Here is a 57671-nt window from a genome sequence, read left to right as displayed (position 1 = left end):
GCCACGCCTGCGGCGCTGTTGGTTTAAGGCGTTAAAAGTTTCTACGTCCATCTGCGGGCGCTGCGGCAAGAAGTCCTCATCGATCTTAGTGACTTCGCCTTGCTCGGACTTTGCTTGGTGCTGGTAATCCGTGACACCCATTTCGGCGGCTTCGTTCTCTGCCTCGATGCGCTCATTTTCATAACCTAGGGCGGCCTTATACGCATAGACCACAAAGACAGCGAAGAGCGGCCATTGGAAGGCATAGCCTAAATTTTGGAAGGTGCCGGAGCCGGAGCGGAAGCGCGTCCACTGCCAGTAGGCGAGCAATAAAAAGAGCACCACGAAAAACGCGATGAGGACGATATGCCACCATCGCACTTTCAGCTTTTGCCGCTTTGGCGCTTTGTTATTACTCACCCGTAACAGCCTACTCAACACAAACAAAAAACTGGATTCGGGTGCGCCAGTTTTAGCGTGGGCGTAGAAAACATGTAAACTACTTTCGTTGCAAGCGCCCGTGGCGGAATTGGCAGACGCGCTAGATTTAGGTTCTAGTGTCTTATGACGTGAGAGTTCAAGTCTCTCCGGGCGCACGCTTAGCCTCCGTGTCACACGGAGGCTTTTTGCCGTTCAGGGCTTATTTCTTAGCACCATGAACATTTCACGTGAAGGTAATACTTTCGCAACCTAAGTTTCTTAGGCTCTTGAGGTCCCCTCGGAATCTCATACGGAGAAAATTCATGGTCCTCTCGCATCGTAAAATCGGCATTCTTGTTATCTCTTCGCTGTGCGCAAGCAGCCTCGTTGCCCCACATGCGCTGGCGCAGTCTGCTTCGGAAGGCTCACGCTTTACACTCGGCGTGCTTCCCGATACGCAGTTCTACTCTCGCTATTCCACCCCTGAGACTGGCAACCTCGCGCAGGAGCGCTACGGAAGTGAGCCTTATCGGGCGCAAACCGAATGGCTTGCGGAAAACAAAGACGCCCTAAATATGCAGTTTGCTACTCACTTGGGCGATGTCGTGGACCAGTCTGATGTGGAAGGGGAGTGGAAGGTCGCCGACGAGGCGATGCGTACGCTCGACCAGTCGGATCTTAACTACTCCATCCTTCCTGGCAATCACGACCTGACCGGCGATGCTTCCTACCAGCCTTTCAACCAGTGGTTTGGGGCTGACCGCGCCAAGGAGGCCAACTCGACGTTCCAGGAACGCTTCACTGGGGTCGATTCTGATTCCGAGTACCACATTTTTGAAGCCGAAGGCCAAGAGTATTTGGTCTTGGCCCTTGCATGGCGCGCCAACAACGAGGTGCTGGATTGGGCGCAGCAGGCTATCGATGAACACCCTGACCTTCCGGTAATCCTGACTACCCATGAGGTCTTGAACATTGATGGCTCCGGTGAGGTTTTCTATTCAGACGATTATGGCAAGCACTTGTGGGACGATTTCATCAGTAAAAACGACCAGATTTTCCTCACCATGGGTGGTCATCACCATGGCGCAGGCTACCGAGTGGACAAGAACGACTACGGACACGATGTTGTAGCTATCTTGCAGGATTATCAGATGGCCTATCAGGGCGGAAACGGCCTTTTGGGCGTCCTTGAGTTTGATCTCACCGGCAACGAACTCGAGATGGCAGCGCTTTCGCCATGGGTCGCGCAGAAGCCCCAGGAAGAACTCACGCAATTCGATGAGCTGATTTTGGAGGGCAAGGGCGATAGTTACAAGATTCCGTTCAATTTCGCGGAACGCTTCGCTGATTTTGACCCGCAGTTCCAGGTCGGTGATGAAAACAATGGCGATTTGGCGCAGGAGGCGCGCGATATCGTGTCTGCCGGTTATCGGCCATACGAAATTAAGGCCGATGAGCTTCCGCAGGGTCCGGATGACTTTGTGAAAAATGACAACACTGTCTTCCATTGGCGTCCAGGTGAGGCAAAGGACAAGGAAGGTGCAGCGCTTAACGACGGCGCACCTGCCGGCGCTGGCACCATCATTCCGGATATTGCGGGTGAGGGTGACTTGCATCGTGAAGGTGGCGTCGTTGGCGCAGACCGGGTGACGTATAGCTCGGACCATCACCCATTGTCGTCGGATAGCGGCTCGCTTTATTGGGCTGACCCGGCCGGCAAACCTACGACTGCGGAGTTTAAGTCGGCCAAGGATGCAGCTATTAATCGCTTTGATTCCGATTCGGGCTATACCTTTGAGTCTTTTGTGAAGCTGCCGGAGGACTTTGATGGCGAAAAGCATGGCTGGGGCAGTGCGATTTCGCGGGATTCGCAGATTTCCAAGTTGGTACCGGGCTCGACGGATACTGATCCCACCGTGATGTTCGGTGTGTCGAACCTGCGGGAGTTGCGCTGGTGGGCAGAGCCGGAAGAAGGAAGCGGCTCGACTGTGTGGTCGCACGAGGTGCCGAAGGACGAGTGGATGCACATTGCTGTGGTCAACGACCCAGAAAAGGACACCGTGGAGATGTTCATCAACGGTGCGCCGATTTTGCGTAATGCCAAGGGAACGGAGGGGCTGTTGCCGCGTGACCTGCAGTGGGTAATGGGCGCAGGCCGCGGAGAAGGCCACCCACAAGACCCGTGGTACGGCTGGATCGGCGAGACCCGTCTGAGCAGCGGCGTGCTGGATAAGGAACAGTGGCTAACTGCTCGGGATCATGATGCTGGTGCATCTACTACCGGGTCGGCTTCGGGATCGGCTTCGGGATCGGCAGCCGGGTCTTCCACTGGCTCTACGGCGGGCCTGTCGAGCGGGGCGTCGAGTAGCGGCGGCGTCCTAGCCGCGGTGTTGGTGGGCCTTTTGGCGGTAGTCGGTGGAGGCTTTGCGCTGGCGAATTTCTTGAGCCGAACACTGGGAATTCCGCTGCCACGCTTGCCTTTCTAAAGCTTGCGAAAATCGCGATCGGAAGTGGAAACAATCGGGCGCAGAATGTGATTTTGTGCCCGATTTATCCTGTTACTGAAGTAAATAAACGCTATGTGCATTAAGAATCTGAGCTGGTGTTTAGCTATAGAAATTCGCAACAATGGTTTTCTTCCGATCGGCAGGTAATTCGGAAATTGCTGATAAAAAAGCTATCAATGCGTTGTGGGGAAGCTTACGATCGGGGGCAATTTACCCCCGATCTAAACGGTATGTCCGTCTTTTATGAAATTGATGACCTGCGCGGGCATCGAATAAACACGGATGTGCTCTGTTACACAATTGCTCAAGTAGGAGGGTGCAGTCACGGCTCCTAAAATTGGAGACAAGAGGCGCTCGTCGCTTAAGGGTGAGACCAAAGTTTCCGCTAGGAAACGTACGGAACACAGTGACAGGAAACAGCGGCAAGGCGCCCCGAATCACTTGAATGAAATGTGTCAAACAAGAAGGGAGTCACAATCGTGACCACCGCAACGCAACCGCTGCAGTTTGAAGCCTGGAAAGGATTCGAGCCTGGTCCATGGACTGAAGGCATCAACGTCCGGGACTTCATCCAGCGCAACTACACTCCGTACGATGGAGACGCTTCCTTCCTCGCGGGCCCAACCGAAAAGACCCAGCGCACGTGGGACACCCTCGAAAAGGACTACCTGTCAGTAGAGCGCCAAAAGCGCATTTTCGATGTCGACACCCACACCCCAACCGACATCGATGCTTTCCCGGCCGGCTACATCTCTGAGGATGACGACGTCATCGTCGGCCTGCAGACCGACACTCCGCTCAAGCGTGCCATGATGCCAAACGGCGGCTGGCGCATGGTTGAGCAGGCCATCCGTGAGGCAGGCAAGGAGCCGGAGGAAGACATCAAGAAGATCTTCACCCGCTACCGCAAGACCCACAACGACGCCGTCTTCGATATCTACACCCCACGTATTCGTGCGGCTCGATCATCACACATCATCACCGGTCTGCCTGACGCATACGGTCGCGGCCGCATCATCGGTGACTACCGCCGCGTGGCTCTCTACGGTGTCGACTACCTGATTGCCGAGAAGGACGCTAAGAAGCATGAGGTCGGCGAGCTCGGATTCAGCGAACACTGGGCACGCTACCGCGAGGAGCATGCAGAGCAGATCAAGGCTCTGAAGAAGCTCAAGGCCATGGCTCAGTCCTACGGCTTCGACATCTCCGGTCCTGCAAAGACTGCTCACGAAGCTGTTCAGTGGACCTACTTCGGCTACTTGGCTTCCATCAAGTCCCAGGACGGCGCCGCAATGTCCATCGGCCGCCTGTCTGCATTCTTCGACTGCTACTTCGAGCGCGACCTCGCAGCCGGTATCATCACCGAAGAGGACGCACAGGAAATCATCGACCATCTCGTTCTGAAGCTGCGCATCGTTCGCTTCCTGCGCACCGAGGACTACGACCAGATCTTCTCCGGCGACCCATACTGGGCAACTTGGTCTGACGCTGGTTTCGGCAATGACGGCCGCCACATGGTCACCAAGACCTCCTTCCGTCTGCTGCAGACCCTGGTCAACCTTGGCCCGTCACCAGAGCCAAACATCACCATTTTCTGGGACCCAGCACTGCCAGAGGGCTACAAGAAGTTCTGTGCTCACATCTCGATCACCACTTCTTCCATTCAGTACGAGTCTGATAGGCAGATTCGTGAGCAGTGGGGCGACGACGCAGCGATTGCTTGCTGTGTTTCCCCGATGGAAGTTGGCAAGCAGATGCAGTTCTTCGGCGCTCGCGTCAACGCTGCAAAGGCCCTGCTCTACGCCATCAACGGCGGCCGCGACGAGGTCACCGGCAAGCAGGTTGTTGAGGGCTACGACGCTATCCAGGGCGACGGCCCGCTCGACTTCGACGAGGTTTGGAAGAAGTACGAGGAGATGCTCGACTGGGTAGTCGGCACCTACGTCGAGGCTCTGAACATCATCCACTACTGCCACGATAGGTACGCTTACGAGGCAGTCGAGATGGCGCTGCACGATTCCAACATCGTTCGCTCCATGGGCTGCGGCATCGCTGGCCTGTCCATCGTGGCTGACTCCCTGTCCGCCATCAAGTACGCCAAGGTGTACCCGGTCCGTGACGAGTCCGGCCTCATCGTTGACTACAAGACCGAGGGCGACTTCCCGTTCTACGGCAACGATGATGACCGCGCCGACGACATCGCCGCAACCATCGTCCACACCGTGATGGATAAGATTAAGGCCATCCCGATGTACCGCAACGCAATTCCAACCCAGTCCGTTCTGACCATTACCTCCAACGTGGTCTACGGCAAGGCAACCGGTGCTTTCCCATCCGGCCACAAGGCAGGCACCCCGTTCGCGCCGGGCGCAAACCCAGAGAACGGCGCTGACAGCCACGGCATGGTCGCTTCCATGCTGTCGGTGGGCAAGCTGGACTACAAGGATGCGTTGGACGGCATCTCGCTGACCAACACCATCACCCCGTCTGGTCTCGGCCGCACTCCGGAGGAGCGCATCGACAACCTGGTGGGCGTGCTGGACGCAGGCTTCATCATGGAGTCCGAGTAAGCCACCCCGGCAATCAAGTTTCCCCCATTCAACCTCAACTCACTTCAAGGAGTATCACCATGGCAACCCCAACTTTCGACGAGCGCTTGGCAGACATGAAGGCTAACCGCGACGAGCACCAGATGAACGCGGGCCTGTACCACGCAAACATCAACGTTCTGGACAAGGCAACCCTCGAGGACGCTGTCGAGCACCCAGAGAAGTACCCGAACCTGACCGTCCGTGTTTCTGGCTACGCAGTTAACTTCGTCAAGCTGACCAAGGAGCAGCAGCTCGACGTTATCTCCCGTACCTTCCACCAGGGTTCATAAAAAATGGCTGATGGCATTACTGGAGTCGTGCACCTCGACCCCCAAGCGGGCGAGAAGGTGCGCGGTGCGGCCGCCGGCCTAGGTACCGATAACTCCCTCGACGAGATCAAGCGCCCGGAGCTCATGGAGGCACGCCGTACTGGCGATATCGCCTTGGTGCACTCCTGGGAGCTGGTGACCTCCGTCGATGGTCCAGGTACCCGCATGACGATGTTCATGTCCGGTTGCCCACTGCGCTGTCAGTATTGCCACAACCCAGACACCATGGAGATGAAGGTGGGCACCCTCGAGCGCATCGAGGACGTCGTCAAGCGCATCAAGCGCTACAAGCCCATCTTCAAGACTTCCGGTGGCGGTCTGACCATCTCAGGTGGCGAGCCGTTGTTCCAGATTGCGTTCACGCGCCGCGTGCTCAAGGAAGTCCACGATGCGGGTATCCATACCACCATCGATACCTCGGGCTTTTTGGGTACGCGCCTGCGGGACGAAGACCTGGAAAACATCGATCTTGTGCTTCTCGACGTCAAGTCTGGCGACGAAGAAACCTACAAAAAGGTCACTCGCCGCGAGCTGCAGCCAACCATCGATTTCGGTGACCGGCTGTCGGCGATGGGTAAGCCGGTGTGGATCCGCTTCGTGGTGGTTCCAGGCCTGACGGATTCCCCGGAAAATGTGCGAAACGTCGCCAAGATCGTGGGGCGTTGGAGCAACAACGTTGAGCGTATCGAGGTGCTTCCGTTCCACAACATGGGTGCTGATAAGTGGCATGAACTGGGCTATCCGTACACCCTTGAGGATACGAAGCCGCCAAAGCCGGAGGATATCGAAGCAATTCGTGACGTCTTCCGCGACAAGGGCTTCACCGTTTACTAAACGAGTGTTCCCTGAATAAGAAAAGTTTTTAGCGCTGTGCCGTTTGGTACAGCGCTAAACTTTTATCCATGACTCGCCGTTTCGGATATCCAGTAAAAGAGCACACACTTTCCGTCCCTTGGGACTACAACGACCCGCAACAGGGCACGTTTGAGCTCTATGCCCGCGAAATCGGTGACCCGGATAAGCCCGCCATTCTCTATAACCAGGGCGGGCCAGGCTTCCCAGCCCCGCGTCCACTGGGGCCGACGGGCGTTATTGGGAAGGGCTTGGAGCGGTTTCGCTGGATCTTGATGGACCAGCGTGGCACGGGGCGCAGCTATCGCATTGATGAGCTTTCCGACGCCGCCGACTTAAGCGTCGATCGCCTTAAACTACTGCGCCAGGACAACATCGTGCGCGATGCGGAGCGGCTGCGTGAGTACCTTGGCATCGACAAGTGGTCTTTGTTCGGCCAGTCCTTTGGCGGATTCTGCATCACGAGCTATGTCTCCTTGTTCCCCGAGTCAGTGGACAAGGCCTTCCTGACCGGCGGCCTACCGACCTTGGACAAGGGCGCAGACGATCTTTACCGTTCCACGTTCACCAAGCTCAAAGTGCGCCAACAGCGCTTCTTCGACTACGTACCTTTCGCGCAGCAGCGCATCGCGGAAATCATCGATCACCTGGACAACTCGCAGGAGGTTTTGCCTACTGGGGAGCGCTTGAGCTCGCTTCGCTTCCGCACCATCGGCATCGAGCTGGGCCGCGGCTCCGGATTCGATTCCCTGGGCTACCTGCTTGAGGAGCCTTTCCGCACCGTGGGTGGGGAGAAGCACTTGCGCTCCGATTTCCTCCACGAGGTTGGTGCTCGCGTGAGCTTCCAGGGTGGGCCATTGTATGCGGCCATCCACGAATCCATTTATGGCAGTGTGGGCGGCCAGCACGTCACGGGCTGGGCGGCGCACCGCGTGCGCGAGGAGTTCCCGGAGTTTGCCGAGTCAGGCACGTGGCTGAAAGGCGAGCACATCTTCCCGTGGCAGTTCGATGAGGATCCGGCGCTGCATGCGTTCAAGGATTCGGCAGAAGCGTTGGCGCAGTTTGAGTGGGATGCTGCGCCTTACGACGCCGCGGTATTGGGCAACGCTGAGGTGCAGGCCGCCGCAGCTGTCTATCTGGATGACATCTTCGTGCCCTTCGAAGAGGCGATGCAGACCGCTAGCGCCTACCGTGACCTGCGCCCAATGGTGACTAACAAGTTCCAACACAACGGAATCAGCCACGACGGCGAGGGCATTCTGGGCGACCTTTTCCACTTGGTTGATGACCACTAGAACGTCCGTTTGCGTCGGCCGGCCCCGGTCGGTCGTCGATCAGTTCCTGCGCTTGGCGGTGTCGGCACGACGCTGCATAGAGTGGAAGACGGAAAGCAGACGGCGGACTTGGCGCTCGCTGCATAGCCCCTTGTCTTATTCGGTAGCAGTTTCATTAAGTTTCTTCTTTTCTACTCGCGCACTTATTCAAGGTGTGGAAAGGTGAGGAGTAAATCAAGAATTGAATGAGGAATTGAACGAGAGGAAGAACCAATGATCGGAATGATTGTTGTTGGCGTTGTTCTGCTGGCGATTGTTTTGACCATTTTTGATGGTTATTTCATTGTCCGCACGCGAGAGGCGGCCATCGTGGAGCGCCTAGGCAAGTTCGTCACCGTGGCGCACGCTGGCCTGCACTTCAAGCTGCCGTGGGTTGATCGCGTGCGCGACAAGATCAGCCTGCAGGTGCGCCAGCTCGATGTCATGGTGGAGACCAAGACCAAGGACAACGTCTTCGTTCAGATTCCGGTCGCCGTTCAATACGAGGTTGTTCAAGGCCGCGAGCGCGAGGCCTACTACATGCTCTCCAACCACGAACAGCAGATCGTGGCCTACGTGCAGGATAACGTTCGTTCCTCGGTTGCCAATATGGACTTGGATGATTCCTTCTCATCCAAGGACACCATCGCGCAGAACGTCGCAATTTCTTTGCGCGATAACATGGCTGCATATGGCTGGCACTTCGTAAACACCCTGGTTACCGATATTCGTCCGGATACCCGCGTGCGCGAGTCGATGAATTCCATTAACGCTGCGCAGCGTGAGCGCGAGGCGGCTATCGCACAGGCTGAGGCGGAGAAGATTCGCGTGGTTAAAGAAGCCGAGGGCGCCGCTGAGGCAAAGAAGCTGCAGGGTCGCGGTGTGGCTGAGCAGCGTAAGGAAATTGTCGAGGGTATCGCGCAGCAGTACGAGATGCTGCGTGCGGCTGGCGTTCAGGAAAACCCAGAGACCCTGATGCTGGTTTCCCAGTACCTGGACGCGATGGTCGACGTCGCCGACCGTTCTCACACTAACGTCCTTTACATGCCGTCCAACCCAGGCGGCATGCAGGATCTCTTCGGCGGCATGCGCGACGTACTGCTGTCGACTCAGGCTATTAACAACGAAGCCTCTGGTGGGCTCGACCGCGAGCAGCGCGAGCGCTTGGAGCAGCTGCGTGCGCAGAAGGCGCAGCGCGCGCAGCAGGCGGCGCGCGAGGCGCAGCAGCAAGCCCAACAGAGCGCGCAAGCTATTGAGCAGCCGCCGTACTCCGGCGGTGCACCACAGAGCAATACACCGCAGACGGCACGCCAGTATTTCGACGAGCTGCGTGACCAGCTCAAGGGCGATAACTAGGGCGATTACTAAAACAAAAAGCTGGCTCCACTCAATGACTCATTGTCAACGAGTGGAGCCAGCTTTGTTTGCGGCTGAGGCTTTACTCGGTGTAGCCGATGTCTTCGACCTCGAGTACAGCGAAGGAAGCAGCACCGAAGTTAGCTAGCTTCGGGCTGGTAGCGACCATGGCCGGGCCGTTGTAGATAGGCATGATGCCATAGGTGGACAGAGCCTCACGCTCCAGCTCGTTGCCCTTCTTGATCTGCTCGTCAGGATCTGCGATCTTGGCCAGCTCTTCGATCTTCTTATCCATCTCCGGGGTACCGGTGCCGGACTTGTTCAGCTCGGAGTCGGAGCGGTAGACCTGACCAAAGTACGCGATGCCGAATGGATCGCCGGCGGTGAACCCCATCGGGAAGATATCGAAATCCTTCTTGGTGGCGATCTCCGAGAAGTCGGAGGAAGGACGCTCTTCGACCTTCAGATCGATTCCGATGTCCTTGAGCATCTTCTGCGTTGCGGTGGCCATTGCTTTGCTAATGACGCTGTCACCTAGCAGGGTATAGCGCAGCGAGAGCTTCTTGCCGCTCTTCTCGCGGATTCCGTCGGCTCCTTCCTTCCAGCCGGCTTCTTCCAGCAGCGACTTGGCCTTTTCGGCGTCGAACTTCACGACGGCACCAACGTTGTCCTCGTAGCCCTTCTGGGTCTGATAGAGGTTGAGGGAGCCCGGCAGCTCTTCCTTGTAACCGTTGAGACCGTTGAAGCGAATGGCTGCCAACTGGGAGCGATCGATGCCGGTCAACACTGCCTCGCGGACCTTGATGTCCTTCAGCATCTCGTTGCCAGAGTTCAAAACAATCAGGGAGTTAGAAGGCATCATTGCGGTGCGGATCTCAATGTCATTCATGTCCTTAACCGCAGCTAGGCGATCCTTATTGCCCACGCCGGTGGCGTCGATTTCGCCTGCCTTGAAGGCATTGATGGAAGCTTGGTCTTCCATCTGGCGGTAGGTGACTTTGTCCAGGAATGGCTTGTCACCCCACCACTTTTCGTTTGGCACGAAGGAAACCGTGCCACCGACGAAGTCGACGTTGTCGACCTTGAACGGGCCAGCACCCCACTCTGGGCGCAGCTTGCCCAGGTATGCCTTGTTGAACTTCTCTGCGGAGTCGACCTGCGGAGGAAGCAAGAAGTTGAACAGGCCCTGCCACCATGGGTATGCATGCTTGTAGGTGACCACAGCTTGCTTGTCGGTCTTGCCCTTGGTCACAGATTCGATGAGCTCGTAACCTTCGGTGCTGGAGACATTGAGGGACTCGTCCTCGCCGTTGTTGTACTTCCAGGTGTGCTCGAAGGACTTCCAGTCAATCGGCGTGCCGTCGTTGTACTGGGCCTTGTCATGGATGGTGTAGGTGATGACGGTCTTGCCGTCCTTCTCCTCTTCTTTGATGTCGGTGATGTAGTCGTTGTTGGGGTGGAACTCACCGGAGCCGTCGAAAAGCCCGATTTGCGGGTTGTAGTACTTCCACACATCGCTGGTATACCGGGTGCCGTCAGCCTGGAATGGGTTTTCCTGCTGGGAAATCTCATCCAGTGCCAGGCGAAGTTCGCCGCCTTCCTTCAGCTCGGAGCGGTCCTTTGGGTTGTAGGAACCGTTGAGCTTGACGTCGATGGCTTCGCCCGAGGAGCCTGAATCGCTGCTAGAGCAGCCGGAGATGACGAGAGCGGAGGCAGTGATGACCGCCAAAGTAGCATTACGGAGCTTAAGGTTCATGGTTCGAATCTTCCTTGTGAGAGGGGGAGGAATTACAAAGAGATGAAATATTAAGTTTTAGGTCGAGCGTGGGGTTTCTAGGAGGCATGTTCCTCGTAGATCACCCGCTTGCGGTTGCGTTCCACGGCAGGATCCGGGATAGGGATAGCGGACAGCAGCGCCTTGGTATATGCGTGCTGCGGGTTATCGAAGACCTCGTCGGTGGCGCCGTATTCCACGAAGTCGCCCTTGTACATGACGGCGACTTTGTCGGAAAGATTGCGCACCACGGATAGGTCGTGAGCTACGAAGACCAGGGAGATGCCCAGGCGGTTCTTCAGGTCATGCAGCAGATTGATGATGCCGGCCTGGATGGACACGTCCAGAGCAGAAACAGGCTCGTCGAGGACGATGATTGACGGGCTTGTAGCCAGTGCGCGGGCCAGGCCGATGCGCTGACGCTGACCGCCAGAGAAGTGCCCCGGGAAGCGGTCTACTTGATGAGATTCCAAGCCGACGAGCTTCATTAGCTCGCTCACACGCTTGCCGACGTCGCCTTCGTAACCCAACGATTCCAGTGGTTCCGCGATGATCTCGCGGATTGTCATGCGCGGGTTCAGCGAGCTCATTGGGTCCTGGAAGACGATCTGGATGTCTTTACGCAGGCTGCGGCGAGCTGAGCTGCTAAGACCGGAGGTGTCGGTGCCGTTAACAACGATGGTGGAACCCTTAGGTGGGTTAAGATCCATGATTTCCAGCAGGGTGGTGGTCTTGCCGGAACCGGATTCGCCCACGATGGCGAAGCACTCGCCCTGGTGCACTGTGAAGCTGATGTTGTTGACCGCATGCACGGTGCCCACGCGACGCTTGAGGATGGCGCCCTTGATGAGCGGGAATTCCTTGACGAGGTTTTCTACCTCTAGGGTCACGGGGCGCTCGTCATACGGGGTATCGCCTAGGGCATCGGGGGAAATCTGTGGCAGCGGGTACATTCGCTCGCCACCGATGCTGCCCTGATTGATCTCATCGGAACGCAGGCAAGCAGCGGCGTGCTGCGGGGCGTCGTCAAGCGCGCGCAATTCAGGCTCCTGCTTCCAGCAGCCTTCCTGTGCCACGGGGCAGCGGGCAGCAAACGAGCATTCCGGCACAATCTCGATTAGGCGCGGCGGGGTGCCGTTGATGGGCACCAGCGGCTCGTCGCTTGACTTGTCCACGCGCGGGGTAGAACCGAGTAGTCCCACTGTGTAAGGCATCTTGGGGTTGGTAAAGATGGTGTCTACGTCGCCATATTCGACGGCGCGGCCAGCGTACATTACGAGGACATCGTCAGCAGTGCCCGCCACAACGCCCATGTCGTGGGTAATCATGATGACCGCTGCTCCGGTTTCGCGTTGGGCGACCTTGAGCACCTCAAGAATCTGCGCTTGGATGGTGACGTCGAGAGCGGTGGTTGGCTCGTCGGCGATGATGACTTTGGGGTTGTTGGCCATCGCGATAGCGATGACCACGCGCTGGCGCATACCGCCGGAGAATTCATGCGGGAAGGACTTGATGCGCTTTTCAGGCTCAGGGATACCCACCAAATCCAGAAGGCGGATGGCCTCTTGCTCGGCTTCCTTATCCGATAGTGAGCGGTGAATCTGGATGGCTTCCTTGAGCTGGTCACCGATGGAAAAGACGGGAGTCAGCGAAGAGAGTGGATCCTGGAAAATCATGGCGATGTCTTGGCCACGGATTTCGGACATCTTTTTGTCGGACATTCCGATGAGCTCAGTACCCTTGAATTTTACGGAGCCTTCCACCTTGGCGTATTCAGGCAGCAAGCCCATCACCGCCATGGAGGTCACAGATTTGCCGGAGCCGGACTCACCGACAATGGCGAGGGTGCGGCCAGGCAGAAGATCGAAGTTGACGCCACGCACGGCGTGGACCGAACCTGCCTCAGAAGGGAAGGTGACGGCGAGGTCGCGGACTTGCAGCAATGGGGTAGTAGGCGTTGTCATGCTCGGCCTCCGGAGTTCGAGTTGGGGTCAATGGCATCGCGCAGGCCATCCGCGATGAATGCCATGGACACAGTGAGTAGGGTCAGCACGCCCGCTGGGAAGTAGAACTGCCAAGGCGAAGATTCGACGGCGTTGGCGCCGACGGAAAGCAGCGTGCCCAAAGAGACGTCGGGAAGCTTCACGCCCAAACCCAAGAAGGACAGTGCTGTTTCTGACATGACGGTGCTCACGACGCCCAGTGCGAACTGGATGATGAGCAGCGATCCGATGTTGGGCACGATGTGGCGAACGATGGTGCGAAAGCGCGATACGCCCATGTAGTCGGCCGCTCGCACGTAGTCGTTTTCGCGCACGGACAGCGCCATCGCCCAAATAACACGGGCGGGGTACATCCAGCCAAAGGCGATGAGGACCACGATGAGCAGCTTCCAGTCGCCGCCGGAGTCTGCCACCACGAGGGCGATGAGCAGGAAGGTCGGGATGGCGAGCAAGAAGTGGATAATAGCCAGAATCGCCTTTTCGATGTGTCCGCCGTACATGGCTGCGGCCGCGCCGATGAGTGCCGAAAGGACGGTCGTGGCAATGGAGACGACCAACGCGATGATGAGCGATCGGCCCAGACCGTGCACGGTTTGGGCGAAGAGGTCGTTGCCGGAATCGGTGGTGCCAAACCAGTGCTCCGGCGAAGGCCCTGTGGCGAGGTTCAAGAAGTCAGGCTCGTCGAAAGGCCACTTGGCAACAAGGCCGCCGAAAAGAGACAGCAAGGTTAGAAGCAGGAAGATGATTGCGCCGATTAAAGCGAACTTGTTGCGGAAGAAGCGCCGCGTGTACAGCTTCAGCTTCGACGTGCCGCGGAATACCTCTTCCTTTTCGTCTCCGTCGTTGCCTGTGAATTGGCGGCGTTGGGCGTCATCGACGTCAACACCGGAAGCCAGTGCAGATTGGGCGCTTGGCTCCGAGGCCATGCTGAAGTCGGCCGTGGCGGTGTGTGGGCGAACACCGAGGTTATCCGCCGCGGAGTCGATAGCGAGGTCGTTGCGGCGATGGCGTTCTGGGTGGCGTGCCGAAGCGCGAGGAGTCGTGGACTTTTTCTCTGGGGACATTTAGCTCACCCTCACTCGTGGGTCGAGTGCTACAACGACGAGGTCAGCAAGAATTGCAGAGAATGCAATCATCACTGCGCCGAAGGCGGCGACCGCGGTGGTGCCGTTGACGTCGTTGCGGCTGATGGTTTCGATGAAGTACTGGCCCATGCCTTTCCACGCGAAGATCTGCTCGGTCATGATCGCGCCAGTGAAGATTCCAGGCACAGAGAAAGCAACTGACGTTGCCACCGGGATGATCGAGGTTCTTAGTGCGTGCTTGCGGATGGCTTGAGCACGGGTTAGCCCTTTCGCGCGGGCAGTGCGAACGTAGTCGGCATTGAGGTTGTCCAGCAGGAGAGTGCGCTGCATCATGTGGTAGCCGGCGTAGCTGATGACGACCAGGGCGATGGTGGGCAGGATGAGGTGCTGGGCGTAGTCGATCAGCTTGGGGATAAAACCAGTGGTGTCCGGAATAGCAGAGCCAGTGACGTAGACGATGCGGTGCCCAGTCACACGGTTTAGCCACAGGCCACCTGCGACCACCAAGATAGAAGCGACAACGACGTGGGTGTTCATCGTGATGATGGATATGCCCTGCCATACGCGGTCGGCAGCCTTGTACTGGCGCGCAGCGGTGTAGACGCCCAAAGCAACACCGATGACAACAGAAAGCACGGTTGCTAGGAGGAGAAGCTGGGCAGACACGAGCGCACGGTGGCCGATTTGGGCGCTGACTGGGTCTCCCAAAGGGGAGCTGCCCCAGTCCCAGTGGAACAAAATCCCACTAAACCAGTTCCACCAGCGCTCGAGGAGGGGTGTTTCTGGGTCGAGGCCCAATGGCTGGAGGATATTGGAGATTTCTTCTGGCCGAAGAGGCGGGTTACGGCCAATGTAATTGGAACGCGGATCAAGGAATGTGGCCGCGAGAAGGTAAGCGATGTTGGTCGCGAGGAAGATAACTAGCAACCAGCTAGCGGTCTTCTTCAGGATGTATTTGAACATCGGGTTTTCCGTTCGCAGAGTCGACAGTTGAGAGTTGCGTCTTTGAGTCCCTCGACACACATGGGAGAAAATGTGACTTGGCTATCAATTTCGCTGACGTTGATACTAGGAAATTGGAAAAGGGTTGGCCGCCTATTTGCCCAATTTTTTAAAGTTTGGGGGTAAAACTTATTAGCCCCGGATTGTATTTATTCCAGGGCATGGTATCGGCCGTTGCTTTGCTTGGGTGCTCACGTTTCCCGCGGCATACAGGCTTATTGTCTAAAAGGTGTGCCCTATTTTAGGGTCAAACTATGCACAAAATATGCAGATTCATGGCAGGTAGAATGTGGGGGTAGCTCAAGGGCAGGTAGCTAGCTGGCTAGCTAGGGCGTCATGTTCGGCCTGTGTTACCCACAGTCCGTAGATAGCTTTAACTTCAATGATTTTCTGCGCGTAGGTGCAGCGGTATTCCTTGCTTGGCGGCAGCCAGGTTGCTGCGTCGCCTGCGGATTTCTGCTGATTAAGTGGGCCGTCGACCGCGAGGAGGTTGCGCGGGTCGTTGGCAAAGTCGCGGCGCTTTTCTGGTGACCATTCTTGGGCGCCTTTTTGCCAGGCGTCGGCAAGCGGCACGATGTGATCAATCTGTACCAACTCGGAGGTGCCTTGCCCGCGCTGGAAGCTGATCTCAGTGTCGGAATAGGGATCGTGCAGCGTACCTGTCAGGACCACGCAGTCATGAGTGTTTTCTTTGAGCGTGATATCTACGAGGTCACGGCGCAGAATGTCGTTTCGCGTATCGCAGCCGTTGTGGCCAAATTCCACTGTGACATCGTCAGACCACGCCTGCCCGAACTGCTCACGTTCGTAGTCAGTCTTTGGCGCGCGGCCCTTAACCGGCAGAGCGTTGAGCTGTTCTGATGCTGGATTTGGTGCAGGTGTCGCAGGGGGTTCGGGTGCTGCCGAAGCTGCGTCTGAAGCTGTTGCTGGAGCCGGTGCCGTGGGGTTGTTGGGTATATTGTCCAGACTATCGTTTGCAGTGGTTGTGGGCGCAGTCGCTGAGGTGGACGAAGTCGGGGCGTCGAGAGTTGCGCCAAAGATGACGAGAGCTACGACGATGAGGTTGAGGATGCCGACTATGTAGTACGGGCGAAAAGGGGAGCGGGCTGCCATGATGGGGATGATTTTAGCGGCTAGACTGGCGCCGGTAATGAGTATCGATAGGTTCTTTGATGAATACACGCAACAGCGCGGGATTGTCCGCAGTGCGCTTGTGGTTCCGGCGAGTGCATGCGAGATTTATGCAGAGGTAGAGCCCGAAGGTCCTGCCGGGGAAGGCGTGCGCCGGGGCCAATCGCGCGTGGAACTAAAGCGTGCTGAAGAGCTAGTTTCCCAGTTCTTGGGTGATTTCTAGCCGCATTTCACAGGCGAACGCTTGGTCAACCACCTAGACGGCGAACCCTTCGCGCTGTCATTTTCAGGCCAGGGCTATGCCTGGCTTCCCAATCTGCAGGCGGAAGAGGTCCTCGAGCCACTCGCAGACGATCTCGCCGCCGCCCAGGTTGGTGTGCTTAGCCCTGGGAAAGGATAAAAACCTTTAGGACCGCGGTTTAGGGAGGGCACCCCAGCTTGTGGGGTAGCCCTCTTCTTGTGTGTCGTTCGCGCAAAACGGGGGTGAAATTCGCCGCGAAAGTGCCAGCGTGTTCCGTCTGAAACGATAAAGATGCAGGTCATGGGGTTTGAGTAGCTGCTTGCGGTGGGGCACTATGCAAGAGTGAAGTTCAACGTTAAAGCAAACAAGATTGTGGGAACTGTGGCTTTGGTAGTCGCACTTGGGGGATGTTCGGCTACTGGTGGTGCCCCGCGTGCTGACGAAGAAGGCGGCCTCGCCGGGGGAGTGGACACCGAGCGCATCGTGGTGTCGATGATCTCCCACGGCGCCCCCGGTGATACCTACTGGGACTTGGTCCGCAAGGGCGCCGAGGACGCTGCCAAGAAAGACAACATCGAGCTGCGCTACTCCTCCGACCCGCAGGCACCGAACCAGGCTAACCTCGTCCAATCCGCCATCGATTCCGGCGTCGACGGCATCGCCGTAACCATGCCGAACGCGGGCGCCATCGGCCCAGTGGCCAAGAAAGCTTCCGAGGCTGGAATTCCCACCGTCGGCCTGAACGCCGGCATGGATGAGTATCAAAAGTACGGCATGAGCGCCTTCTTTGGTCAAGAAGAAAAGGTTGCTGGCAACAAGGCGGGCGAGCGCCTGAAATCCCAGGGCGCGAAGCACACGCTGTGCGTTATCCACGAGCAAGGCAACAAGTCCCAGGAGGACCGCTGCGCGGGTCTCAAGAAGGGGCAGGGCAGCAAGGTGGAACTGCTCTACGTCAACGGTCAGGATCTCACCGCCGCGCAGTCCACGCTGAACGCGAAGCTCGCTCAGGATAAGTCCATCGATTGGGTCATGGCGCTCCAGGCGCCCGTCGCGCTTCGCGCGGTCGACGCTATTGCCGACGCCGGTGCATCCGCCAAGGTCGCCACCTTCGATACCAACGCTGAGCTTGTCGACGCCATCGCCCAAGGCGACGTCGCCTGGGCCGTGGATCAGCAGCCTTATATGCAGGGCTACCTCGCAGTTGATGCGCTGTGGCTTGCGCACCGCAATGGTTCGACCGTCGGCGGTGGACGCCCGGTCTATACCGGCCCATCCTTCGTTGACGAGAACAACGTCGACGTGATTTCTGAATCTGCGAAGGAAGGCCTGCGATGACAGTTCGGACCACGCAAGTAGCAAACACCGCGGCTAAAGATGCGGCAAAGGGTGAGGAAAATACGGCGTCGCCAAGCGCGGATGGAAGGCTGCACAAGCGCAGCCTGGGTACGAGAATCATGCGCCGCCCCGAGCTGGCCAGCGTGCTCGGCGCGCTCGTCATCTTCGCGCTGTTTATGGCAGTCGCGCCCTCGTTCCGCTCGATGGAGGCCTTCTCCACGGTGCTCTATGCCAGCTCCACGCTCGGCATCGTCGCGCTCGCCGTGGGTCTTTTGATGATTGGTAACGAGTTTGACTTATCGTCCGGCGTTGCCGTAACCACTGCGGCGCTGGTGGCCACCATGCTCAACTACAACCTGCACCTAAACTCCTGGGTAGGCGCGGGGCTCTCGCTGCTGGTCGCGCTTTCCATCGGTGCCTTAAATGGCCTGCTTGTGGTGCACACGAAGATTGATTCCTTCCTTATCACTCTCGCTGCTTTCCTAATGTTGCAAGGCTTAAACCTCGCAGTGACGAAGCTGATTACCGGCCAGGTTGCCACCCCGTCCATTGCGGATATGGAGGGCTTTCCCACAGCGCAGACCATATTCGCCGGGACCATCCACATCGGTACACTCAGCATTCGTGCCACCGTCTTGTGGTGGATTTTCTTCGTGGCGCTGGCCTCCTTCGTGCTGTACAAGACCCGCTTTGGTAACTGGGTCTTTGCCGTCGGCGGCGATGCAGAAGCAGCGCGCGCGGTAGGCGTTCCGGTGCGCCGCGTGAAGGTGATTTTGTTTATGCTCGTCGGCTTCGCCGCATGGTTCGTCGGCATGCATACCCTCTTTGCCTTTGACTCCATCCAGGCGGGCCAAGGCATTGGTAACGAGTTCCTCTACATCATCGCGGCCGTCATCGGCGGCTGCTCCATGACTGGCGGGCGCGGTACGGCCGTGGGCACCGCTATTGGTGCAGTCATTTTCGGCATGACCAACCAAGGCATCGTGTATGCCGGCTGGAACCCGGACTGGTTCAAGTTCTTCCTCGGCGCCATGTTGCTGTTTGCGGTGCTGACCAATAGTTCCGTGGCTAATTTCAACAAGCGAAAGTAGGGCAGACCATCATGACTACTACAGCTATTGAGCTGCGTGAGATTGAGCAAACATTCGGCAACTTTCAGGCGCTGCGCGGGATTTCCATGAAACTGGTCCCTGGCACGGTCACGTGCGTGCTGGGCGATAACGGCGCCGGCAAGTCCACGCTGATAAAAATTTTGTCCGGCCTGAACACTCCAACAGGCGGGCAGCTGCTTGTCGACGACGCGCCCACCACCTTCTCTAACCCCCGCGACGCGTTGGACGCGGGCATTGCCACCGTTTATCAAGACTTGGCACTCGTGCCGCAGCTTTCGGTTTGGCGTAACTTCTTCTTAGGCCAAGAGCTCACGGGCCGTTTCGGCGGCCTGCAGGAGAATAAGATGCGCGCCATCGCCCGCGAGCAGCTGGCGCAGATGGGCGTGGAGCTGCCCGACATCGACGTCGAGTTGGAGGCGCTTTCCGGCGGGCAGCGCCAGGTGGTCGCGATTGCCCGCGCCATCTACTTCGGCGCGCGCTACATCGTGCTGGACGAGCCGACTGCGGCACTAGGCGTCAAGCAATCCGGCATGGTGCTGCGCTTTATCGCGGCGGCCAAGCAGCGCGGCATGGGCGTGGTCTTTATTACCCACAACCCGCAGCACGCTTACCTGGTGGGAGATCGCTTCGTGGTCTTGAACCTTGGCGAGGTGGCACTGAACGCTGACAAGGCCGACGCGAGCGTCGAAGAGCTGACGAAGTGGATGGCCGGTGGCGCAGAGATGGAAACCCTCAAGGCGGAGTTGGCCAGCTAGAATAAGCGGCCATGAGCCAAGCAACCTTCGCCGTGGGCACGGACCTCGTTTGTATCTCCGAGTTTGCCCAGCAGCTGGAGCTGCCAGGCACTCGCTTCGAGGGCGTCTTTAGCCCCACGGAGTTGCGCGTGGCAGCGACGAAGCCGAGTCCACAGCGCCGCGCTGAGCATTTGGCCGGACGCTGGGCGGCAAAGGAAGCCTTCATCAAAGCGTGGTCGCAGGCCCTCTATGGGCGCCCGCCGGTGCTTGCGGAAGATGAGGTGCGTTGGGCAGAAATTGAGGTCCAGCCCGATGCCTGGGGCAGGGTAGCTATCTCGCTTAAAGGCGCAATCCGCGAGCGCGCCGCAGCCAGCCTGGGCCAGTTTTTCACCTCGCTGAGCATTAGCCACGATGGTGATTACGCCACCGCGACGGTGCTGCTGCGGTTTGTTCCAGCTGGTTAGCTCGTCGCTACAGCAAAGAGATAGGCGATGAGCATGCGCTTGATTTCGCGCACGACGTCATCAAAGCTCTCTGGCTCCCCCGAAGCCGCGTAATTGAGCATGGAGACCACCGTGTGCACCAAGAAACCGGAAAGTTCGATGCGTTCGTCATAGCTCATCTGCTGGGCAAGCGGCTCCAAGATATCCGCCAAGGGCTTGAGCATCTGCAGCTCGGTATCGGCGGCGGTAGCGCGGGTGGCAGGGGTGGACTGCACCGCATGCCAGACTGCCCGGCGCGAAGGATCCTCACGCCACATGCGGGCCAGATGGTCGATGAACTCGTCCAAGAAATCCGGCCACTGCAGGGCCGGGACATGCTCGGAGAAGCGGCGGATTTCCTCCAGGTTGCCCGCGGTATCTTGGCGGTCTAGTTCGCAGATGAGCACGTATTTATTGGCGAAGAACTGATACAGCGTGCCGATGGGAACCTCGGCGCGCCGGGAGACTTCGTCGAAGGTGAAGGACTCAAAGCCGACGTCGACAAGCACGCTTCGCGCAGCCTTGAGGATTCGATTGAACTTCTCGCGGCTGCGTGCTTGGGCGGGGCGCCGGCGGGGAACCAGCAGCTCTGTGTCCTGCTTAGTGCTCATCTGTTTGTTTAGGAAAGACCCTTCATCACGCGAGCCACGTGGCCGGTGGCCTTGACGTTGTAGAGTGCCTGGACGATGGTGCCATCGGCCTCGACCAAGAAGGTGGAGCGGATAACGCCCTGGACTACCTTGCCGTAGTTCTTCTTCTCACCAAATGCGCCGTATGCGCTCATGACCTTTTTGTCAGGATCTGAAAGCAGCGGGAAGTTCAGCTCGTGGTCTGCGCGGAACTTGGCCAAGGCCTCCGGCTTATCAGGGGAGATGCCAACGACGGCAATGTCTAGACCATTGAGCTGCTCGAAAGCATCCCGGAAGTCACAAGCCTCCTTGGTACAACCCGGGGTATTAGCGCGCGGGTAGAAGTACACAAGCACGCGCTTTCCTGCGTAATCGCTAAGGCTGACGGAGTTGCCTTCGTCATCGCTCAAAGTAAAGGTGGGGGCAGTATCTCCGATTTCCAAACGCTTTGCTTCAGTCATGCCCTCAACCATACCGTGCACACCGGCGGGCAAACACTGTAGACTTATTCTTTGATTGACTCGGTGGAAGCTGAGCCATTAACGCCATAAATGCGAAAACAAATTCAGGAGTTACAACGTGGCACGCGACATTAACGACATTCAGCGCGACATCGAGCGCACCCGCCGCCAGCTGGCTAGCACCCTCGACGAGCTCGCGGATCGCAGCAAGCCGCAGAACTTGGTTGATGACGCAAAGGGCGCCGCAACCGAGAAGCTGCAGGACCGCAACGTACAGATGGCACTCGCCGGCGTTGGCGCAGCAGTAGCTGGCCTTATCGCTTTTTCTGTATTCCGTTCCAAGCGTCGCAAGAACGACCTGAAGGAACTGCAGCGCCTGCTCGCTGAGCGCCGCTAACTCGGCGCGGATTTAACCGCTTTTAGCTGACCTTTGCCCCTGCCTCTAGCAGTTCGGCAAAGGTCTTTTTTGCGCGCTCTTCGCTCACCGGCGCGCAGTAATTTTCGAGAACGTTGACGCCAAAGCCCTCTTTTAATGCATCGAGAGCGGTGGCGCGCACGCAGTGATCGGTGGCAATCCCCACGATGTCGAGGCCCTTTACGCCACGGTCGCGCAGCCACTGCGCGAGGCTTGCTCCATCGTCGGTGCACTCGGCCTCAAAGCCGGAGTAGGCAGCGGTGTAGGCGCCTTTGTGGAAGTAGGCGTCGATGGGGGCGTCGGCAAGCGCAGCGTGCATGGCCGCACCCTGGCTGCCTGCAACGCAATGCACCGGCCAGGTATCGATGAAATCCGGCTCGGTGGCAAAGTGCCCCTCCGGCTCGATGTGCCAATCCTGCGTAGCCACGACGACGTCATACGACGCTTCACGCACAAGCTTTGCGATGCCGCGGGCTACCGCATCACCGCGACTCGTTGCGAGGGCTCCGCCGGGGCAGAAGTCATTTTGTACGTCCACAATCACAAGAACCTGAGGAGTGCTGTTCATGCGGGCCAGCATAGTCATCCGTAAGCTAGAGTGAGATGAAAACACCAATTCCTTTTTACTTACGGGAAATCCTTGACCATGTCCGTGATGATAAACGCGGAAAAGTAGCGGACTATATTCCAGAGCTTGCGGTTGCGAACCCGGACTACCTAGGCGCAGCGATGTGCACCACCACTGGCCATGTTTATTGGGCAGGTGATGCAGATATCGAGTTCACCATGCAGTCCATCTCCAAGCCTTTTGTGTATGCGCTTGCATTGCAGGAGCTGGGGCTGGAAGCGGTGCGCTCGATTGTGGGAATGGAGCCTTCCGGTGAGGCCTTCAACGAGTTGTCTTTGAACCGCGACGACCACCGCCCGGTCAACCCGATGATCAACGCGGGCGCAATTGCGGTCACGCAGCTCATCAACGGCGTGGACTCGGGCGTCGATGAACGTGTTGAGCGTATCCGCAGCTACATGTCTCGCCTGGCGGGTCATGAGCTGCATATTGACGAAAGCGTTTCCGGCTCTGAGCTTGAAAACGCGGAACGCAACCTCGCGCTCGCGCACATGCTGTGCAATTACAACATTATTGAGGATGAAGCCCACGATGCGGTGCTGACTTACACCCGGCAGTGCTCTATCCGCGTGACAGTCAAAGACCTCGCGGTGATGTCTGCGACGCTGGCTAACGGCGGCCGTCAACCGATAACCGATGACAAGATCCTAGATGCCGACGTTTGCCGCCTCACGCTGGCGCTGATGAGCTCGGCAGGTATGTACGACGGCGCGGGTCGCTGGATGGCGGAGGTCGGCATTCCGGCGAAGTCGGGCGTGGCAGGTGGCCTACTGGGTACGCTGCCGGGCCAGCTGGGTGTGGCTACCTTCTCGCCGCGTCTGAATGAGGAGGGCAATTCCGTGCGCGGTGTGGAAGCCTTCAAGCTTTTGTCTAAGGACATGGGGTTGCACCTGATGTCCACTGAGGAGCGCTATGGCGTGCAGCCAATCCGCCGCATCGTGGACGAAGATACCGCGACGGTTATCTACCTGCAGGGCGTGCTCAACTTCAACGCCGCGGAAACCGTCCTGCACGAGTTGGAGCGCTATGACCTGAGCACCGCCAAGGTGGTCTTGGAGCTTTCCAACGTCACCGCGACTAACCGCATGGGGCGCCGCATGTTGAAGGAGGGCCTGCGCCGCATCCGCGAGTCGGGCTTCGATATCGAGCTGGTGGACCCAGACCACGAGCTCGAGGACCTCAAGATGTCTGACGGCACCGAGGTTCCAGTTGGCGACCCAGAGGACTATCAGATTGCGGGCGAGCCAATCTAACGCTTTCTGCGGCGTGGTGCTGCCCCCTCTCCTGCGCCTGTAGTGGCAAATGGTGAGGTCGCCCCGCGGCCAATGGGGCGCGTGTAAACTGGTGGGGCTGGTGACGGCTGACCTCACCATCCTTTCCTCACCATTTGGAAAATCGACCTCACCATCTAGGTTTGCCGGCTTTTGGAGTCCAGGCGGGTGGCCGATTCCGGCGAAGATTAAGGGCGTTTCCGGAATAAAAAATCTCGCGGCCTCTGTGAAAGGAAACCGCGAGATTCTGTATTGTGCGCCATCAGGGACTTGAACCCCGAACCCACTGATTAAGAGTCAGTTGCTCTGCCAATTGAGCTAATGGCGCCTATGTTGTCTGGCTGGTTTGTTTGCCTGCCGTGCAACGAGAAATAACTTTAACACCCACTATTCAAAACTGTAAAATCGCCAGGCCATTGTGTGTTTTTAGGGTGTTTTATGATGGTTTATGGGGCTTCCAGATTCGCCGTCGAAGAAGGCGGGCGGGGAAGGGGTGTTCTTCTTATAACAATTGATTAACGCGTGAAGCGCCGTGTGGTGTTTTGAAGGTGTGCGATATACGCTAATTGAGAAATTCTGACCGTCTTATATGCACAAATTTTAAAGGGCCCAAGTGTTTAATTCCCTCCCTCTCGCTCGTCGTGTCCTTGCCACTACCGCTGTAGCCCTAACAGCCACTGTTGCGGCAGCGTGCACCATTGATTCTTCCGCTCAAGATAATGCCGCTGAACAAGCCGCGTCCGCTGATGGCAGTCAGGGTGGTGCAGAGCAATCGCAAGCGCCAAAGGCAAAGGATCTGCAGTTCTCCGTTAAAAACGGTGCGAAAGACGTCGATCCTTCCGAGCTCGTCACGGTAAAGACCGAGGGTAAGCTGAAGTCCGTCACCATGACCAATGAGCTTGGCGTTGAGGTTGCGGAAAAGCTTTCCTCTGACGCGAAGACCTGGTCCACCGATGAGGTTCTGGGCTATAACCACACCTACACAATCAAAGCCGCCGACGTTGATGGAAACGAAAAGACCATCACCTTCAGCACCCCGCAGGCGGCGGGTGTCTCTGAGGTTGCGCTTTCCCCGATTCCGGGCGCCGAAGTGGGCGTTGGTCAGGTCATCGGCGTGCGCTTTGGCAACTACGTCACCGACCGCAAGGCTGCCGAGGAAGCAATCACCGTCAAGACCACCCCAGAGGTTGAAGGCGCCTTCTACTGGATCAATGACCAGGAAGTGCGCTGGCGTCCGAAGGATTACTGGCAGCCAGGCACCAAGGTTGAGGTCAACGTTGATCTCTACGGCCGCAACCTGGGCGGTGGCATCTATGGCGGCGAGGACGCTTCCACCAACTTCACCATCGGTGACCGTGTGATTTCCCTGGTGGACAACGCCACCAAGACTATGAAGGTATTTAAGAACGGCCAACTGCTGCGCGAGATTCCGGTTTCCCTGGGCACCGATGGCCAGTGGGATACTCCGAATGGCCGCTACATCATCGGCGATGAGTACGAGTCGTTGGTCATGGACTCCAGCACCTTTGGCTTGGCTGTCGACGCCGGCGGCTACCGTACCTCCGTCAATTACGCTACGCAGATGTCCTACTCCGGCATCTACGTTCACTCCGCACCGTGGTCCATCGGCGCACAGGGCGTCTATAACCAGTCCCACGGCTGCATCAACCTCTCCCCGGAGGCCGCGCAGTGGTTCCAGTCTGTGGTCAAGCGCGGCGACATCGTCCGCGTCTTCAACACTGGCGGTGCGCAGCTCAACCCATTCGATGGTTTGGGCGATTGGAACATGGACTGGGAGACTTGGTCCAAGGGCAATACCAACGCGAACGCTTAAAGCAGAGCTTCAAGCAGCGGTTAACGCAGAGCTTTAAGCAGGATAAAAGGAGCTCAGCGGTGACGCCGTGGCGTCGCCGTGCATGCGTTTGAGCACGTTCTCGGCGGAAATTAGGCACATCGGCACGCCCACTCCGGGCACTGTCGTGGCACCAGCATAGTAAAGCCCGGCAACCTTGGAAGAGATGTTCTTTCCGCGCAGGAACGCAGACTGCGCTAGCGTGTGCGCCGGGCCGATCGAGCCGCCGCGCCACGCGTGATAGCGTTCTGCGAAATCCGCTGGGCCCAGCGTGCGGCGGATTACGATGCGTTCTTCCAAGTCTGCGATACCGGCCCAATCCCCAATCTGCTTTACGGCAGCGTCAGCAATGGCCTCCACGCGGGCAGAAGGACTATCGCGGTAGGCGTTGCCGTGTCCCAGCGCGGAATCAGCCGGCACCGGCACGAGCACGAAGAGATTCTCGTGACCTTCCGGCGCCACATCGGGGTCCGTCGCCGAGGTCTTGGAGATATAGATGGAGCGTGAACAGTCCAGCGGACGGGCTGGCTCAGGGCCGTGATAGACCGCGCGGAAGTCCGGCGCCCAGTCCTTGCTAAACAACAACGTGTGGTGTGAAAGCTCCGGAAGTTTGCCCTTCACTCCGAGCAGCACAAGCACGGTTCCAAGCCCCGCATCGCGCCCGGCAAAGTACTTTTCCGGGTAGGTGCGCAGGCGTTGTGGGAGGAGCGTGTTCTCGGTGTGGTGAAGATCGGCGGCGGAAACCACGGCGTCGGCAAGCAGCTTTTGCGTGCCAGAGGCGTCGGTGATGCGCACGCCCGTCGCGCGCGGGGAGGCGCCCGCTGTGAGGATGCTGGTGACCTCCGCGCCCAAGCGGAACTGCACGCCGGCGAGCTGGGCCTGCTTGGCGATGGCGCGCACCACCGCATCGAAGCCACCCAGCGGGTAGCGCACGCCCTCGACCAAGTCCGTGTGGCTCATCAGCGAGTACAACGCCGGCGCCGCCGCGGGTTCGCTGGATAAGAACACCGCCGGATAGCTGAGCACCTGGCGTAGCCGGTAATCGCTAAAGGATTTCGCCACATGTTTGTCCAGGGTCCGGACAAGTAGCTGCGCCAGCATACCTAGCCGGGAGCGAACCGTGGAGCCTAAAAGCTCGCGGGGACTGCTGAAAGTGGTGTAAAGGAACTTCGATAGTGCCACGTTGTAGATGTCGCTGGCCTGGGCGAGGTAGGCGCGGATGCGGGCGCCGGCGCCGGGCTCGATGGACTCGAAGAGTTTGGCGACTTTCTCAACGCCGGTCTCGACGTCGAGGAAGTCACCATCGTCGTTGTAGACGCGGTAGGCGGGGCTGAGATCGATAAGCTCGAGCTCTGCCTGCGGGGACGTGCCACAGAGCTCAAAGAAGTGGTCGAATGCCTCTGGCATCAGGTACCAGGATGGGCCCGTATCCCAACGAAAGCCCGCTTCTGTCAGGCTGCCCGCGCGGCCGCCCACTTCTTCTAGTTTGTCCACCACGGTGACCTTCTTGCCATCGCGCGCAAGCAACGCTGCGGTGGCAAGGCCGGCGACGCCTGCCCCGATGACGATGACGGTCTCGGGCTGCTCGCTGGAGAGGGCGGTAGAAAGGCGGGGCAGTTTCATCAGTTGCTCTTTCTTAAAGAATGCAAGGTGGCGCGGCTTAAAAGCGCTAGCTTGCGTGGGGCGCTGACGCGGGTGCGTTGGGAAAAGACGGCGTCGGCAGGCAGTGCTGCAAGGTCGTTGGTCAAGGCCTCAAAAAGGTCAGTGGCGGCGCTGACACCTACACGCGCAGAGAATGGAAGCTTGCCGGTAACGGCGCGGGCAGTGGCGAGATCGCTGCGGATATCGGCGATGAGCAGGTCTTTGTCCTGCGTGCTCAATCCGCCGTGCCCTGCCTGCGGGAAGTAGCTGCGGCCAAGCTGTGCGGTATCCGCGCCGAGGTCGCGTAAAAAGTTGACCTTCTGAAAGGCGGCGCCGAGGCGCCGTGCACCCGTCTCGAGCTGGCTCAGCTCGGGGCCAGAAACTGGATGATCCACCAAGAAAGCAGACAGGCACAAAAGCCCAATGACCTCCGCGGAGCCGTAGATATAGGCCTCGAGATCTTCCTCGTCGGCGTAATCGCACTGGTGAAGGTCGCGGCGCATCGACGCGAAGAAGGCCCGGATGTGTTCATCTCTGAACCCGCAGCGCCTGGCGGAAATACCATAGGCATGCAGAACAGGATCAGTGTGAAAGCGTTGCGAAGGCGCGCGCAGAACCGCCTCTTCGTATGCATTGAGGGTCTGTTCGACTTCTGTTGTGTTAAGGCCCGCGGCGGTTGCGGCGCCGTCGACGATTTCATCCGCTATGCGAACCACGGCATAAAGATTGCGGATATCGGTGCGTGTGCGGGGAGCGAGCAGCTCGGAGGCAAAGGAAAAGCTCGTGGAATAGGCCGCGATGATTTGTGCTGCGGCTCTTTGGGCACTTTGGTCATAGCGTGGCAAAGGCTGAGTGGGGAAGCGAGAAATCCCAAACACAATCGGCCACCTTAATCCATGGGGCTAAAAAATAGCGCGAGAAAAGTATAGGGCCCTAACCTGAATAAATAACAGGTTAGGGCCCGCATCGGGGTGGCTGACGGGGCTCGAACCCGCGACACCCAGGATCACAACCTGGTGCTCTACCAGCTGAACTACAGCCACCATCGCTGCCTTAAAAGCAGCACGGATAAGATTAACTCACGCCGCGTAAATTACAAAAACGCCTGGTAGTCAGCGGTAGTTGACTCCTTGAGATCCGCTGCTTCCGCGGAGGAGGGGCCCTCGTCGGTGCGGAAGACGCTGCGGCGGTAGTAGTCCAACTCGCGGATGGACTCGATGATGTCCTGAAGCGCGCGGTGCGCCATGCCCTTGTCTGGCTGGTTGTAATAGGCGCGCGGGAACCAACGGCGGCTGAGCTCCTTGATGGTGGAAACGTCAATCATGCGGTAGTGCAGAGCTTCATCCAAGCGCGGCATATAGGCGCGAATGAAGGTGCGGTCGGTGGCGATGGAGTTGCCTGCCAGGGGGGCGGGATGCTCGGGGTCGCAGTGCTCAGCGATGAGCGCCAGGACGGCATCTTCGGCTTCTCGCAGAGTGGTGGCGGATTCGCGGATTTCTTTATCGAGGCCGGAGTTGGCGTGCATGTTGGTGACAAAGTCATCCATCTCAGCGAGCTCCGCTTCCGTGGCATGGACCACTAGGTCGATTCCCTCACCAATGACGTTGAGGTTGCCATCAGTGATGATGGCGGCCACCTCCACGATGACGTGGCGCTTCGGGTCGAGCCCGGTCATCTCCAAGTCAATCCAGACGAGTCGGTCATTCTTCGGGGCGATGTCAGTCATGGGTTTAACCTTAGTCCTCCTAGAGCCGTGCTTGTCGACGCCTCCCTTCCCACCGTCTGGCTCAATCCACCGGCGTGGCGGGTGTGGCGGGGTAGGCAAAGGGTGTGTTTTGGTGCAGATAGTTCAGTTTTTCTAAATGGTTCGTCTTAGCGGTATTGACGGTCCTTGAGCTGTGCATTAAATTTCGGTCAACCGACAGGTAATGTGAAGAATTAGATTCTTCCAAAACATTTTCGTGATTATCCTCACAAAGTTCGATTGAAGTAGTGCATGATTCTTTATGTCACCTTTTATGTTAGAGCTCACAATTTTAGAAAGTAGGTTCCCTCATATGGCCGGGTTCTTGGATGCTCTCAACTCCCTCATTTGGTCCCCTGCACTCGTGTTCCTGTGCTTGGGCGCCGGTGTCTATTTCACGATCGTGACCAAGGGATTGCAGGTTCGCTGTATTCCCGACATGATTGCGCAGCTGAAGAACGGCGAGAAATCAGACTCCGGTGTTTCTTCCTTCCAGTCCCTGATGATTTCCCTCGCCGGTCGCGTCGGCGTCGGCAACATTGCCGGTGTTGCCACGGCGATCGCCTTCGGTGGCCCAGGTGCTGTCTTCTGGATGTGGGCGGTGTCGCTGTTGGGGTCCGCTACCTCGTTCGTGGAATGTACTCTCGCCCAGGTTTACAAGGAAAAGGATCAGGACACTGGCGAGTACCGCGGTGGCCCGGCGTACTACATCGAAAAGGCTTACCGCCACACCTCTGTGGGCCCGTTCATGCTGGTCTACGGCATCATCTTCGCTGTCTCCATGATTCTGGCTACCAGCTACTTCCTCCCAGGCATCCAGGCCAACGGTGTGGCCGCTGCAGTGGAGAACGCCTGGGGCGTCAACGTCACCTGGTCCGCAGTCATCTTGGCTGGCGTCTTGGCCTTCATTATCATCGGTGGCGTCAAGCGTATCGCTAACTTCACCTCGCTCATCGTTCCATTCATGGCAGGCGCTTATATCATCATCGCGCTGAGCATCCTGTTCATAAACTTCGGCGACATTCCACACGTTTTTGGCCTCATCTTCAAGTCTGCATTTGACATGGAAGCAGGATTCGCGGGCATGCTGGGCTCTGCAATCATGTGGGGCGTAAAGCGCGGTATCTACTCCAACGAGGCAGGCCAGGGCACCGGCCCGCAGTCGGCAGCAGCTGCTGAGGTTTCCCACCCAGCAAAGCAGGGCTTCGTTCAAGCATTCGCCGTCTACGTCGATACCCTCTTCGTCTGCTCGGCCACCGCCTTCATCATCATCTCCACTGACATGTACAAGGTCTTCGAAGGCGAGTCCGAGGACGGCGCCGTTCGCTACGCCGGCTCCCTGCCTGACGGCATTGAGGTCGGCCCAGGCTTCGTTCAATCCGGTATGGACTCGGTATTCAACGGTGTCGGCGCTTCCTTCGTGGCAATTGCTATCGCGTTCTTCGCCTTCACCACCGTTCTGGCTTACTACTACATGGCAGAGACTAACCTCACCTATTTCAACCGCTGGATCAAGAATGCTGGCGCACGGCGCGCGCTGGTGTGGGTCCTGCGCGTCCTCATCATCATCTCCGTCATCATTGGTGCTACCACCACCCCGGGCTCCGCGTGGGCATTGGGCGACATCGGAGTGGGCGCCACCGCATGGCTTAACATCATCGCCGTCCTCTTCCTCCAGGTCCCGGCACTCAAGTGCCTTAAGGACTACAGCACGCAGAAGAAGGCTGGCAAGGATCCGGACTTCGACCCTGAAGCTCTGGGCATCAAGAACGCCGACTTCTGGGCAGAGCGCAAGAACGCTCGCTCTTCCTCTGCAGCCGAGTAAGGCACACCAAAAGCAGGCTCGCGGAAAGGGTGGGAGTGCCTTAGGCCATCTTTGAGTAGAAGCTGCCGATGAGCGGTGCGGCAATCGGGGTAGGGATGATTTGGCCAAGCGTATTCATGGCCTTCGACAGCGGGCCTGGTACCACGCGGCGTTGGTTGCGAGCCATAGCCTCTAGGGTCTCTGCGGAGCAGGACTCGTAGGTGGTCCATAGGAAGTCAGGAACTACCTTATCTACGATGGACTGCTCCTCTTCCGGGATGACGGCATCGCGCACGGGGCCGGGGGCTAGCAAGGTGCAGCTGACGCCAGAGCCCTTGAGCTCGTAGTGCAACGCCTCGGTGAAAGCGTTGACGCCTGCCTTTGTAAATACATAGGTGGCGTTGTTTGGAATCGAGACGTTGCCCGCTGCAGAACCAACGTTGCAGATAGCGCCGGAGCGACGCGGCAGCATCTGGTCCAAAGCGGCGCGGGTCAGGCGGTGCACGGCCTTGCCGTTGAGATCGAATTGCTTGTTCTCATAGTCCCAGTCCTGGTCCATGAATTTGCCAAAGCTGGCGATGCCCGCGGAGTTGACGATGATGGAAATCTCTTTGCCAGCCATGAACTCGATGACGCGATCGACGTCGGCTTCCTTTGCTAAGTCGGCGGCCAGAGCGATCGCATCGATCTCGTGCTTCGTCTTCAGCTCATCCGCGATGCGCTCGAGGACTTCCTGGCGGCGCGCCACCAAAATGTCGTTATAACCGCGGGCGGCGAGATCGCGCGCAATCGCCTCGCCGATGCCCTGGCTAGCGCCCGTAAGCAGCGCATAGGAATTGCGGGTGGGTGCGGGAAGACCTGCGTTTTTAGCCATTGTGATTGTGTCCTTTCGCCGAAAAGAAGTTTTCAACCAGCGTAGACGAAAGCAAAACATCAGGGTGGTTCTCGGGGTTTTACCTGATGCTTGTGGCCTGCTGAGAGGCTTTAATGGAAGGTACACACCAAGAAGAAAGGACAATCATGAATAACCGTTTGACCCGCTCGACCACAGATTGCTACATCGGAGGCGTGTGTGGCGGCATTGCTCAGACCTACAATCTGGATCCCACGTTGGTGCGCGTCCTCTTCGTTGTTGCCACTTTGGCAGGCTTTTCCGGTGTGCTGGCTTATCTCATCCTGTGGGTCGTGATGCCGGTAGGTAGCTAAGCCCTACTGCAGTGGCCCAAAGCCCATGAACCTATGCCAGGTTTCCCATTCATCGCGGAGCCTGGCGGCGTGGTGTGCGGGGCTGGCGACGTCGTCGATAAGCACCGCGTCCTGCATGCGCACTCCGTTGTCGAAGAACAACGCCGCGTGCCCGGAAGCGCCGTAGCGCACGACGGGAACGAGGTTGAGGCCGTCGAAGGAAAGATGCGCATTCGGGCGTACATCAAGGCCCGCGATGGCAGCAAGCGTCGGCGCCAGGTCCATCGGGGAGACTAGCTCTGGGCACGGCTCCACCAGCTTTTGATCAGTAACACCCGGCCACGACAGCGACATCGGCGAGGGCCCGCCGCTTAAGGAACACACTGCAAGGACGCTGTGCTTGGCGACGTCGCGCAACCGCGCTGGCTCCGCAGGCTCCTCGAGCAGTCGAAACACGGGCTGCTCAGCAGTACCGGGGGCCGAGTCGATGTCCTCGCTGATGAGGTAGCCGGCCTCGCGGAAGATATCGGTGATGCGGGTCGTGGCGCCGCGCTGCGGATACTGGCCGGTCAGAACCGAGTTGCGCGATTGTGCGTATTCCGGCGAAGGCGCCCATGCGTTGGTAAAACGCATGCCGATGAGCGCTTCTTCTGGGGCAGTGACGAAGGTGGCCAGCGTGATATCCATGCTTGTCATTTTAGGCGCGCTTACTAAGCCAGACCGATAAAACCAAAGAAAAGGCCACCAATCTGTGGAAGAAACTTCCCAGTGAAGTGGCCTTTTCGGCGGTGCCCCCAGCAGGACTCGAACCCGCGACACATGGGGTAGAAACCCACTGCTCTAATCCGCTGAGCTATGGAGGCTTAGGCTTTCATCTTAGACCAGCCAGCCTCGCGTACTAAAAGTAGGGCTTAGCGTCTTAGGCCTTGTCCGCTTCTGCCGAGTGGACGGACTTGTGAAGAAGGGTTTCTTCGCTCTCGCCGCCTACGGAAAGGATGAGATCTACCAGCTGGTTGGCGGCAGGGGAAAGGTCGCGTTCACGGCGGTAGATGAGCAAGGACTGCATCGGTGGGATGCCTTCTGCAATCTCGCGGAGGTGAATGCCGCGGTGGTTGAGCGCCTGTGCCGAGCTCGGGACAAGGCACACACCGATGCCGCCGGAAACCAGTGGGAGGCCGGTCTGGAGGGTAGAGATTTCTTGGACGCGGTTAGGGACGGCGTCCGGGTGCTTGGCAAAGACCTGGTCCAGCAGCTCTGGAAGGCCAACGAATTCAGGGTTGCGTGGAGGCAGGATCCACGTTTCTTCCGCGATGTCGTGAAGGGAAACAGGGTTGGGCAGGTGCTGGAGGCGATCCGGTACGGCGACGCGGAATTCCATCTCGCTGGCTACATGGACGTTCAGCTCGTTGTGGTAACGCTGGGCAAATGCGTGTGGGTCAGTCGAAGGCATCAGGCCTAGGTCGATGGAGCCTTCGAGGACGCGGCGCAGGGTTATGGTCGGTTCTGGATCGTCCAAGAAAATGTTGACCTCAGGGGCGCGATCCACCATGCGGTGAAGAACCTCTGGCATAAACAGCCAGTTGAACTCCGGCGCAGACGCGATAGAGACGCTGCCGGCGGCGCCGCTGGCGATCTCGGTGATGCGCTGTGCGGCGTCGCTAAGCAGGGTGTCCATCTTCGCGGCGATGGAATAGAGGTAGTCGCCGGCTTCGGTGGTCTTAACACCGGCGCGGCCGCGGGTCAGGAGTTGAACGTCAAGCTCCTTTTCGAGCTTACGAATAGAGAGACTTAGAGAAGGCTGAGTCATATCTAGAGCTTCAGCCGCATGAGTGAAAGATCCGTAGTCCACTACGGAACGAAAGTAGAGTAGCTGGCGTGAATCCATAACGAATAATTATGCCAGAACTTAAAAGATTATTCGTTTTAGGTAAGAAGACGGTTTGGGCGGTAGACTGCGCCTATGGAAAAACGGGAAGAAACTGCCAGCTCAGCGGCTCGCGCGGCTTCGACAACGGTTTCGCCGGCGCAGGGCGCAGCGTCCAAGAACACAGTTTTCAAAGGTGGAAAGCGTGGCGCCAAAGGTGCTACAACGGTCTATCTCGCGGCTCTTATCGTTGCCGGGCTGGTTGCTGGCGTTATTTCCCTGTTCTTTCTGGCGGAGTCACTCGCGGCATTGGGCATTCCCGATCCCGGGCGTTTGACCACATTCGGCCTGCCATTTTTCCGCGGCGTCGCCTGGATTTTAATGGCGCTGTCGGTGGGCTCGTACATGGTTTCAGCCTTTCTCGTTGCGCCGCAAATTCCTAAGAAAGGCAATGATCGTCTCATTGAGTCGCGCTTAAGTGTCGATGGACACATCGCCGCCCGCGCCGGCGCCCTGGCGGCTTTTGGCGTGGCAGTGGTATCTCTGCTGGAAGTGCCGCTGGTTATGTCCGATCTGACGGGCACACCTTTCCTCAAAGTCCTCAACCCGCAGCTGATGGGCATGGCGCTGGATAGCATTTCCACCTCCCAGGCCTGGTTGGTCACCGCCTCCATCGCGGTTGTTGCCGGCGTGCTGGGCCTGGTTTCTAAGAAATGGTCCCTGCAGCCTATTGCGTTTTTCTTCGCACTCATGCAGATTGTGCCCCTCGGCATGGAAGGTCACTCTGCTTCCGGCGGCGACCATGATTACGGCACGAACTCCCTGCTCTTCCACCTTTTCTTCATGGTGCTTTGGGTGGGCGGATTGCTGGGGCTTATAGCCCATAGTCGCCGTCTGGGACCAGACATGCCTACGGCCGTGCGCCGCTACTCGGTGGTTGCTTTCATCTCCATCGTAGCTATGGCCGCCTCCGGCGTGATTAATGCGCTCATCCGCGTTGAGCTAGCAGACCTGTTTAGTACCCGCTATGGCCTCATCATCGTCGCCAAGGCGGTGCTTACTGTCCTGCTTGCCGTCTTTGGACTAGCGCATCGCCAGATCACCATGCCGCAGTTGGAGCGCCGTCCGCTGCTTTTCCGCCGCGTCGCATTCGTGGAGATCCTCGTGATGGCCGCCACCGTGGGCGTGGCTATTTCCATGGGCCGCACGCCGCCCCCGCCGCCGCGCGATCCGAACCTGAACAACATGCAGGTGCTCTTGGGCTACGAGCTTCTCGACGCCCCGACGGTGACCAATGTCTGGACCATGTACCGCTACGACCTCATGTTTGGCACTTTGGGGCTCGTGCTTGCTGCCGCCTATGGTTACGCGCTGCTGCGCTTGCGCCGCCGCGGCCTTAACTGGTCGCGGGTCCGAACCACCTGGTTTATGCTGGGCGCCTTAGGCTTGACCTTCATCATGAGCTCGGGCATCGGCCTTTATATCCCGGCGCTTTATTCCATGCACATGCTGGGGCATATGCTCCTTTCCATGGCGGTTCCGCTCTTCCTCGTGCTCGGCGCACCGCTGACCTTGGTGATGGAGGCCTTTGAGCCCGGCGCGCCGGGGCGTCCCACTGTCCATGACCTGGCGGTGGCGGTAACTAAGTCGAAGCTTTTGAAGTTTCTTACCCATCCGGCGGTCAATCTGATTCAGTTCCTGACCTTTTTGTACGTGCTCTACCTTTATCCGGAGCTGTATCAGTTCGCGGTTTCTGAGCATGCCGGCCACGTAATCATGAACTGGGTCTTCTTGGCCTCGGGCTATATCTATTACTGGGAGGTTATCGGCCCGGATCCGTTGCCGTTCCGCGCGCCGACTAACCTGCGCCTTCTGGTGTTGTTCTTCTCGATGCCGCTGCACCTTTTCGCCGGCGTCTACTTGATGCAGCTGCAGAGCGTGCTCGGCGTGGAGTTTTATGAGTCGCTGGGGCTGCCGTGGCACCCGGACTTGCTGCAGGATCAGCGCGTGGGCGGCGGCATCGCGTGGGGCTTTGGCCAGTTCCCGTTAGTCATCGTCTTTGGCAAACTCTTTTTGGACTGGCTGCGCGATGACCGTGCTACCGCTCGCCGCCACGATGCCAAGGCAGAGGTTGACGGCGATGCGGAGTTGGAGGATTACAACGAAATGTTGCGCCGCATGAGTGAGGGCGACGCCACTGGATTCCGGCAGCAGTAATCGTTGCAGTAGAGCCGGTTATTTTTCTGAGCGAAGTTCTTTTTGTGGATAGATCCCCTGCCGTTTCGGGCAGGGGATTAACTTTTGTTGATGCTTCCAACAAGTTATCCACAGCTAGGAAAATCGGCCCTTGTGGCAGTGCTAGGACGCTAGCGATGATTCGAGCAAGGAAGGTATTTACACGACCTTCTTAAAACACCGCGAGGCAGGAAGACCTGTACTCACAAGTTTCGCTAGCTCAGCAAAGGATTTTCTAAAGCACATGTCTCAGCTACCAATCACCATCACCGGCCATCTCACGCACGAACCCGAGCTCATCAAAGTCAACACCGACATGTACAAGGCGCGCCTGCGCGTGGCATCCTCCCGCCGCATCCCGGTGGATAATGCGGACAACGGAGTCCGTGAGTGGCGCGATACCGACCTCATCTACATCGACGTGGAGCTGTGGGGTCAGTTCGCGATCAACGTTAAGAAGTCATTGCACCGCGGAATGCCGGTCATCGTGGTCGGCTCGGTCTGCTCCGATTCCTGGCTGGCGCCCGATGGCCAGAATAAGTTCCGCACCTTTATCAAGGCTTTCTATGTCGGCCTAGACCTAAACCGCTACGTTATCTCCTCCCGCAAGCTCGAGCGCGTCTATGAAACCGACGGATTGGAGGCACCTGCTTCGGGCGAGACGATGCCGGAAGTCGATGTGGACAGGACGGCGTCGATGGCCGCAGGTGCCGGCACCCAAGACCATGACGATAAGCACGACACCGCAGCCGATCGCCGTCAAGCTGCGCATAGTAAGGCGAATGCAGCCGAGGAGTCGTTCGAGGAGGCCGAGGCGCCCGCCGAGCAATCGGTAGGCAGCTAAGCACCGCCTTGTGGATGCCTGCGACCTGGGCGCCCCGGGGAGGTGCAAAGCGGGGGATTGAAATCACACGCTAATCCCAGCCCGGGGCGCTAGGTACATCCATGTCATGTACTCTTTGTTGTGTTATAAACCATTCCTAAGTTCAAGCAAAGGGTGAAACATGGGCGAATTCATCTACACGATGAAAAACGTGCGTAAGGCAGTCGGCGAGAAGCTCATTCTCGACAACGTAACGATGGCCTTCTACCCAGGCGCCAAGATTGGTGTCGTCGGCCCGAATGGTGCAGGTAAGTCCTCCATTCTGAAGATCATGGCCGGCATTGATCAGCCTTCCAACGGTGAAGCATTCATCGACCCGGGCAAGACCGTGGGCATCCTCCTGCAGGAGCCACCGCTCAACGAGGAAAAGACGGTCCGCGGCAACGTGGAAGAGGGCCTCGGTGACATCTTCGAGAAGAAGCAGCGCTTCGAAGCTATCGCGGAAGAGATGGCTACGAACTACACCGACGAGCTCATGGAAGAAATGGGCAAGCTGCAGGAGGAGCTGGACGCTGCCGACGCCTGGGAGGTTGACTCCAAGATTGAGCAGGCGATGGAAGCTCTGCGCTGCCCGCCTTCCGACGCCCCGGTAAACAACCTTTCCGGTGGTGAGCGCCGCCGCGTTGCGCTGGCGAAGCTGCTGCTTTCAGAGCCTGACCTGTTGCTGCTCGACGAGCCAACCAACCACCTGGACGCCGAGTCCGTGGAGTGGCTGGAAAAGCACCTTGCTGACTACCCGGGTGCCGTCCTAGCCGTTACCCACGACCGTTACTTCCTCGACCACGTCGCGGGTTGGATCTGTGAGGTTGACCGCGGCAAGCTCTACCCATACGAGGGCAACTACTCCACCTACCTGGAGAAGAAGGCCGAGCGTCTCGAGGTCGCTGGCGCCAAGGATAAGAAGCTGCAAAAGCGCCTGAAGGAAGAGCTCGCCTGGGTTCGTTCCGGTGCCAAGGCACGTCAGGCAAAGAACAAGGCTCGTCTCCAGCGCTACGAGGAGATGGCTGCTGAGGCTGAGCAGTACCGCAAGCTCGACTTCGAAGAAATCCAGATTCCTACCCCTCCACGCCTGGGCAACAAGGTCGTTGAGGTCAAGAACCTGGTCAAGGGCTTCGACGGTCGCACCCTGATCAAGGATCTCTCCTTCACCCTGCCGCGTAACGGCATCGTGGGCGTCATCGGCCCGAACGGCGTCGGTAAGTCCACCCTGTTCAAGACCATCGTTGGCCTGGAGCAGCCGGACGAGGGCACCGTCGAGGTTGGCGAGACCGTCAAGCTGTCCTACGTTGACCAGGGCCGCGAGAACATTGACCCAGAGGCAACCGTCTGGGAGGTCGTTTCTGACGGATTGGATTACATCCACGTCGGCCAGAACGAAATGCCTTCTCGTGCATACCTGTCCGCATTCGGCTTCAAGGGCCCGGACCAACAGAAGCCTTCCAAGGTGCTCTCCGGTGGTGAGCGCAACCGCCTCAACCTGGCGCTGACCCTGAAAGAGGGCGGCAACCTGATCCTCCTCGACGAGCCAACCAACGACCTGGACGTCGAGACCCTGGGCTCCCTGGAAAACGCTCTAGAGAAGTTCCCGGGCTGTGCAGTGGTCATTTCCCACGACCGCTGGTTCCTGGACCGCACCTGTACCCACATCCTCGCGTGGGAGGGCAATGTTGCAGAAGGCCAGTGGTTCTGGTTCGAGGGCAACTTCGGTGACTATGAAAAGAACAAGATCGAGCGCCTAGGTGAAGACGCTGCTCGCCCGAGCCGTGTTACCCACCGCAAGCTGACCCGATAAGAGTGACTACTAGCTAGTAAAAGGAATCAATGTCTTCTGAAAAGGTGCACGCCCATTCTGTAGGCGTACGGTGGTCGGACTTCGACATGTACGGCCACATGATGAACGCCAACTATATCGAGTTGGCGCAGGAGGCCCGCCTGGCATTTGCCATGGACCATTTCTACAAGCAGGGTTTGGAACTCATTGCGTTCGTGCGTCATCTCGACGTCGACTATGTTCGCCCGCTGAAGTGGGATGGAAAGAATTCCACCGTCACCGTAGAGACTGCTGTAGTACGCCTAGGCAATACCTCGTTTACCACCCGGCAGGAAATCAAAGACGGTGCTGGCAACGTAACTTGCGTGGTCACCTGCACCCAGGTGGTCATCGATAAGGTAACGCAGGCGCCGCGTCCCGTCTCCGAGGAAGAAAAGAAAATCATCACGGAGAATGCTTTGGTTAAGCTGGACGCATAGCGCGAGCCAAATCCGGCTCGATGCGTGAGCAGTTTGTCTAGGAGGGCCCGCAGACCATGGTTCATGAATTACTCGAATTATTAAGTGGTGGACCTGGTTTGCGGGCCCTTCTCGCACGTGCGGTGGGGTTGGATGCTTCGGCAGTGGTGCGCTTGCGTCAATTCGACGCCCAGACCGTCGAGGCTTTCGTTACCACTCCGTTCGAGGTCGTCGCCGCCCGCCGCATAGAGGCCGTTGTGTCCCGCGATGGGGCAGTGGTTTCCGCGCAGACCCTGCATGATGCGCTTGTGCTCGCCGGGATTGAGTCTGCGACGCTGGACTTAGGCCCAGCCCGCGATCCTTCTTGGCCCGGTGCGCTGCCGCCAGCCACGGGCTTTCAGCTTATCGACACCCTGCCCGTCGAGGTGGTCCGTGAGCTCTCGGATAAAGGCCAACAGTTAGCACGCCAGTTCTCTGGCCCGATGGGCCCGCCTGCTAGCTTGTTGAATCAGACCGTGGTCACGGTTAGCGGTGGTGCGGAGCAAGAGGTTGAGATTCCCATGCGGATGATCTTTGCCTGCACGAGCCTAGGCCTAATTCCCGGTTTTGCTGCGCCCATGGATATCCCACGCCACCTGCGTGTCTCCGGCCTCGGTCGGTGGGTACGCGTCGACGCGCCCTTCGGTAGCGTTTATCGCTCGACGCGCTTGTCCCTCTTCTAACTCGCTATAAAAGCACCGCGGGCCCTCCGAAAGCCGTCCAGCCGAGTGGGCCAAAGGAGCGGCTGAGCTCGAAAAATCCACGGTTTATTTGCGTCATTCTAAGGATGGTAGCAGTGTGCTATGGCCTCCGCGAGCCGTGGTAAAAAATCACACTCGAAATCATTTGTGCTGTGCGTTACTCTTTGGGGAGGAGTTTATCCATCAAAATTTTCTTGTTTAAGGAGTTCTAGAATGCGCATTGGCGTCCCTAAAGAAATTATGAACAACGAAAACCGCGTTGCTCTGACCCCACTTGCGGTGCAAACACTCGTAAAAGATGGGCACGAGGTGCTGGTGGAAACCGGCGCTGGCGTGGGCGCTTCCTTCCCTGATAGCGATTACGAGGACGCCGGTGCGCGCATCATGCCTACCGCCGCAGAGACTTGGGAGCAGGCGGAGATGGTGGTCAAGGTCAAGGAGCCGCAGGCCTCCGAATATGGCTACCTGCGCCCAGACCTCATCGTGTTTACCTACCTGCACCTGGCGGCGGACCGGCCTCTTACCGATGCCCTCGTAGAAGCCAAGACCACTTCGGTGGCCTACGAGACTGTCACCGACCGCCACGGCACCTTGCCGCTTCTTACTCCGATGTCCCAGGTGGCGGGACGTCTCGCGGTGATGGAGGGCGTGCATCACCTCTTGTCCACGCAGGGCGGCCGCGGCGTGCTGTTGTCGGGTGTTCCGGGCACGCAGGCCGCCCGCGTCGTCGTTATTGGCGGTGGCCAGGTCGGTGCCTCGGCCGTGGCGATGGCCCGTGGCCTCCGCGCCGAGGTGACGGTTCTGGACCTGGATCCGCATGTGTTGCAGCGCTTTGACGAGCAGTACCAGGGCACCGTCCGCACGCTCATTTCTGACCCAGCCACCCTGGAGGCGGAGCTCTTAGAAGCCGATCTCGTCATCGGCGCTGTCCTTGTGCCAGGCGCCGCTGCGCCGAAGTTGGTGCGCGAGGAAACAGTCAAGAAGATGAAGCCGGGAGCTGTGCTTGTCGACGTCGCGATTGACCAAGGTGGCTGCTTCGAGAACTCGCGCAAGACTTCGCACGATGAGCCGACTTTCAAGGTTCACGACACTTTGTTCTACTGCGTGGCCAACATGCCGGGCGCGGTGGCCAACACCTCTGCGCGGGCGCTGAACTCGGCAACTCTGCCGTATATTCGCGCAGTCGCAGCGCAGGGTGTCGATGGTGCCATCGAGCGCTTCCCAGGCTTGTCCGGCGGTGTGATGACCCGCGACGGCAAGCTCATTTCTGAGCCGGTGCGTCGGGCCTTTAATTGGGAGGATTAAACCCTAGCGATTGATGAGCATCTGCGCCACGCGCTGCATGTGATCCCAAATCATGTGGCGATAGGCCGGCGGAATCGTCTGCTCATCAATCTCCGCCAGGGAATTGCCCATGAGCCCTAACCAGCGATCATGGGCTTTCTGGTCCACGGGATACGGGGCATGGCGCATGCGCAGGCGCGGATGCCCGCGGTTTTCGCTGAAAAGCTGCGGGCCGCCCCAGTATTGAACCAAGAACCATTTGAGGCGCTCCTCAGCGCCCTCCCAATCGGCATCGGGGTACATCGGGCCGATGACGTCATCGTTGCGGACTTGGGCATAGAAACCGTGGACCAACTTTTCGAAGGTCTCCATGCCGCCGATTGCCTCATAAACGCTGGCTGGCTGCTTTTCAGACGGCATGATTTAAGACTCGTTTCCTGGGGTCGAAGGGCTGAGGCTTTCTACCTGTGCGTCTGGAGCCTCGTCCATGTCAAAGAAGGCCACGCCCTGTGGGTATGGGGTATCGATGTCGTTGGCATGCATCGCGTTGAGAATCTTCGACTGCAGTTTGCGCTGCACGCCCCACTGCTTTCCTGGCAAGGTCTTGACCACGACGCGGAAGGACATATGGTCGACCTCGAGGCTGGAAATTCCATTGACGTCGGGCTTGTCTAGGAGGTCGTCGCGGATGGCGTCGTCAAGCGCGGCTTCTTCAACCGTCTTGGAGATGACGTCAAAGGCCTTATCCGGGTCGTTGGAAAGCGCGACCGGAACCTGCACGCGGGCCACGGAGTAGTGGTCGGAGTGGTTAGCCACCTGCAGGATCTCGCCATTGCGGACGTACCACAGGGCGCCGTCGATATCGCGCACGGTAGTGATGCGCAGGGAAATCGACTCAACGTCGCCGAAGACACCGTTGCCCAAATCGATGGTGTCGCCGATGCCGTACTGATCCTCCAACAACATGAAGATGCCGGAGAGGAAGTCCTTGACCAGTGACTGAGCGCCGAAACCAAGGGCAACACCGACCACACCTGCGGAGGCTACGAGTGGGGCAACGTTGACGCCGACCTCGTCCAGGATTGCGAGCACGGCCCAGACCCAGATGAAAATGCCCGCGGCGGAACGGCCCACGCTAGCCAAAGTCTGCAGGCGGGAAACGCGGCGCGCCTCGTGGGATTTGGACAGTGCGGTTTCCTGTTTTGCAGCTTTGCGGCGCGGGCGAACTTGGGACTTCAGGCGGCCGTTTTTGATGCTGTTATCTGCCAGCTTCGTGATGAGGCGACGTAACAACCAGTGGCCGACGATCGCGATGAGAAGGATGATAGCCACGTGGATGGGCTTATCCACGAGCCATGCTTGAGTGGTTTCGTTCTCCCAGAAGCCGGTGAGGTTATCTACTGCCTCTTGTGGGGTGGTCTCGCCTTGGGCGAGCGTCATATGCGGTGCGAAATTAGGACTCATAGTGCTTTCTATTTGGGGAAAGTGTGCGAGGGGCGTGCGGTGACGGGGCCAGCAACGATGGGCTAGCCAAATCTGCTACGCGCAACCACACCATGGTACGTAAAGGGCAATCGTTGGGCATGGCCCGCGGGCTTGGCGTTGCCTAAAGTTCCAGTTCAGCGTCGTGTTAAGTGCTGCAATGAATTTAAAGAAGCAATCCGCGGGCGAAGTGGACAGCTTTGTCTACAATTTTCAGACATGACTGTTAAGCGTGCTTCTGGATTCCACTCTCGCTCCATCCATGCTGGCTACCAGCCCGATAGCCACATGGGCAGCATCAACGTACCGATTTATGCCTCGACCACCTTTCAACAAGATGGTCTGGCGCAGTTGCGCGGCGGCTATGAATACGGGCGCGTGGCTAACCCCACGGTGCGCTCGCTCGAGTTAACGCTTGCCGCATTAGAGAATGCGCAATATGCGCGGGCTTTTTCATCTGGCATGGCGGCCATCGATACGCTGTTGCGCATTATCTTGCGCCCGGGTGACCACGCTATCTTGGGTAACGATGCTTATGGCGGAATGTATCGCCTGCTCAACAACGACTATGGCCAGTGGGGTATTGAGCTTGATATCGTTGACACAAGCGACGCCGCGGCGGTTGCTGGGGCTATCCGTGAAAACACCAAGCTGATTTGGCTGGAAACCCCAACCAATCCAGCGCTGAATATCACTGATATCGCCGCAGTTGCCGCGCGCAAGGGCGGCGCCCAGGTGGTCGTGGACAATACCTTTGCCACTCCATACCTGCAGAATCCGCTTGAACTGGGCGCGGACCACGTGGTGCATTCCACCACCAAGTACTTGGGCGGCCATTCTGATGTGTTGGGCGGCGCGGTGGTGACAAATTCCGCTGAGATGGACGAGCGCTTGTTGTATTTCCAAGGCAATGTCGGTGCGGTGTCTTCGCCCTTCGATGCATATCTCACCGCCCGCGGCATTAAGACGCTGGGGCTGCGGATGGATAGGCACTGTGAAAACGCGCAGGCAGTAGCCGAATACTTGGAATCGCGGCCCGAAGTAAAACAGGTGCTGTATCCGGGGCTGCCGACGCATCCGGGACATGAATTGGCTGCACGGCAAATGCGCGGCTTCGGCGGCATGATGTCGGCGCGCTTCCATAGCGAGGAGCACGCAAAGCAGATTTGCCTGAACACGAAGCTGGTCTCACTCGCGGAGTCGCTGGGCGGCGTGGAATCGCTGATTGAGCATCCGCAGAACATGACCCATGTTTCGGCCGCGGGCTCCGAGCTGGTTCCGCCGGCGGACTTGGTGCGCATCTCGGTCGGCATCGAGGATATCGCCGATCTTATTGCGGACTTCGAGCAGGCATTGGACACGTTGGGTTAGGGAGGCGGCGGCCTTACTCGAACAGATACCCAGGGCTGGGCACCCAGACCTCCTAGATAGCCTCGTTGGATTTTTCATCAGCCGCGAAGTCGAACTGGAGGTCTTGGTTTCCAGCCCTGGGTATTTGAGTAAATGGTGAGGATGGAAAGGGCGCAGGGGCGCGCTAGCGAAGTGCCGCTAACAGCGAGCCGGCGGTGCGGTCGGTCTCCTGCAGCATCAGTGGGTCGGTGCCAGGCATCGGGGAGATGGTGGTATCCGGCCACTGTGAGTAGGTAGGGATGCCGATGACGTGCAGGCGCGGGTCGACGCTGCCGTCGGGGCGAACCACCTTGCGCTCCCACGTGGTCTCTGGGGAACCGGTGGGGTTGCCATGGTCTAGGAAGGGGCGAACGCGGTCCTTAAGCGATACCGCTAGCGGGTCGGCTGGGCGACGCACGTCGGGAGAGTGCATCCACGCATCAATCAGCCACGGGCTCGAAGCAGAGCGTGGGCCGGAAGTCAGCGTGAATTCGTCGTCCCAGCTCAGTGCGGGGCGGCCGCCCAAGAAGGAGACCATGCCAGCGTCCACGAGAGCGAGTAGCTGGCGGACGCGGAACAGGGGTGGGCCGGAGCCGACCATCTGGCCAAAGGCCATGAACTCTTTGTAATTGCTGGTGCGTGATTCCCAGTCCAGGCGGCCTTCAGAGCCTGCGATGGCAGAGGGCTTGCGGGCGGAGGAAGCTGCCCACAGCGCAGACTTCAGCGGGGAATCCTGAGCGGCATCGGCGGCGATGATATCGTCCGCCAAGCTGTCCGCGATGTACGCGGTGAGCTCTTCTGCGGTGGAACCCGTGAAAGCATCCAACGGATTGACCCAGTGGGAGAGATCGAGCGGCTCGGCAGAAACATCTTTGAGTGCCGCATTGAGCTCCTGGGAGATGCCGACGATGTTTTGGGAATTAAGTTTCGCCGCATCAATGCGCGCAATGATCTCTTCCAGTGGAACCTGCAGTGCCGCAGAGTTAACGCGGGCCTGTGTCTCGTAGTACTCGGCATAAGCATCGCGAGCGATGTGGGGGAGTAGGTCGCGGCCGAAATCGATTTCGCCGCCTTCTACCTTCGCGAGTTGTTCGCGGAAGCGCATAAGTTTTGCGCGCGGTGGGAGTGAGTGATAGTCAGACTTGGGAATATAGGGATAGCCGCGGCCCGAGGAGGCGATGAGATGCGGCTCGTTGCCGGAGGGCTCGTAGCGCAGGCCGGAGCGAGTGGACGCGTCTTCGTGGAAGACGCCGCCGCGGTCGATGGTCAGCAGCGCCATGATGTCGAAGAAGCCCATGCCCAGGCCGCGCACCAAGACGTCTTGGCCGGCAGGGATTTCGGCAATGTCCTGTTCCACCGGGTTATTAGGGCGTACCCAGTGGAGCGAGTCGGAGGCGGCGGTGGCCTCAGTAAGGTGTTGCTCAGAGTCGTTAAGGCCCGGCACCTGCCAGCCATAAGCCAGCACGGTGGAATCGGCGGTGACGCTAGAGCCGTCGGCAAGCTCGATGACGTCCTGCGTGCCTTCTTCGCGCACAGCAACCGCGCGGGAGGGGTGATTTGAGACGGTGACAGTATCTGGCAACTGTGCCAATGCCACCTCAAAAGCCCAGCGCAGATAAGCGCCATAGAGCGCGCGGGAAGGGTTGGACTCGGGGCGGCTGGACTCAATTTCGGCGCGGAAGGACTCGTCGATGGTGACGGGGTGGGCGTCGAAAAGCGCCTGCTTTTCTGGAGAGATGCCCTCGCGCTCGCCGCGCAGTAGCTGAATCCACTCGTACTGAATGGGGCCCTCGAGAACCGGGGCGCTCATGGTGGAGCCAGGCTCGGTGAACAGTGTGACGGCACCGGCGAGGGTGTTCATGCACAGCGTCTGGGTTTGTTCGGTGTCCCAGATGCGGCCGGCGCCGAACTGGGCGTCGTCGATGAGATGCAGCGTGAGGGCGGGTGAGTCGCTGCGGGTATTGAGGTGCGCGGCCAACCGCTCTATCACGGAGATGCCGCGAGGCCCCATGCCAACGATGGCGATGGAGGGGGTTGAATCTGGCGAAATCATTTAATTCATCCTTTGAGGCGAGCTTGTGGGCTCGCCGTTTTGAGAATTTATCTAGACCGGACTGTCTATGGAATTAATACTAACATGTCTATGTTGTGTTAATTTACATGGCCAATAGCAACCTCTTTAAAACTCGAAGGCTTTAGAAAGTGAAACTGATTCGCACCATCGCCAGCGTGGTGGGTGCCGCGGCCTTTCTTACAGGATGCGCGACATCGACCGGCGCGGGTTCTGGAGATGAAGACAACGTCCTGACCTATCTCGAACCGCAGTTCTTCCGCACGCTGTATCCGCCAGCGGCCGGCTTTTATCCCAACGGTGGCGTGGTCAATCAGCTCACCGACCGCCTGCTGTACCAAGACCCGGAGACCCTCGAGCTTTCTCCATGGATCGCCACGGAGATGCCGAAGGTCAACGAGGACGCTACCGAGTACACATTTAACATCCGTACGGATGTGACTTACTCCGACGGCAGCCCGCTGACCGCGGAAAACGTGGTGCGCAACTTCGATCTTTATGGCTTGGGCGATACTGAGCGTACCCTGACGGCCTCGGAGCAGATTGCCAATTATGAGCGCGGCGAAGTAGTCGACGAAGACACTGTGAAGTTCTACTTCTCCGAGCCTTCGCCGGGCTTTTTGCAGGCTACTTCCTCCTATAATGCAGGCCTGCTCGCGGATAGCTCTCTGCAGCTGGACAACGAGGGCTTTGGCCCCGGTAATGCAAAGAAGTTCGTGGGTTCCGGGCCATTCGTGGTCGACGAGGAGAAGATCGGCACCGACCTCGTGCTTAAGACTCGCGAGGACTATGACTGGGCGCCACCGGCCGTAGAGCACCAGGGCCGCGCCGACATCGACGGCGTGCATTACATCCTGGCAGCCGAGGAATCCGTGCGCACGGGCGCCATCATCTCCGGCCAGGCAGACATCGCCCGCCAGATCTCTGCCCCGCAGGAGCCGTTATTGGAAGACAAGGGTGTAGAAATCTTCTCCCGCGGCACCAACGCGATTAACAACCAGCTGGGCTTCCGCTTCAATCACCGATTTCTGCGCGATAAGCGCGTGCGCGAGGCCATCATTCACGGCATCGACCGCGAGGAAATTATCCGCGTGCTCTTCTCCGAGTCCTACCCGCTGGCCAAGTCTTCCGTGGCCGAGACCGGCTTGGGTTTCAAGGATCAGTCGTCGGCCTATACCTTCGATCCGGAGGAATCGAAGCGCCTGCTTGACGAAGCCGGCTGGAAGCCCGGCCCCGATGGCATCCGCGTCAAGGATGGCCAGCGCCTAGTGCTGCGCTCGAATACCGCGCTGCCGCAGCCGCGTTCCAAGGAAGTCATGACGATGGTCCAGGATCAGCTAGGCGCGCTGGGCATCGCCATCGAGATTAACCCGGGCGACCAGGCAACTCAGAACGCAGATGCGAAGTCCATCGACAAGGTGCAGCTCTACCACATCATGGTCGGCCGCGCGGACTATGACGTTATTGCCTCCATGTACTCGGTGAACAACCGCGACGCCCTGCTCAACCAGGACGAAGAGGGCAATCCTCTCGACGCGGAGCTGGAAGGGCTGCTGGGCAAGGTGACCTCCAGCCCCAAGTCTGAAGACCGCAAGAAGGCCGTCGAAGAGGTGCAAGATTACCTCACCGAACAGGCCTACGTCATTCCTCTTTTCGAGGAACCGCAGGTCTTCGCGGTATCGCCGCAGGTTTCCGGTTTCCACACCGAGTCGGTGGCCCGCCCGTGGTTCTACGAGGTCAGCTTGAATCAGGAGGAGAAGTAAATGACTGCTCGACAATTAGCTGCCCGCATCGGGCAGGCACTCGTGGTGCTGCTCGTGACATACACGGTGGCCTTCTTCCTGCTTTCCGCGCTGCCTTCCGACGCCGTGATGTCGCGCTTTGGCGACCCAGCACTGGGCCTTTCGGAGGCGGAGATTGTCGCCATCCGGGAGGAAATGGGCGTCGATAAGCCGCTGCTCGTGCAGTTCTTTACCGGGCTCGCAGGCTTTTTCACCGGCCATTTTGGTAACTCTACGCAGACGGGCGCGGCGGTGTCGACGCTGATTGCCGACGCCCTCCCGCACACCCTTATCCTCGCCGCGTGCGCGATTGGCCTGGCCATCGTCGTGGCGCTCATCGTGGCCTTCCTGGCTACCTTGCCGGGCCTCGGCGCGATTGCGACCTTCTTCCGCGGGCTGCCATCTTTCATGGTCTCCCTGCCCGGTTTCTGGATTGGCATCCTGCTCATCCAGGTCTTTTCCTTCCAGCTGGGCTGGGTGCGCATCATCGAGCCTTCCGGGGTAGAGGGCCTTATCCTGCCGACCTTGACGCTGTCGGTGCCGATGGCCGCACCACTTATCCAGGTGCTGATTCGCTCCATCGACGAGACTCAGTCGATGCCTTTCGTGCAGGCAGTGCGCGCTCGCGGCGCCTCGGAGTCGTGGATCTTCTGGCGCAACATCTTGCGCAACTCCCTCCTTCCGGCACTGACTATGGCGGGCCTGCTCTTCGGTGAGCTCGTAGGCGGCGCCGTGGTGACGGAGACCGTCTTCGGACGCAACGGCCTGGGCTATATGACTGCCCAGGCGGTCTCGAACCGCGATACGCCGGTGCTGCTGGCCGTGGTTCTGATCGCGGCTACCGCTTACGTCATCATCAACCTCGTGGTGGATCTGCTCTACCCAGTGCTGGACGTGCGCCTGCGCCGTCCCGTTACTGCTACTGCAGGATCGACCGAATCCGCGAAGAGAGCCCGCGCATGAGCGTTCCAACCTCGAATAACACAAACGCGCAACCCACGCAGCTGCGCCGCAACCGCCACCACGTCTCGCGCGCACAGCGCAACCCGTGGACCAGCCCAGCCTCCATCCTCGCGCTGGTGATCCTCGCGGTGGCCTTCCTGGCGGCTTTGGTGCCGGGCCTTTTCACCAACTCGGATCCTTATGCCGGCACCGACGTCGCTCTTTTGCACCCCAGCTCTGAGCACTGGTTCGGCACCGACGCGGTAGGCCGCGACCTGTATGCCCGCGTGGTCTATGGTGCGCGTCAGTCACTCATTGGCGCGCTCATCGCCGTGGCAGTGGGCCTTATGGTGGGCACGCTACTGGGCCTTCTGGCCGGCTCGCTGCGCGGCTGGGTGGATGCGATCATCATGCGCGTGGTGGACGTGTTACTTTCCATCCCGGGCATCCTGCTTTCCCTGTCCATCATTATCGTGCTGGGGTTTGGTTCCCTGCAGGCCGCCGTCGCGGTGGGTGCGACCTCTATTGCCACCTTCGCCCGTCTGGCCCGCTCGCAGGTGATGTCTGTGGCCGGCTCCGACTACGTTGAGGCCGCCTACGGCGCCGGCGCGATCCCCATGCAGGTCATGGCGCGCCACATCCTGCCGAACTCCCTGACCCCGGTCATCGCCCTGGCTACTTTGCAGTTTGGTTCTGCAATCTTGCAGCTTTCCATCCTCGGCTTTTTGGGCTACGGCGCTCCGGCCCCGACCCCGGAGTGGGGCCTCATCATCGCCGAAGGCCGCGATTTCATGGCCACCGCTTGGTGGCTCATCATCCTGCCGGGCCTGGCCATCGTGGCCGTAGTGGTCTCTGCCAACCGTCTATCCCAGAACTTCCGAGCGGAGGCTTAGAAAAACAATGACAGTTAAAGACAAGGCTGCACAGAATAATCCTTTGCTTACCATCCGTGACTTGAATGTCTCCTACACCACGGCCGCGGGCGAAGTCCCAGCCGTGCAGGGCGTTAGCCTGGAAGTCCACCCAGGGGAGATCACCGCCATCGTGGGTGAGTCCGGCTCCGGCAAGTCCACCTCTGCCATGGCCGCCATCGGCCTACTCGCGCCCAACGCGCAGGTCGACGCCGGAACGATCGCCTTCAAGGGCACCAACGTCACCGATTACACCAATGCGCAGTGGCGCAAGCTGCGCGGGCGCGCAATTGGGCTCATCCCGCAGGATCCCAACAACTCGCTGAATCCGCTCAAGACCATCGGCGCCTCTATCGAGGAAGGCATGGCCATCCACGGCATCGGCAGCGCCGCTAGCCGCAAGCAGCGCGCGATTAAGCTGCTGGAGAAAGTGGGCATCGACGAGCCTGACCGCCGCTATGGCCAGTACCCGCACGAGCTCTCCGGCGGCATGAAGCAGCGCGTGCTCATCGCGGCGGCGGTGGCACTGGAGCCAGAACTCATCATTGCCGACGAGCCGACTTCGGCACTCGACGTGACGGTGCAGAAGGTCATCTTGGACCTGCTTGATGAAATGCGCCAGGAGACCGGCGTGGGCATCTTGTTCATCACCCACGATCTTGCCGTGGCAGGTGACCGTGCGAACCGCATCGTCGTTATGGAAAAGGGCCAAGTTCGCGAGTCCGGGCAGGCCGCGCGCGTGCTCACCGACCCGCAGCATGCCTACTCACGCCGCCTGCTTGCCGACGCCCCGTCGCTTTCTGTAGCCGAGGTCCCGCACTCTTCGCGCGTGGCGCGGCCGGCCAGCAAGGAACCTGTTGCTGAAACCGTGCTCAAGGTCCGCGACCTCACCCAGCGCTACGGCGACTTTGTGGCTTTGGATGGCGTGAGTTTCGACGTGGCGAAAGGAACCACCCACGCGCTGGTGGGCGAGTCTGGCTCCGGAAAAACCACCACGGGACGCTCCATTTCTTTGTTCAATTCGCCGACTTCGGGCTCTATCGAACTGCTGGATGCAGCTGGTAGTACCACCGAGCTGACCAAGCTGAAGGGCAAGGCGCTGCGCGAGGCGCGCAAGTCCGTCCAGCTCGTCTACCAGAACCCGTATTCCTCCCTGGACCCACGCCAGAGCATCGGTGACGCCATCGCTGAGCCGCTGCGCAACCTCGCGGGTGCTAGCAAGTCCAAGGCTAAGGCCCGCGCACAGGAGTTCCTGGAGCTCGTCGCGCTCGACCTACAGCACTATGACCGCCGCCCGCGCGAGCTTTCCGGCGGCCAGCGCCAGCGCGTGGCCATTGCCCGCGCCATGATCGTGGAACCGGAGTTGGTGGTGCTTGACGAGGCAGTCTCCGCCCTCGACGTGACCGTCCAGGCGCAGATCCTGCGCCTGCTGGCGCAGCTGCAAGATGAACTGCAGTTGAGCTACGTCTTCATCTCCCACGACCTCGCCGTGGTCAACCAAATCTCCGATACGGTCTCGGTGCTCTCCCATGGCAAGCAGGTAGAGTCGGGCCGGACCGCCGAGGTATTTGCGAACCCGCGCTCCGAGTTCACGCGCACGCTAATCGCCGCCATCCCTGGCCAGCGTTATCGCGCCGGGGATTTGAACCTAGGGCTGTAAGCACCGCCGCTCATTCGCGGCGGGTAAAGGCCTTAAAAACCTTAAGAGCCTAAAAACCTTAAAACAAGGAAAGGAAGTTTCATGGCAGACATCATCAACCAACTAGCCGGGGCAAGCCCGGAGCTAGTGCAGCTGCGCGCACGCCGGCCCGATGCTTTGGCGAATGCACAGCTTTCATTCCAGGCCCTGCTGGAGCCAGAGGAGTCCGGCACCTTTAGCTATGCGCAGCGCTATGCCGTGGCGGCTTTCTTGAGCGGCATTTACCAGGCTAAAAGCGCCGGCGAGTTCTACGGGGACCTGCTGGCTGATGAGGCCACGGAGACTCTGCAGGGCGCCGTCCAGGCTGCCATTGAGCACGGCACTACTTCTGGCCCTTATGCCGCACCGGCCGATATTTCGGGCGAGGGCGCGGGCTTTATCACCTTCGGTGAGATTGCCGGCCTAGACGAGCGCTTGGCCGCGGCTTTCGATTTTGCACATCTTTTGGCATTCCACCCTAAGGACGCTTCTGCGGAGACCATCGGCCACCTGCAGGCTGCCGGTTGGTCTGAGGATGACATCGTGAGCCTGTCCCAGCTCATCGCATTCCTTTCCTTCCAGCTGCGCGTCATCCACGGGCTGAAGGTCTTGGGTGGCGATGAATCCACCGCCCCCGAGACCACCCGCATTGAGGGCGCTTCCGACCCAGGCTGGCAGCTGCACGAGCACACGCTTAGCCCAGAGACCCACGCTCCGCAGGGCTTTGTTGCCCACTCGCTGGGCTGGAAGCCGTGGTTTACACCGTTGGCCAAGGAGGAGTTCACCCAAGAGCAGATCGATGCACTCATCCGCCCGGAGCGCATCGACTCCGAGTACTTCCGCCTGTTGGCCCGCGATGCTGCGGCGCTGAAGGCCCGTACGCTCACGGACTTGGATATCTTCTACAACACCGACGGCGGCTTGGGCCGTGCCGAGCGCGAGCTGGCCGCCACCGTGGTTTCCCGATTCAACGGCTGCGAGTTCTGCGCCTCGGTGCACCAGCAGCGTTCTAAAGATGAGGGCGGCGATGCCGCGGCCATCGATAGGCTGCTTTTCGAAGGCCTCGACGCCGATTTGGGAAGCGATGCATGGGGCGTGATTCGCGACGCCGCGCGTGAGCTGACGCGTTCGCCCTTTAGCTTCAACTCCGGATGCGTGGCCAAGCTGCGCAGCGTGGGATTCGATGACCTGGCAATCATCGACCTCATCAACTCCGCGTCTTTCTTCAACTGGGCCAACCGCCTCATGCTTACCCTCGGCGCGCCGGATGTACCGAAGCGTTATCGCTAGAATCGGGAAACCTAAACAAGCGCAAATATAGTTAGGAAGGCGAGTAAATCATGGCAAATACCAAGATCGCAGTAGTAACCGGCGCTACCGGCGGCATGGGCCGCGAGATCATTGAGGACCTCGCGCGCGACCATCACGTCTATGCGTTGGGCCGCCGCGCCGAGGAGCTGCCGGAAGCCGCGAATATCACCCCGGTAGCGCTCGACTTGCTGGAGCTTCTTGACCCCGAAACCGCGCTGCCAGAGCCGCTGCAGGCCCTCGACCGCGTCGACGTTCTGGTACACGCGGCAGCTCGCGCCGATAAGCACTCCGTCGAGTCCGCACGCCCGCAGGACTGGCAGGCACAGATGGACTTAAACGTCCACGTTCCCGCTGAACTAAGCCGCCGCCTGCTGCCGCAGTTGCGCGCGGCTGATGGGGAAGGCCTCGTGGTCTTCATTAACTCTGGTGCCGGTATCCACAGCTACGGCGACAATGTTATCTATGCCGCGACCAAGCATGCGCTTTACGCGCTTGCCGACGGCCTGCGCCTTTCCGAGCTCGGTATCCGCGTTTCCACCGTGGCCCCAGGCCCTACCGATACCCCAATGCTGCAGGGCCTGCAGGACTACGACCCAGCGCATGTCATCGCGCCCGTCGAGGTGGCCAATGCCATCCGCGCTGCGGTGGATGCAGGTTCTACCACCCAGCTCACCGAGATCCGCGTGCGCCCGCGCGTGGAGCTTGCGCAACGCAAGAACCTTAAAAAATAGTTGCAAGAACTAGCTAGAAAACTGGTTTAAAACCGAAGCAAATTTGTCGTTAACGCTTGGGCGGGGGATGTGCGCCACGGTGGTGCCTTTCCTCGCCCTAATTCACATCTGCTCGAGATGCGAAAGCTCGGCTGCGCTGTAGACTTCTGAAATTGTGACTACTTCAAGCCGCCGCCGACCTGCCTATTTGGTGATCGCGGATTCGCTGCGCTGCAAGATCGAAACCCAGCAACTCAAGCCAGGCGAGCGTTTCCCCACTGAACGCGAACTGGTCCAGGAATACAACGTTGCCCGCATGACCGTGCGCCACGCGTTGGACATCTTGCAGATCGAGGGCTTAATTGATCGCAAACGCGGTCGCACCGGTGGCACCTTTGTACGCGCCGTCCCGCCCACACTTAACCTGACTAGCCATGAAGGCATTCTGCTGCAGCTGCGGGATCGTGGATTCCTGACGCGCGTTGAAGTAGTAGCGTTGCACAAGGCAGAAGTGCTCTCCCATATGGCGGCGACTTTCGGAGTAGAAGAGGGCACGCTCGTGTGGGAACTCAAGGGCGTGCACTACGTGGATGACGCCCCGATCAGCGTCTCGAAGTACACCATCCCTGTGCAGTTGGTTCCGGACCTTGATGAGCGCGATCTCCACCAGCCTTTGCTGGAGACCTTAGAAAGCTGTGGTCTAAAAATGGCGCACAAGCGCGAGAGCATCGTGGCCGCTACCGCCCGAGCAGAGGAGCAAAAACTGCTCGGCGTGGGCCGTTCGCACCCATTGCTGCGCTTTAGCCGCGTCATCAAGCAGTCCGATGGCGCCGTTATGGCGATAAGTGAGGAAACTTTGCGCTCCGATATCGCCAACGTGGAGGTTATCGTCGGCGAGGACCCATCACCCGGACAGGTCCCTCACCTCGACTAATTAGCGTGCCTCTTATGCTTCCTGCGCATCTACCGCACGATTGCGCAGCGCACGAGCCATACGGTCGCGCTGCTCGGTAACCACACGGCGCAGGCCGCCGGCTAGGTCGCGCTGCAGGAACGCATCGGCCTCATCCAGGCTCTGCTGCGAGATAGCCCAGGATGGGAACAGACCAGTCACAGAGGTCAGTCCGATCTCGGTGGACTGGGAAGCCCAAATCTTTTCTGCCACATCGAAGAACTCGGAAGTCGGCAACAGATCGTCAGCGCCGGGGTAGGTAAGGCCCTCTAGCTTGGAAGTCAGCTCGCGGTTGGTCAGCTTGCCCTCGACAATTTCTTCCCACACCGCGCGCTTGTTCTCCGCGGTGTTGACCGCGGCGCGCGCACGCACTGCGGCTTGGTGGCCGGTCGCGGAGTTATCGCGCGCCAACTGCGCATCGATGGCAGCCGGGACATTGTCAAGCGCGCCGTCGGCAGCCAGCGCTGCGATTGCGTACCAACGCAGGCCCTCGTCATCGGAGGAGTCCAGAACATCCTGCAGGAAGGCGCGGGTGCCTTCGGTCAGGCGAATCTTGGCCAGCGCCTGCGCGAAGACGATGGAACGCTCTGGGTCTTCGTCCTGCGTGCCGGCGAGCAGGGCGTCGGCAAGCAGCGTCGACTCCTTGGCCCACGCTGGGTCCGCGTAGTTGGATTGCGCCGAAGCCGCCTGCTGCACGATGCGCTCGAGCACCGCCAGCTCGGTCTCTGCCGCCGCGCCGCGCGCTACGAGCGCCACGAAGTCGCGGGCGCGCATGGTGCCGCCGCGGGTCATCTCCCATGCTGCGGACCAGCACAGAGTGCGCGCCATTGGGTCGGCGAACTTGTCGATGTTTTCGACCATGAATTCCAGCGACTTGGAATCCAGCTCGATGAGCGCGTAAGTCAGATCATCGTCGTTTGGCAGCAGGAAGTCGATGTCTTGTTCCTTGCGGCCTACAAGCTGCGGAATATCGGTGGACTCGCCGTCGATATCCATCTCGATGCGATCGGTGCGAACGGCCTTGCCGTCTACCAAGTTGTAGATGCCCACGCCTGCGCGGTGGGTGCGCAGCGTCTCGCCACGCTGGACCAGCTGTGCGGTGGTGATGACCCCGGCGTCGTCAGTGTCTAGCTCAACTGCAAACGTGTTGATGCCGGTGGTCTTGAGCCACTGCTTAGCCCAGAAGCTTAAGTCGCGGCCACTGGACTCGGCGAGTGAAGCGAGTAGATCGTCGAAGGTGGCATTAGAGAAAGCATGCGCCTTGAAATGGCGGCGCACGCCGGCAAAGAAGTTTTCGCGGCCCACATAGGCCTGCAGCTGCTTGAGCACGGAAGCGCCCTTAGCGTAGGTGATGCCGTCGAAGTTCTGCTCCACGGTCTCGATGTCGGAGGCATCGGTGGAAATCGGGTGCGTGGTGGGCAGCTGATCCTGCTGATAAGCCCAGGACTTTTCCACGTTGGCGAAGGTGACCCATGCGGTGTCGTACTGGGTTTCCTCAGCCTGGGAGATGGCGGCGGACCAGGTGGCGAAGGACTCGTTGAGCCACAGGTCATCCCACCATTCCATGGTGACCAAGTCACCAAACCACATATGCGCCAGCTCGTGGAGAATGGTGTCAGCGCGGCGCTCGTACTTGTAGTGGGTGGCCTTGGAGCTAAAGACGTACTCGTCGCGGATGGTCACGCAGCCAGCGTTCTCCATAGCGCCGGCGTTGAACTCCGGCACGAAGATCTGGTCATACTTGCCAAAGGGATAAGCAAAGCCGAAGTTACGGTGGTAGAAGTCGAAGCCCTGCTTGGTTTCAGTAAGGATGCGCTCTGCGTCGAGGTGCTCTGCTAGGGAGGCGCGGCAGTAGACCCCCAGCGGGACGGAAACCTTCTCAGCGGCATTGCCTTCTGGGTGCTCAGTCAGTTCGCCGTTCCAGGTATCGGTGACCTCGAAGTAGGGGCCGGCGCACAGGGCAATCAGGTAGGTAGAAAGCGGGTAATCAATCTCCGTGGACCAGGTTTGGGCATCAGCCTTGCCCTCGATTGGCGCGACGGTGGTGGGGCCATTGGTGATGATTGTCCAGTCTGCCGGGGCGTCGAAAGCCAGCGAATAAGTGGCCTTCATGTTTGGCTGGTCGAAGCAAGCGAAGACGCGCTTGGCATCGGCAGTTTCAAACTGGGTGTAGAGGTAAACCTTGCTGTCTGCTGGATCGACGAAGCGGTGCAGGCCCTCACCGGTGTGAGAATAAGGAATCTTGGCTACAACCTTGAGCTCATAATCTGCTACCTGCAGCCCGGACAGCGGGATTCCGTACTCGGCCTCATAAGCCTTGGCGGGCAGGGGAGCGCCGTTCAAGCGAACCTCTAGCAGTTCCTCGCCGCGCAGATCGATGAACGTGGAGCCAGCCTGCTTGGCGCGGAAGGTCACGGTAGTCGTGGAGATGAAATGCGTTTCGGAATTAACTTTGGAACCAACAAGGTCTAGGTGGACGTCGTAGTGGGAAACGTCGATCATCTGTGAGCGGCGCGTGGCCTCTTCGCGAGTGAGGTTAATCGAGGTCATAGGCTAATTACTCCTCCTTGTAGCAATTGAGTTTCTGCATCCACCCTAGTCGTGCCCGTAGGGTGGGAAGGGCCAGTTAGCAATGAATTTGTATAAAAGGAGTCCACATGGCTGAGTCTGTGAAGTTTTGGTTCGATTGCAGCTGCCCGTTTGCTTGGGCCACCTCCCGTTGGATCAAGGAAGTAGAAAAGGTCCGCGATATCGAGGTCACCTTCGTGCCAATGTCGCTTTCCGTGCTTAACGACGGCCGCGATTTGGACCCGGATTACATGGAAATGATGAAGGCAAATTGGGGCCCGGCCCGCGTCGCCACGAAGATCGCCGTCGCGGCCCCTGAAAAGGTCGATGCCTATTACACCGCGATGGGCAATCTCATCCACGGCCAGGAGCAGGGCGGCAAGAAAGGCTTCGGCGCCGCAGGCGCTGGAAGAGGTCGGCTTGCCGGCAGATTACGCCGAGGTGGCAAACACAGAGGACGTTGACGATAAGCTGCGCGAGTTCCACAATGCCGCCATCAACGAGGTCGGCGATGAAGTAGGAACCCCAGTGGTCAAGCTCGGCGATACCGCATTCTTCGGCCCGGTAATTACCCGCGTGCCAGAAGGTGAGGAAGCCGGCGAAATCTTTGATGCTTCCGTCCGCCTTGCGCAGTACCCATACTTTTTTGAACTAAAGCGCACCCGCACCGAAATGCCGCAGGTGAGCCAGAAGTAACTTGGGCTAGCACCCCGAACTTAATGCTTGACGCGGGTGTTAGCCCATGCCGCGAAAGCAAATACTGCT

The 57671-nt window shown here is 59.0% G+C and carries 50 protein-coding genes, 4 tRNA genes and 1 pseudogene (1 of these 55 cut by a window edge); 33 read left to right on the top strand and 22 right to left on the bottom strand.

The genetic code is table 11. The annotated features are described in order from the left end of the window. Positions 1-399, bottom strand: partial view of a hypothetical protein gene (locus tag HMPREF2935_RS06350; protein WP_070432972.1) — the 5' portion only. 15 nt of this gene lie to the left of the window's left edge; only the first 399 of its 414 coding nucleotides appear in the window; the start codon lies at positions 397-399; its stop codon lies beyond the left edge, outside the window. 94 nt (positions 400-493) lie between these two features. Between HMPREF2935_RS06350 and HMPREF2935_RS06345 the strand changes: the two genes are divergently transcribed. From HMPREF2935_RS06345 to HMPREF2935_RS06315, 7 genes are all read left to right on the top strand, one after another. Continuing rightward, positions 494-575: transfer RNA gene (locus HMPREF2935_RS06345), tRNA-Leu, on the top strand. A 147-nt stretch (positions 576-722) separates the two neighbouring features. Continuing rightward, positions 723-2885 (top strand): LamG-like jellyroll fold domain-containing protein, encoded by a 2163-nt coding sequence (locus tag HMPREF2935_RS06340; protein WP_070732436.1) that lies wholly within the window; start codon positions 723-725, stop codon positions 2883-2885. 500 nt (positions 2886-3385) lie between these two features. Further along, on the top strand, positions 3386-5476 hold the full coding sequence (gene pflB / locus HMPREF2935_RS06335) for a formate C-acetyltransferase (RefSeq protein WP_062043470.1): 2091 nt from the start codon (positions 3386-3388) through the stop codon (positions 5474-5476). A gap of 59 nt (positions 5477-5535) precedes the next feature. After that, entirely contained in the window at positions 5536-5787 is a 252-nt protein-coding gene (grcA2, locus tag HMPREF2935_RS06330) for an autonomous glycyl radical cofactor GrcA2 (RefSeq protein WP_061924374.1), read from the top strand. A gap of 3 nt (positions 5788-5790) precedes the next feature. Then, on the top strand, positions 5791-6660 hold the full coding sequence (gene pflA, locus HMPREF2935_RS06325; protein WP_061924371.1) for a pyruvate formate-lyase-activating protein: 870 nt from the start codon (positions 5791-5793) through the stop codon (positions 6658-6660). Positions 6661-6728: 68 nt separating this feature from the next. Continuing rightward, positions 6729-7973: an alpha/beta fold hydrolase gene (locus HMPREF2935_RS06320; RefSeq protein WP_070732434.1), complete on the top strand. Its 1245-nt coding sequence runs from the start codon at positions 6729-6731 to the stop codon at positions 7971-7973. Between the two features lie 252 nt (positions 7974-8225). Beyond that, on the top strand, positions 8226-9347 hold the full coding sequence (locus HMPREF2935_RS06315) for an SPFH domain-containing protein (RefSeq protein ID WP_061924365.1): 1122 nt from the start codon (positions 8226-8228) through the stop codon (positions 9345-9347). An 82-nt stretch (positions 9348-9429) separates the two neighbouring features. Here HMPREF2935_RS06315 and HMPREF2935_RS06310 read toward each other — a convergent pair whose 3' ends face one another. From HMPREF2935_RS06310 to HMPREF2935_RS06290, 5 genes are all read right to left on the bottom strand, one after another. Next, positions 9430-11103 (bottom strand): ABC transporter family substrate-binding protein, encoded by a 1674-nt coding sequence (locus HMPREF2935_RS06310; protein ID WP_061924361.1) that lies wholly within the window; start codon positions 11101-11103, stop codon positions 9430-9432. Positions 11104-11180: 77 nt separating this feature from the next. Continuing rightward, positions 11181-13085: an ABC transporter ATP-binding protein gene (locus HMPREF2935_RS06305; RefSeq protein ID WP_061924358.1), complete on the bottom strand. Its 1905-nt coding sequence runs from the start codon at positions 13083-13085 to the stop codon at positions 11181-11183. Continuing rightward, positions 13082-14188, bottom strand: a complete 1107-nt coding sequence (locus tag HMPREF2935_RS06300) for an ABC transporter permease (RefSeq protein WP_061924355.1) — start codon at positions 14186-14188, stop codon at positions 13082-13084. Before HMPREF2935_RS06300 ends, HMPREF2935_RS06305 begins: the two co-directional genes overlap by 4 nt. Next, a complete protein-coding gene (locus tag HMPREF2935_RS06295) occupies positions 14189-15172 on the bottom strand; it encodes an ABC transporter permease (RefSeq protein WP_061924351.1) in 984 nt (327 codons plus the stop codon). Between the two features lie 339 nt (positions 15173-15511). Continuing rightward, complete coding sequence (locus tag HMPREF2935_RS06290) at positions 15512-16324, bottom strand: HNH endonuclease family protein (RefSeq protein WP_061924348.1); 813 nt, start codon at positions 16322-16324, stop codon at positions 15512-15514. A gap of 37 nt (positions 16325-16361) precedes the next feature. Between HMPREF2935_RS06290 and HMPREF2935_RS06285 the strand changes: the two genes are divergently transcribed. The 6 genes from HMPREF2935_RS06285 (at position 16362) to HMPREF2935_RS06265 (ending at position 20228) form a co-directional block, all read left to right on the top strand. Continuing rightward, positions 16362-16565 carry a hypothetical protein gene (locus tag HMPREF2935_RS06285; RefSeq protein ID WP_141741026.1) on the top strand — a complete coding sequence of 68 codons (204 nt, stop codon included), beginning with the start codon at positions 16362-16364 and terminating at the stop codon, positions 16563-16565. Between the two features lie 21 nt (positions 16566-16586). Next, positions 16587-16742: a hypothetical protein gene (locus HMPREF2935_RS13195; RefSeq protein ID WP_158510293.1), complete on the top strand. Its 156-nt coding sequence runs from the start codon at positions 16587-16589 to the stop codon at positions 16740-16742. 183 nt (positions 16743-16925) lie between these two features. Continuing rightward, positions 16926-17918: a substrate-binding domain-containing protein gene (locus HMPREF2935_RS06280; RefSeq protein WP_061924340.1), complete on the top strand. Its 993-nt coding sequence runs from the start codon at positions 16926-16928 to the stop codon at positions 17916-17918. Between the two features lie 119 nt (positions 17919-18037). Further along, a complete protein-coding gene (locus HMPREF2935_RS06275; RefSeq protein WP_201040752.1) occupies positions 18038-19009 on the top strand; it encodes an ABC transporter permease in 972 nt (323 codons plus the stop codon). Between the two features lie 11 nt (positions 19010-19020). Beyond that, entirely contained in the window at positions 19021-19785 is a 765-nt protein-coding gene (locus tag HMPREF2935_RS06270; protein ID WP_061924336.1) for an ATP-binding cassette domain-containing protein, read from the top strand. A gap of 11 nt (positions 19786-19796) precedes the next feature. Then, a complete protein-coding gene (locus tag HMPREF2935_RS06265) occupies positions 19797-20228 on the top strand; it encodes a holo-ACP synthase AcpS (protein WP_070732432.1) in 432 nt (143 codons plus the stop codon). On the opposite strand, the gene HMPREF2935_RS06260 is transcribed toward HMPREF2935_RS06265, so the two are convergent. Continuing rightward, positions 20225-20857: a TetR/AcrR family transcriptional regulator gene (locus HMPREF2935_RS06260; RefSeq protein WP_061924329.1), complete on the bottom strand. Its 633-nt coding sequence runs from the start codon at positions 20855-20857 to the stop codon at positions 20225-20227. The two genes, HMPREF2935_RS06265 and HMPREF2935_RS06260, sit on opposite strands and share 4 nt — an antisense overlap. 8 nt (positions 20858-20865) lie before the next feature. Then, entirely contained in the window at positions 20866-21336 is a 471-nt protein-coding gene (gene bcp, locus HMPREF2935_RS06255) for a thioredoxin-dependent thiol peroxidase (RefSeq protein WP_061924446.1), read from the bottom strand. A 118-nt stretch (positions 21337-21454) separates the two neighbouring features. Here bcp and HMPREF2935_RS06250 point away from each other — a divergent pair, with 118 nt between their 5' ends. Further along, positions 21455-21733, top strand: coding sequence for a DUF3618 domain-containing protein (locus tag HMPREF2935_RS06250; RefSeq protein ID WP_061924326.1), 279 nt, complete (start codon positions 21455-21457; stop codon positions 21731-21733). Positions 21734-21755: 22 nt separating this feature from the next. Here the strand turns inward: HMPREF2935_RS06250 and HMPREF2935_RS06245 are convergent, their stop codons facing one another. Next, a complete protein-coding gene (locus HMPREF2935_RS06245) occupies positions 21756-22319 on the bottom strand; it encodes an isochorismatase family protein (RefSeq protein WP_070732465.1) in 564 nt (187 codons plus the stop codon). 35 nt (positions 22320-22354) lie between these two features. Between HMPREF2935_RS06245 and HMPREF2935_RS06240 the strand changes: the two genes are divergently transcribed. Continuing rightward, positions 22355-23632 (top strand): glutaminase, encoded by a 1278-nt coding sequence (locus HMPREF2935_RS06240; protein WP_070732430.1) that lies wholly within the window; start codon positions 22355-22357, stop codon positions 23630-23632. A 273-nt stretch (positions 23633-23905) separates the two neighbouring features. Here the strand turns inward: HMPREF2935_RS06240 and HMPREF2935_RS06235 are convergent. Beyond that, positions 23906-23978, bottom strand: a tRNA-Lys gene (locus HMPREF2935_RS06235). Positions 23979-24263: 285 nt separating this feature from the next. On the opposite strand from HMPREF2935_RS06235, the gene HMPREF2935_RS06230 reads away from it, so the two are divergent. Further along, positions 24264-25484, top strand: coding sequence for a L,D-transpeptidase (locus HMPREF2935_RS06230; protein WP_070732428.1), 1221 nt, complete (start codon positions 24264-24266; stop codon positions 25482-25484). 33 nt (positions 25485-25517) lie between these two features. Here the strand turns inward: HMPREF2935_RS06230 and crtI are convergent, their stop codons facing one another. The 4 genes from crtI to orn form a co-directional block, all read right to left on the bottom strand. Continuing rightward, positions 25518-27125: a phytoene desaturase family protein gene (gene crtI, locus HMPREF2935_RS06225; protein WP_062043484.1), complete on the bottom strand. Its 1608-nt coding sequence runs from the start codon at positions 27123-27125 to the stop codon at positions 25518-25520. Further along, a complete protein-coding gene (locus HMPREF2935_RS06220; RefSeq protein ID WP_246817788.1) occupies positions 27125-28021 on the bottom strand; it encodes a phytoene/squalene synthase family protein in 897 nt (298 codons plus the stop codon). The genes crtI and HMPREF2935_RS06220 overlap by 1 nt, the downstream gene beginning before the upstream one ends. Positions 28022-28113: 92 nt before the next feature. Next, positions 28114-28186, bottom strand: a tRNA-His gene (locus HMPREF2935_RS06215). A gap of 50 nt (positions 28187-28236) precedes the next feature. Beyond that, positions 28237-28869 (bottom strand): oligoribonuclease, encoded by a 633-nt coding sequence (orn, locus tag HMPREF2935_RS06210; RefSeq protein WP_070732426.1) that lies wholly within the window; start codon positions 28867-28869, stop codon positions 28237-28239. Positions 28870-29200: 331 nt separating this feature from the next. On the opposite strand from orn, the gene HMPREF2935_RS06205 reads away from it, so the two are divergent. After that, on the top strand, positions 29201-30712 hold the full coding sequence (locus HMPREF2935_RS06205; RefSeq protein ID WP_070732424.1) for an alanine/glycine:cation symporter family protein: 1512 nt from the start codon (positions 29201-29203) through the stop codon (positions 30710-30712). A gap of 40 nt (positions 30713-30752) precedes the next feature. Here HMPREF2935_RS06205 and cmrA read toward each other — a convergent pair whose 3' ends face one another. Beyond that, positions 30753-31565 (bottom strand): mycolate reductase, encoded by an 813-nt coding sequence (gene cmrA, locus HMPREF2935_RS06200; protein WP_070732423.1) that lies wholly within the window; start codon positions 31563-31565, stop codon positions 30753-30755. A 146-nt stretch (positions 31566-31711) separates the two neighbouring features. Between cmrA and HMPREF2935_RS06195 the strand changes: the two genes are divergently transcribed. Then, positions 31712-31897, top strand: a complete 186-nt coding sequence (locus HMPREF2935_RS06195; RefSeq protein ID WP_062043494.1) for a PspC domain-containing protein — start codon at positions 31712-31714, stop codon at positions 31895-31897. Between the two features lie 3 nt (positions 31898-31900). Here HMPREF2935_RS06195 and HMPREF2935_RS06190 read toward each other — a convergent pair whose 3' ends face one another. From HMPREF2935_RS06190 to HMPREF2935_RS06180, 3 genes are all read right to left on the bottom strand, one after another. Beyond that, the gene (locus tag HMPREF2935_RS06190) at positions 31901-32563 is read right to left on the bottom strand and encodes a hypothetical protein (RefSeq protein WP_061924293.1); all 663 of its coding nucleotides are present in this window, start codon (positions 32561-32563) and stop codon (positions 31901-31903) included. A gap of 102 nt (positions 32564-32665) precedes the next feature. Continuing rightward, positions 32666-32739 (bottom strand) — tRNA-Arg (locus HMPREF2935_RS06185). A gap of 56 nt (positions 32740-32795) precedes the next feature. Then, positions 32796-33761, bottom strand: coding sequence for a LysR family transcriptional regulator (locus HMPREF2935_RS06180; RefSeq protein WP_062043497.1), 966 nt, complete (start codon positions 33759-33761; stop codon positions 32796-32798). Positions 33762-33836: 75 nt separating this feature from the next. On the opposite strand from HMPREF2935_RS06180, the gene HMPREF2935_RS06175 reads away from it, so the two are divergent. From HMPREF2935_RS06175 to ald, 6 genes are all read left to right on the top strand, one after another. Beyond that, complete coding sequence (locus tag HMPREF2935_RS06175; protein WP_070732421.1) at positions 33837-35957, top strand: bifunctional copper resistance protein CopD/cytochrome c oxidase assembly protein; 2121 nt, start codon at positions 33837-33839, stop codon at positions 35955-35957. 262 nt (positions 35958-36219) lie between these two features. Beyond that, positions 36220-36819, top strand: a complete 600-nt coding sequence (locus HMPREF2935_RS06170; RefSeq protein WP_061924242.1) for a single-stranded DNA-binding protein — start codon at positions 36220-36222, stop codon at positions 36817-36819. A 160-nt stretch (positions 36820-36979) separates the two neighbouring features. Continuing rightward, positions 36980-38650: an energy-dependent translational throttle protein EttA gene (gene ettA / locus HMPREF2935_RS06165; RefSeq protein WP_061924239.1), complete on the top strand. Its 1671-nt coding sequence runs from the start codon at positions 36980-36982 to the stop codon at positions 38648-38650. A 29-nt stretch (positions 38651-38679) separates the two neighbouring features. After that, the gene (locus HMPREF2935_RS06160) at positions 38680-39108 is read left to right on the top strand and encodes an acyl-CoA thioesterase (RefSeq protein ID WP_061924236.1); all 429 of its coding nucleotides are present in this window, start codon (positions 38680-38682) and stop codon (positions 39106-39108) included. 56 nt (positions 39109-39164) lie between these two features. Beyond that, positions 39165-39809 carry a DUF8185 domain-containing protein gene (locus tag HMPREF2935_RS06155; RefSeq protein ID WP_061924233.1) on the top strand — a complete coding sequence of 215 codons (645 nt, stop codon included), beginning with the start codon at positions 39165-39167 and terminating at the stop codon, positions 39807-39809. 231 nt (positions 39810-40040) lie between these two features. Beyond that, complete coding sequence (gene ald / locus HMPREF2935_RS06150; RefSeq protein ID WP_061924230.1) at positions 40041-41132, top strand: alanine dehydrogenase; 1092 nt, start codon at positions 40041-40043, stop codon at positions 41130-41132. Positions 41133-41135: 3 nt separating this feature from the next. Here ald and HMPREF2935_RS06145 read toward each other — a convergent pair whose 3' ends face one another. Then, positions 41136-41531 carry a globin gene (locus HMPREF2935_RS06145; protein WP_070732419.1) on the bottom strand — a complete coding sequence of 132 codons (396 nt, stop codon included), beginning with the start codon at positions 41529-41531 and terminating at the stop codon, positions 41136-41138. 3 nt (positions 41532-41534) lie between these two features. After that, entirely contained in the window at positions 41535-42575 is a 1041-nt protein-coding gene (locus HMPREF2935_RS06140; RefSeq protein ID WP_083313188.1) for a mechanosensitive ion channel family protein, read from the bottom strand. Between the two features lie 237 nt (positions 42576-42812). Between HMPREF2935_RS06140 and HMPREF2935_RS06135 the strand changes: the two genes are divergently transcribed. Then, entirely contained in the window at positions 42813-43964 is a 1152-nt protein-coding gene (locus HMPREF2935_RS06135; protein ID WP_070732415.1) for a cystathionine gamma-synthase, read from the top strand. A gap of 163 nt (positions 43965-44127) precedes the next feature. Here the strand turns inward: HMPREF2935_RS06135 and HMPREF2935_RS06130 are convergent, their stop codons facing one another. Beyond that, positions 44128-46035: an FAD/NAD(P)-binding protein gene (locus HMPREF2935_RS06130; protein ID WP_070732413.1), complete on the bottom strand. Its 1908-nt coding sequence runs from the start codon at positions 46033-46035 to the stop codon at positions 44128-44130. 149 nt (positions 46036-46184) lie between these two features. Between HMPREF2935_RS06130 and HMPREF2935_RS06125 the strand changes: the two genes are divergently transcribed. The 7 genes from HMPREF2935_RS06125 (at position 46185) to HMPREF2935_RS06095 (ending at position 54320) form a co-directional block, all read left to right on the top strand. After that, the gene (locus tag HMPREF2935_RS06125; RefSeq protein WP_070732411.1) at positions 46185-47816 is read left to right on the top strand and encodes a TIGR04028 family ABC transporter substrate-binding protein; all 1632 of its coding nucleotides are present in this window, start codon (positions 46185-46187) and stop codon (positions 47814-47816) included. Beyond that, on the top strand, positions 47817-48797 hold the full coding sequence (locus tag HMPREF2935_RS06120) for an ABC transporter permease (protein WP_061924211.1): 981 nt from the start codon (positions 47817-47819) through the stop codon (positions 48795-48797). Further along, on the top strand, positions 48794-49669 hold the full coding sequence (locus HMPREF2935_RS06115) for an ABC transporter permease (RefSeq protein ID WP_061924208.1): 876 nt from the start codon (positions 48794-48796) through the stop codon (positions 49667-49669). Before HMPREF2935_RS06120 ends, HMPREF2935_RS06115 begins: the two co-directional genes overlap by 4 nt. Positions 49670-49676: 7 nt before the next feature. Then, positions 49677-51347 (top strand): dipeptide ABC transporter ATP-binding protein, encoded by a 1671-nt coding sequence (locus tag HMPREF2935_RS06110; RefSeq protein ID WP_070732409.1) that lies wholly within the window; start codon positions 49677-49679, stop codon positions 51345-51347. 81 nt (positions 51348-51428) lie between these two features. Further along, positions 51429-52655: an alkylhydroperoxidase domain protein gene (locus tag HMPREF2935_RS06105; RefSeq protein WP_070732407.1), complete on the top strand. Its 1227-nt coding sequence runs from the start codon at positions 51429-51431 to the stop codon at positions 52653-52655. A 50-nt stretch (positions 52656-52705) separates the two neighbouring features. Beyond that, a complete protein-coding gene (locus HMPREF2935_RS06100; protein ID WP_070518232.1) occupies positions 52706-53407 on the top strand; it encodes an SDR family oxidoreductase in 702 nt (233 codons plus the stop codon). A 154-nt stretch (positions 53408-53561) separates the two neighbouring features. Further along, the gene (locus HMPREF2935_RS06095) at positions 53562-54320 is read left to right on the top strand and encodes a GntR family transcriptional regulator (RefSeq protein WP_070732405.1); all 759 of its coding nucleotides are present in this window, start codon (positions 53562-53564) and stop codon (positions 54318-54320) included. A gap of 12 nt (positions 54321-54332) precedes the next feature. Here HMPREF2935_RS06095 and pepN read toward each other — a convergent pair whose 3' ends face one another. After that, positions 54333-56888, bottom strand: a complete 2556-nt coding sequence (gene pepN, locus HMPREF2935_RS06090) for an aminopeptidase N (RefSeq protein WP_070732403.1) — start codon at positions 56886-56888, stop codon at positions 54333-54335. Between the two features lie 107 nt (positions 56889-56995). Here pepN and HMPREF2935_RS06085 point away from each other — a divergent pair. Further along, positions 56996-57602, top strand: a pseudogene (locus HMPREF2935_RS06085) (DsbA family protein). Positions 57603-57671 lie beyond the last annotated feature (69 nt).

This window comes from Corynebacterium sp. HMSC076D02 (assembly GCF_001813815.1).
GTDB classification, from domain to species: Bacteria; Actinomycetota; Actinomycetes; order Mycobacteriales; family Mycobacteriaceae; genus Corynebacterium; species Corynebacterium simulans.
This window is presented reverse-complemented; position numbering and strand designations above follow the sequence as displayed.

Bases quoted from the DNA above. Each gene is read 5' to 3' on its own strand.
- HMPREF2935_RS06315 (WP_061924365.1), top strand. From the start codon at position 8,226: ATGATCGGAATGATTGTTGTTGGCGTTGTTCTGCTGGCGATTGTTTTG.
- HMPREF2935_RS06120 (WP_061924211.1), top strand. From the start codon at position 47,817: ATGACTGCTCGACAATTAGCTGCCCGCATCGGGCAGGCACTCGTGGTG.
- HMPREF2935_RS06340 (WP_070732436.1), top strand. From the start codon at position 723: ATGGTCCTCTCGCATCGTAAAATCGGCATTCTTGTTATCTCTTCGCTG.
- HMPREF2935_RS06100 (WP_070518232.1), top strand. From the start codon at position 52,706: ATGGCAAATACCAAGATCGCAGTAGTAACCGGCGCTACCGGCGGCATG.
- HMPREF2935_RS06115 (WP_061924208.1), top strand. From the start codon at position 48,794: ATGAGCGTTCCAACCTCGAATAACACAAACGCGCAACCCACGCAGCTG.
- HMPREF2935_RS06320 (WP_070732434.1), top strand. From the start codon at position 6,729: ATGACTCGCCGTTTCGGATATCCAGTAAAAGAGCACACACTTTCCGTC.
- HMPREF2935_RS06140 (WP_083313188.1), bottom strand. From the start codon at position 42,575: ATGAGTCCTAATTTCGCACCGCATATGACGCTCGCCCAAGGCGAGACC.
- HMPREF2935_RS06135 (WP_070732415.1), top strand. From the start codon at position 42,813: ATGACTGTTAAGCGTGCTTCTGGATTCCACTCTCGCTCCATCCATGCT.
- crtI (WP_062043484.1), bottom strand. From the start codon at position 27,125: ATGAAACTGCCCCGCCTTTCTACCGCCCTCTCCAGCGAGCAGCCCGAG.
- orn (WP_070732426.1), bottom strand. From the start codon at position 28,869: ATGACTGACATCGCCCCGAAGAATGACCGACTCGTCTGGATTGACTTG.
- HMPREF2935_RS06300 (WP_061924355.1), bottom strand. From the start codon at position 14,188: ATGTCCCCAGAGAAAAAGTCCACGACTCCTCGCGCTTCGGCACGCCAC.
- HMPREF2935_RS06240 (WP_070732430.1), top strand. From the start codon at position 22,355: ATGAAAACACCAATTCCTTTTTACTTACGGGAAATCCTTGACCATGTC.
- HMPREF2935_RS06110 (WP_070732409.1), top strand. From the start codon at position 49,677: ATGACAGTTAAAGACAAGGCTGCACAGAATAATCCTTTGCTTACCATC.
- HMPREF2935_RS06105 (WP_070732407.1), top strand. From the start codon at position 51,429: ATGGCAGACATCATCAACCAACTAGCCGGGGCAAGCCCGGAGCTAGTG.
- HMPREF2935_RS06310 (WP_061924361.1), bottom strand. From the start codon at position 11,103: ATGAACCTTAAGCTCCGTAATGCTACTTTGGCGGTCATCACTGCCTCC.
- bcp (WP_061924446.1), bottom strand. From the start codon at position 21,336: ATGACTGAAGCAAAGCGTTTGGAAATCGGAGATACTGCCCCCACCTTT.
- HMPREF2935_RS06155 (WP_061924233.1), top strand. From the start codon at position 39,165: ATGGTTCATGAATTACTCGAATTATTAAGTGGTGGACCTGGTTTGCGG.
- HMPREF2935_RS06275 (WP_201040752.1), top strand. From the start codon at position 18,038: ATGCGCCGCCCCGAGCTGGCCAGCGTGCTCGGCGCGCTCGTCATCTTC.
- ald (WP_061924230.1), top strand. From the start codon at position 40,041: ATGCGCATTGGCGTCCCTAAAGAAATTATGAACAACGAAAACCGCGTT.
- HMPREF2935_RS06270 (WP_061924336.1), top strand. From the start codon at position 19,021: ATGACTACTACAGCTATTGAGCTGCGTGAGATTGAGCAAACATTCGGC.
- HMPREF2935_RS06130 (WP_070732413.1), bottom strand. From the start codon at position 46,035: ATGATTTCGCCAGATTCAACCCCCTCCATCGCCATCGTTGGCATGGGG.
- HMPREF2935_RS06190 (WP_061924293.1), bottom strand. From the start codon at position 32,563: ATGGATATCACGCTGGCCACCTTCGTCACTGCCCCAGAAGAAGCGCTC.
- HMPREF2935_RS06305 (WP_061924358.1), bottom strand. From the start codon at position 13,085: ATGACAACGCCTACTACCCCATTGCTGCAAGTCCGCGACCTCGCCGTC.
- cmrA (WP_070732423.1), bottom strand. From the start codon at position 31,565: ATGGCTAAAAACGCAGGTCTTCCCGCACCCACCCGCAATTCCTATGCG.
- HMPREF2935_RS06290 (WP_061924348.1), bottom strand. From the start codon at position 16,324: ATGGCAGCCCGCTCCCCTTTTCGCCCGTACTACATAGTCGGCATCCTC.
- HMPREF2935_RS06160 (WP_061924236.1), top strand. From the start codon at position 38,680: ATGTCTTCTGAAAAGGTGCACGCCCATTCTGTAGGCGTACGGTGGTCG.
- ettA (WP_061924239.1), top strand. From the start codon at position 36,980: ATGGGCGAATTCATCTACACGATGAAAAACGTGCGTAAGGCAGTCGGC.
- HMPREF2935_RS06285 (WP_141741026.1), top strand. From the start codon at position 16,362: ATGAGTATCGATAGGTTCTTTGATGAATACACGCAACAGCGCGGGATT.
- HMPREF2935_RS06145 (WP_070732419.1), bottom strand. From the start codon at position 41,531: ATGCCGTCTGAAAAGCAGCCAGCCAGCGTTTATGAGGCAATCGGCGGC.
- HMPREF2935_RS06175 (WP_070732421.1), top strand. From the start codon at position 33,837: ATGGAAAAACGGGAAGAAACTGCCAGCTCAGCGGCTCGCGCGGCTTCG.
- HMPREF2935_RS06180 (WP_062043497.1), bottom strand. From the start codon at position 33,761: ATGGATTCACGCCAGCTACTCTACTTTCGTTCCGTAGTGGACTACGGA.
- pflA (WP_061924371.1), top strand. From the start codon at position 5,791: ATGGCTGATGGCATTACTGGAGTCGTGCACCTCGACCCCCAAGCGGGC.
- HMPREF2935_RS06245 (WP_070732465.1), bottom strand. From the start codon at position 22,319: ATGAACAGCACTCCTCAGGTTCTTGTGATTGTGGACGTACAAAATGAC.
- HMPREF2935_RS06170 (WP_061924242.1), top strand. From the start codon at position 36,220: ATGTCTCAGCTACCAATCACCATCACCGGCCATCTCACGCACGAACCC.
- HMPREF2935_RS06205 (WP_070732424.1), top strand. From the start codon at position 29,201: ATGGCCGGGTTCTTGGATGCTCTCAACTCCCTCATTTGGTCCCCTGCA.
- HMPREF2935_RS06260 (WP_061924329.1), bottom strand. From the start codon at position 20,857: ATGAGCACTAAGCAGGACACAGAGCTGCTGGTTCCCCGCCGGCGCCCC.
- pepN (WP_070732403.1), bottom strand. From the start codon at position 56,888: ATGACCTCGATTAACCTCACTCGCGAAGAGGCCACGCGCCGCTCACAG.
- HMPREF2935_RS06195 (WP_062043494.1), top strand. From the start codon at position 31,712: ATGAATAACCGTTTGACCCGCTCGACCACAGATTGCTACATCGGAGGC.
- grcA2 (WP_061924374.1), top strand. From the start codon at position 5,536: ATGGCAACCCCAACTTTCGACGAGCGCTTGGCAGACATGAAGGCTAAC.
- HMPREF2935_RS06295 (WP_061924351.1), bottom strand. From the start codon at position 15,172: ATGTTCAAATACATCCTGAAGAAGACCGCTAGCTGGTTGCTAGTTATC.
- HMPREF2935_RS06265 (WP_070732432.1), top strand. From the start codon at position 19,797: ATGAGCCAAGCAACCTTCGCCGTGGGCACGGACCTCGTTTGTATCTCC.